General features: G+C 36.3%; 57 protein-coding genes (1 of these 57 running past the window's edge). 18 read left to right on the top strand and 39 right to left on the bottom strand.

Features of this window, described 5'->3' with window-relative positions; genetic code table 11:
- From cas10 to FYJ79_RS04775, 8 genes are all read right to left on the bottom strand, one after another.
- Positions 1 to 1,450 carry the 5' portion of a type III-A CRISPR-associated protein Cas10/Csm1 gene (gene cas10, locus FYJ79_RS04810; RefSeq protein WP_154515003.1) on the bottom strand. It extends 959 nt beyond the left edge of the window, so 1,450 of the gene's 2,409 nt are visible here — the first part of the coding sequence; it begins with the start codon at positions 1,448 to 1,450; its stop codon lies off the left edge, out of view.
- Between the two features lie 3 nt (positions 1,451 to 1,453).
- Positions 1,454 to 2,812, bottom strand: a complete 1,359-nt coding sequence (gene csm6 / locus FYJ79_RS04805) for a type III-A CRISPR-associated CARF protein Csm6 (RefSeq protein WP_195837021.1) — start codon at positions 2,810 to 2,812, stop codon at positions 1,454 to 1,456.
- A gap of 248 nt (positions 2,813 to 3,060) precedes the next feature.
- Complete coding sequence (locus tag FYJ79_RS04800) at positions 3,061 to 4,077, bottom strand: HIRAN domain-containing protein (RefSeq protein WP_154514999.1); 1,017 nt, start codon at positions 4,075 to 4,077, stop codon at positions 3,061 to 3,063.
- Positions 4,078 to 4,309: 232 nt separating this feature from the next.
- Entirely contained in the window at positions 4,310 to 5,332 is a 1,023-nt protein-coding gene (locus FYJ79_RS04795; RefSeq protein WP_229771332.1) for a MupG family TIM beta-alpha barrel fold protein, read from the bottom strand.
- Positions 5,313 to 6,743, bottom strand: a complete 1,431-nt coding sequence (locus tag FYJ79_RS04790) for a PTS transporter subunit EIIC (RefSeq protein WP_154514995.1) — start codon at positions 6,741 to 6,743, stop codon at positions 5,313 to 5,315. The genes FYJ79_RS04795 and FYJ79_RS04790 overlap by 20 nt, the downstream gene beginning before the upstream one ends.
- An 11-nt stretch (positions 6,744 to 6,754) precedes the next feature.
- Positions 6,755 to 7,654 (bottom strand): N-acetylmuramic acid 6-phosphate etherase, encoded by a 900-nt coding sequence (gene murQ, locus FYJ79_RS04785; RefSeq protein ID WP_154514993.1) that lies wholly within the window; start codon positions 7,652 to 7,654, stop codon positions 6,755 to 6,757.
- Positions 7,655 to 7,808: 154 nt separating this feature from the next.
- Positions 7,809 to 8,645 (bottom strand): MurR/RpiR family transcriptional regulator, encoded by an 837-nt coding sequence (locus tag FYJ79_RS04780; RefSeq protein ID WP_154514991.1) that lies wholly within the window; start codon positions 8,643 to 8,645, stop codon positions 7,809 to 7,811.
- Positions 8,646 to 8,804: 159 nt separating this feature from the next.
- Positions 8,805 to 9,209 carry a very short patch repair endonuclease gene (locus FYJ79_RS04775; protein WP_154514989.1) on the bottom strand — a complete coding sequence of 135 codons (405 nt, stop codon included), beginning with the start codon at positions 9,207 to 9,209 and terminating at the stop codon, positions 8,805 to 8,807.
- Positions 9,210 to 9,642: 433 nt separating this feature from the next.
- On the opposite strand from FYJ79_RS04775, the gene FYJ79_RS04770 reads away from it, so the two are divergent.
- Positions 9,643 to 10,035: a hypothetical protein gene (locus FYJ79_RS04770; RefSeq protein WP_195837019.1), complete on the top strand. Its 393-nt coding sequence runs from the start codon at positions 9,643 to 9,645 to the stop codon at positions 10,033 to 10,035.
- 381 nt (positions 10,036 to 10,416) lie between these two features.
- Here FYJ79_RS04770 and FYJ79_RS04765 read toward each other — a convergent pair whose 3' ends face one another.
- From FYJ79_RS04765 to FYJ79_RS04740, 6 genes are read right to left on the bottom strand one after another with little or no spacing between them, the layout of a single operon-like run.
- Positions 10,417 to 11,850: a sialate O-acetylesterase gene (locus FYJ79_RS04765; RefSeq protein WP_154514984.1), complete on the bottom strand. Its 1,434-nt coding sequence runs from the start codon at positions 11,848 to 11,850 to the stop codon at positions 10,417 to 10,419.
- Between the two features lie 5 nt (positions 11,851 to 11,855).
- Entirely contained in the window at positions 11,856 to 12,680 is an 825-nt protein-coding gene (locus tag FYJ79_RS04760; protein ID WP_154514982.1) for a MurR/RpiR family transcriptional regulator, read from the bottom strand.
- Positions 12,681 to 12,729: 49 nt separating this feature from the next.
- Positions 12,730 to 14,217, bottom strand: coding sequence for a DUF4127 family protein (locus tag FYJ79_RS04755; protein WP_154514980.1), 1,488 nt, complete (start codon positions 14,215 to 14,217; stop codon positions 12,730 to 12,732).
- A gap of 1 nt (position 14,218) precedes the next feature.
- The gene (locus FYJ79_RS04750) at positions 14,219 to 14,980 is read right to left on the bottom strand and encodes an HAD-IIB family hydrolase (protein WP_154514978.1); all 762 of its coding nucleotides are present in this window, start codon (positions 14,978 to 14,980) and stop codon (positions 14,219 to 14,221) included.
- Positions 14,970 to 16,262: a PTS sugar transporter subunit IIC gene (locus FYJ79_RS04745; protein WP_154514976.1), complete on the bottom strand. Its 1,293-nt coding sequence runs from the start codon at positions 16,260 to 16,262 to the stop codon at positions 14,970 to 14,972. The genes FYJ79_RS04750 and FYJ79_RS04745 overlap by 11 nt, the downstream gene beginning before the upstream one ends.
- 1 nt (position 16,263) lies before the next feature.
- Positions 16,264 to 16,950: an N-acetylmannosamine-6-phosphate 2-epimerase gene (locus FYJ79_RS04740; RefSeq protein WP_154514974.1), complete on the bottom strand. Its 687-nt coding sequence runs from the start codon at positions 16,948 to 16,950 to the stop codon at positions 16,264 to 16,266.
- A 284-nt stretch (positions 16,951 to 17,234) separates the two neighbouring features.
- Here FYJ79_RS04740 and FYJ79_RS04735 point away from each other — a divergent pair, with 284 nt between their 5' ends.
- Entirely contained in the window at positions 17,235 to 17,885 is a 651-nt protein-coding gene (locus FYJ79_RS04735; protein WP_154514971.1) for a putative periplasmic lipoprotein, read from the top strand.
- Between the two features lie 71 nt (positions 17,886 to 17,956).
- Here FYJ79_RS04735 and FYJ79_RS04730 read toward each other — a convergent pair whose 3' ends face one another.
- The 4 genes from FYJ79_RS04730 to FYJ79_RS04715 are packed head-to-tail and all read right to left on the bottom strand — an operon-like array spanning position 17,957 to position 24,323.
- Entirely contained in the window at positions 17,957 to 19,168 is a 1,212-nt protein-coding gene (locus FYJ79_RS04730) for a Wadjet anti-phage system protein JetD domain-containing protein (RefSeq protein ID WP_154514969.1), read from the bottom strand.
- Positions 19,161 to 22,370: an ATP-binding protein gene (locus FYJ79_RS04725; RefSeq protein ID WP_154514967.1), complete on the bottom strand. Its 3,210-nt coding sequence runs from the start codon at positions 22,368 to 22,370 to the stop codon at positions 19,161 to 19,163. Before FYJ79_RS04725 ends, FYJ79_RS04730 begins: the two co-directional genes overlap by 8 nt.
- Positions 22,339 to 22,980, bottom strand: a complete 642-nt coding sequence (locus FYJ79_RS04720) for a DUF4194 domain-containing protein (protein WP_154514965.1) — start codon at positions 22,978 to 22,980, stop codon at positions 22,339 to 22,341. The genes FYJ79_RS04725 and FYJ79_RS04720 overlap by 32 nt, the downstream gene beginning before the upstream one ends.
- Entirely contained in the window at positions 22,977 to 24,323 is a 1,347-nt protein-coding gene (locus FYJ79_RS04715) for a Wadjet anti-phage system protein JetA family protein (RefSeq protein ID WP_154514963.1), read from the bottom strand. The genes FYJ79_RS04720 and FYJ79_RS04715 overlap by 4 nt, the downstream gene beginning before the upstream one ends.
- A 109-nt stretch (positions 24,324 to 24,432) precedes the next feature.
- Between FYJ79_RS04715 and FYJ79_RS04710 the strand changes: the two genes are divergently transcribed.
- On the top strand, positions 24,433 to 25,299 hold the full coding sequence (locus FYJ79_RS04710) for a LysR family transcriptional regulator (RefSeq protein WP_154514961.1): 867 nt from the start codon (positions 24,433 to 24,435) through the stop codon (positions 25,297 to 25,299).
- Between the two features lie 81 nt (positions 25,300 to 25,380).
- On the top strand, positions 25,381 to 26,328 hold the full coding sequence (locus FYJ79_RS04705) for an NmrA family NAD(P)-binding protein (protein ID WP_154514959.1): 948 nt from the start codon (positions 25,381 to 25,383) through the stop codon (positions 26,326 to 26,328).
- Between the two features lie 90 nt (positions 26,329 to 26,418).
- Here the strand turns inward: FYJ79_RS04705 and FYJ79_RS04700 are convergent, their stop codons facing one another.
- The 5 genes from FYJ79_RS04700 to FYJ79_RS04680 form a co-directional block, all read right to left on the bottom strand.
- A complete protein-coding gene (locus FYJ79_RS04700; protein WP_154514957.1) occupies positions 26,419 to 28,017 on the bottom strand; it encodes a hypothetical protein in 1,599 nt (532 codons plus the stop codon).
- 1 nt (position 28,018) lies between these two features.
- On the bottom strand, positions 28,019 to 28,726 hold the full coding sequence (locus tag FYJ79_RS04695) for an ABC transporter ATP-binding protein (RefSeq protein ID WP_154514955.1): 708 nt from the start codon (positions 28,724 to 28,726) through the stop codon (positions 28,019 to 28,021).
- Positions 28,727 to 28,801: 75 nt separating this feature from the next.
- Positions 28,802 to 29,701, bottom strand: coding sequence for an ABC transporter permease (locus FYJ79_RS04690; RefSeq protein WP_154514953.1), 900 nt, complete (start codon positions 29,699 to 29,701; stop codon positions 28,802 to 28,804).
- Positions 29,673 to 30,593 carry an ABC transporter ATP-binding protein gene (locus tag FYJ79_RS04685; RefSeq protein WP_154514951.1) on the bottom strand — a complete coding sequence of 307 codons (921 nt, stop codon included), beginning with the start codon at positions 30,591 to 30,593 and terminating at the stop codon, positions 29,673 to 29,675. Before FYJ79_RS04685 ends, FYJ79_RS04690 begins: the two co-directional genes overlap by 29 nt.
- A 110-nt stretch (positions 30,594 to 30,703) precedes the next feature.
- Positions 30,704 to 30,871 carry a hypothetical protein gene (locus FYJ79_RS04680; protein ID WP_154514949.1) on the bottom strand — a complete coding sequence of 56 codons (168 nt, stop codon included), beginning with the start codon at positions 30,869 to 30,871 and terminating at the stop codon, positions 30,704 to 30,706.
- Between the two features lie 112 nt (positions 30,872 to 30,983).
- Between FYJ79_RS04680 and FYJ79_RS04675 the strand changes: the two genes are divergently transcribed.
- The 7 genes from FYJ79_RS04675 (at position 30,984) to iscB (ending at position 37,740) form a co-directional block, all read left to right on the top strand.
- The gene (locus FYJ79_RS04675) at positions 30,984 to 31,388 is read left to right on the top strand and encodes a ribonuclease Z (RefSeq protein ID WP_154514947.1); all 405 of its coding nucleotides are present in this window, start codon (positions 30,984 to 30,986) and stop codon (positions 31,386 to 31,388) included.
- Entirely contained in the window at positions 31,385 to 32,419 is a 1,035-nt protein-coding gene (locus FYJ79_RS04670; protein ID WP_326803332.1) for a DNA/RNA non-specific endonuclease, read from the top strand. Before FYJ79_RS04675 ends, FYJ79_RS04670 begins: the two co-directional genes overlap by 4 nt.
- Positions 32,420 to 32,843: 424 nt before the next feature.
- Positions 32,844 to 34,178 carry a dicarboxylate/amino acid:cation symporter gene (locus FYJ79_RS04665; protein ID WP_154514945.1) on the top strand — a complete coding sequence of 445 codons (1,335 nt, stop codon included), beginning with the start codon at positions 32,844 to 32,846 and terminating at the stop codon, positions 34,176 to 34,178.
- Between the two features lie 128 nt (positions 34,179 to 34,306).
- Positions 34,307 to 34,939, top strand: a complete 633-nt coding sequence (locus tag FYJ79_RS04660) for an NAD(P)-dependent oxidoreductase (RefSeq protein ID WP_154514943.1) — start codon at positions 34,307 to 34,309, stop codon at positions 34,937 to 34,939.
- 82 nt (positions 34,940 to 35,021) lie between these two features.
- Positions 35,022 to 35,459 carry an Rrf2 family transcriptional regulator gene (locus tag FYJ79_RS04655; RefSeq protein ID WP_154514941.1) on the top strand — a complete coding sequence of 146 codons (438 nt, stop codon included), beginning with the start codon at positions 35,022 to 35,024 and terminating at the stop codon, positions 35,457 to 35,459.
- A gap of 469 nt (positions 35,460 to 35,928) precedes the next feature.
- Positions 35,929 to 36,231: a hypothetical protein gene (locus FYJ79_RS04650; RefSeq protein WP_154514939.1), complete on the top strand. Its 303-nt coding sequence runs from the start codon at positions 35,929 to 35,931 to the stop codon at positions 36,229 to 36,231.
- Positions 36,232 to 36,501: 270 nt separating this feature from the next.
- Entirely contained in the window at positions 36,502 to 37,740 is a 1,239-nt protein-coding gene (gene iscB, locus FYJ79_RS04645; RefSeq protein WP_154514937.1) for an RNA-guided endonuclease IscB, read from the top strand.
- A gap of 166 nt (positions 37,741 to 37,906) precedes the next feature.
- On the opposite strand, the gene FYJ79_RS04640 is transcribed toward iscB, so the two are convergent.
- Positions 37,907 to 38,485, bottom strand: coding sequence for a VanZ family protein (locus FYJ79_RS04640; RefSeq protein ID WP_154514935.1), 579 nt, complete (start codon positions 38,483 to 38,485; stop codon positions 37,907 to 37,909).
- An 83-nt stretch (positions 38,486 to 38,568) separates the two neighbouring features.
- Positions 38,569 to 39,621: a 16S rRNA (cytosine(1402)-N(4))-methyltransferase RsmH gene (gene rsmH / locus FYJ79_RS04635; RefSeq protein WP_154514933.1), complete on the bottom strand. Its 1,053-nt coding sequence runs from the start codon at positions 39,619 to 39,621 to the stop codon at positions 38,569 to 38,571.
- A gap of 169 nt (positions 39,622 to 39,790) precedes the next feature.
- On the opposite strand from rsmH, the gene FYJ79_RS04630 reads away from it, so the two are divergent.
- From FYJ79_RS04630 to FYJ79_RS04615, 4 genes are all read left to right on the top strand, one after another.
- Complete coding sequence (locus FYJ79_RS04630) at positions 39,791 to 41,212, top strand: alanine/glycine:cation symporter family protein (RefSeq protein WP_154514931.1); 1,422 nt, start codon at positions 39,791 to 39,793, stop codon at positions 41,210 to 41,212.
- Position 41,213: 1 nt separating this feature from the next.
- On the top strand, positions 41,214 to 42,185 hold the full coding sequence (mmuM, locus tag FYJ79_RS04625; protein ID WP_154514929.1) for a homocysteine S-methyltransferase: 972 nt from the start codon (positions 41,214 to 41,216) through the stop codon (positions 42,183 to 42,185).
- 11 nt (positions 42,186 to 42,196) lie between these two features.
- Positions 42,197 to 42,601, top strand: coding sequence for a pyridoxamine 5'-phosphate oxidase family protein (locus FYJ79_RS04620; protein ID WP_154514927.1), 405 nt, complete (start codon positions 42,197 to 42,199; stop codon positions 42,599 to 42,601).
- Positions 42,602 to 42,681: 80 nt separating this feature from the next.
- Positions 42,682 to 43,344, top strand: a complete 663-nt coding sequence (locus tag FYJ79_RS04615) for a cupin domain-containing protein (RefSeq protein ID WP_229771324.1) — start codon at positions 42,682 to 42,684, stop codon at positions 43,342 to 43,344.
- Positions 43,345 to 43,427: 83 nt separating this feature from the next.
- Here the strand turns inward: FYJ79_RS04615 and FYJ79_RS04610 are convergent, their stop codons facing one another.
- Entirely contained in the window at positions 43,428 to 43,985 is a 558-nt protein-coding gene (locus FYJ79_RS04610) for a GNAT family N-acetyltransferase (protein WP_154514925.1), read from the bottom strand.
- 8 nt (positions 43,986 to 43,993) lie between these two features.
- Positions 43,994 to 44,503, bottom strand: coding sequence for a GNAT family N-acetyltransferase (locus FYJ79_RS04605; protein ID WP_154514923.1), 510 nt, complete (start codon positions 44,501 to 44,503; stop codon positions 43,994 to 43,996).
- A gap of 174 nt (positions 44,504 to 44,677) precedes the next feature.
- Between FYJ79_RS04605 and FYJ79_RS04600 the strand changes: the two genes are divergently transcribed.
- Complete coding sequence (locus tag FYJ79_RS04600) at positions 44,678 to 45,013, top strand: hypothetical protein (protein WP_154514921.1); 336 nt, start codon at positions 44,678 to 44,680, stop codon at positions 45,011 to 45,013.
- Between the two features lie 46 nt (positions 45,014 to 45,059).
- Here the strand turns inward: FYJ79_RS04600 and FYJ79_RS04595 are convergent, their stop codons facing one another.
- The 3 genes from FYJ79_RS04595 to FYJ79_RS04585 all read right to left on the bottom strand — a co-directional run bounded on the left by FYJ79_RS04595 (position 45,060) and on the right by FYJ79_RS04585 (position 48,790).
- Positions 45,060 to 45,644: a class I SAM-dependent methyltransferase gene (locus tag FYJ79_RS04595; RefSeq protein WP_154514919.1), complete on the bottom strand. Its 585-nt coding sequence runs from the start codon at positions 45,642 to 45,644 to the stop codon at positions 45,060 to 45,062.
- A gap of 59 nt (positions 45,645 to 45,703) precedes the next feature.
- Positions 45,704 to 47,125 carry a C69 family dipeptidase gene (locus tag FYJ79_RS04590; protein ID WP_154514917.1) on the bottom strand — a complete coding sequence of 474 codons (1,422 nt, stop codon included), beginning with the start codon at positions 47,123 to 47,125 and terminating at the stop codon, positions 45,704 to 45,706.
- Positions 47,126 to 47,188: 63 nt separating this feature from the next.
- A complete protein-coding gene (locus FYJ79_RS04585; RefSeq protein WP_195837018.1) occupies positions 47,189 to 48,790 on the bottom strand; it encodes a sensor domain-containing diguanylate cyclase in 1,602 nt (533 codons plus the stop codon).
- Positions 48,791 to 48,976: 186 nt separating this feature from the next.
- Between FYJ79_RS04585 and FYJ79_RS04580 the strand changes: the two genes are divergently transcribed.
- A complete protein-coding gene (locus FYJ79_RS04580) occupies positions 48,977 to 50,290 on the top strand; it encodes an ATP-binding protein (protein ID WP_154514913.1) in 1,314 nt (437 codons plus the stop codon).
- A 390-nt stretch (positions 50,291 to 50,680) separates the two neighbouring features.
- Here the strand turns inward: FYJ79_RS04580 and FYJ79_RS04575 are convergent, their stop codons facing one another.
- From FYJ79_RS04575 to FYJ79_RS04530, 9 genes are all read right to left on the bottom strand, one after another.
- The gene (locus FYJ79_RS04575) at positions 50,681 to 50,887 is read right to left on the bottom strand and encodes a hypothetical protein (RefSeq protein ID WP_154514911.1); all 207 of its coding nucleotides are present in this window, start codon (positions 50,885 to 50,887) and stop codon (positions 50,681 to 50,683) included.
- 197 nt (positions 50,888 to 51,084) lie between these two features.
- Complete coding sequence (locus tag FYJ79_RS04570; RefSeq protein ID WP_154514909.1) at positions 51,085 to 51,276, bottom strand: hypothetical protein; 192 nt, start codon at positions 51,274 to 51,276, stop codon at positions 51,085 to 51,087.
- A 468-nt stretch (positions 51,277 to 51,744) separates the two neighbouring features.
- On the bottom strand, positions 51,745 to 52,224 hold the full coding sequence (locus tag FYJ79_RS04565; protein ID WP_195837017.1) for a hypothetical protein: 480 nt from the start codon (positions 52,222 to 52,224) through the stop codon (positions 51,745 to 51,747).
- 31 nt (positions 52,225 to 52,255) lie between these two features.
- Positions 52,256 to 52,465 (bottom strand): hypothetical protein, encoded by a 210-nt coding sequence (locus FYJ79_RS04560; RefSeq protein ID WP_154514905.1) that lies wholly within the window; start codon positions 52,463 to 52,465, stop codon positions 52,256 to 52,258.
- A 439-nt stretch (positions 52,466 to 52,904) separates the two neighbouring features.
- Positions 52,905 to 53,222 carry a hypothetical protein gene (locus FYJ79_RS04555; protein WP_154514903.1) on the bottom strand — a complete coding sequence of 106 codons (318 nt, stop codon included), beginning with the start codon at positions 53,220 to 53,222 and terminating at the stop codon, positions 52,905 to 52,907.
- 277 nt (positions 53,223 to 53,499) lie between these two features.
- Positions 53,500 to 53,781, bottom strand: a complete 282-nt coding sequence (locus tag FYJ79_RS04550; protein WP_154514901.1) for a DEAD/DEAH box helicase family protein — start codon at positions 53,779 to 53,781, stop codon at positions 53,500 to 53,502.
- Positions 53,782 to 53,807: 26 nt separating this feature from the next.
- Positions 53,808 to 54,749: an AAA family ATPase gene (locus FYJ79_RS04545; protein WP_154514899.1), complete on the bottom strand. Its 942-nt coding sequence runs from the start codon at positions 54,747 to 54,749 to the stop codon at positions 53,808 to 53,810.
- Between the two features lie 941 nt (positions 54,750 to 55,690).
- Positions 55,691 to 56,434, bottom strand: coding sequence for an endonuclease/exonuclease/phosphatase family protein (locus FYJ79_RS04535; protein ID WP_154514895.1), 744 nt, complete (start codon positions 56,432 to 56,434; stop codon positions 55,691 to 55,693).
- 61 nt (positions 56,435 to 56,495) lie between these two features.
- Positions 56,496 to 56,705: a hypothetical protein gene (locus FYJ79_RS04530; protein ID WP_154514893.1), complete on the bottom strand. Its 210-nt coding sequence runs from the start codon at positions 56,703 to 56,705 to the stop codon at positions 56,496 to 56,498.
- 179 nt (positions 56,706 to 56,884) lie between these two features.
- On the opposite strand from FYJ79_RS04530, the gene FYJ79_RS04525 reads away from it, so the two are divergent.
- Entirely contained in the window at positions 56,885 to 57,370 is a 486-nt protein-coding gene (locus FYJ79_RS04525; protein WP_154514891.1) for a hypothetical protein, read from the top strand.
- The last annotated feature ends 301 nt before the right edge of the window (positions 57,371 to 57,671 follow it).

Here is a 57,671-nt window from a genome sequence, read left to right as displayed (position 1 = left end):
CTACTGACTGAATCTTCACAAAATTCAAGTCAATAAAAATATCATCCTTGTCATGAGGTAGTACTTCATCATCGTAATTATAATAAATACCATAATCATGATGTTTTTCACTCGTAATATATTGAGAAACAGTCTCAATAGACTTACAGATTGTACACATTGTTCCTTGTTCTATTTCATCTCCACACATAACACAAGTATTGTTTCCCTTAGCTTGTTTATAGAAGAATTCTGCTGATGTCATTTTGGCATACTTACGCATCTTGTTACGTCCAAGTACTGATTTAAGTTCTATTGATTTCTCTGACTTAAATGTTTCTAGCTCATCACAATTCATTGGCACTAAGCCATAAACAAATGTGATGTCATTATGAAAAATATCATAAAGGTCATGCTGTAGTCTAAGTGCTGTTTCTTCAACCTTTTTCTGAGTATCTTTTGTATGAGGAAGTAGAATGACTGCTCCACCACCGGTATTAAATAAGATATTGCTTTCAGTTAGTGAGAATTCGTTTAGAAAAGCATATGAAATAGCGTTTGTCACAAGACCAACAAAATATGAACGCCCTCTTAAGGCCTTAGTCAGTTTAGGCTTAGAACTACTTCCTTCTACAATCTTATAAATAAAGCTTTGAATGCCTGATACATCAAGTTCAAGCATATAAAATACTTTACTATTCTCATCCTTTGAGAATGCTGCATCATAGCATTCTTTATATCCTAAACAGCTTGCAATCGCTGAAGTTAGTTTTAAATGATCATACAAGCTAACTGATGAACGTCTTCCTTCATAAGTAGAAGCCGGAATAGTTACAAGATATTCATTCAACAAGTTATACATAGCATGATAAGAATTCATATCTATATTCTTTGTAAAAAGAGGTCTATTCTTTACCTGTGTTGTAAATTCTTCAAACAATTTCGCATATTCGTCAGCGCTGTCTTGAATGTTTTTAAAATGATAATGGGATTCTGGTCTAACAATTTGTTTGTAAGATGAAAGCGGAAAAACAGGGCTCTCATGACTTACTTTTTCACCAAATGTAACTTCACTCATGATGGAAGAAAGTCTTGCAGTAATGAAAGCACCTCGCTTATTCTTTTCTTCATAATCACAACTCTCATCACTTCTATCAATAGCTGATGCGAGATGATCAGCCTTTTTAATAATCATCGAGAGCTTTCCATCAGGATCTTTATGGTGTTCACTTGTCACTCTTTCAAATTCATCAAAGCGATGAAGATATTCTTTGAAAAAACGAGATGTATAACCACTATGTAAATGGGTATGATATTGTCCAATTGGATTTATTGGGGTTGTATCTTTTTCTGCTTCAGTTAAATTTGATTTTGGAAATGTTCTTTGGTAAAACTTTCCAATATCATGAAGAAGTGCAGCATAAGCTATTTCAACTATACTGTACTTCTCTAACGTAAACTTATCCTCCATAGTTTAAATCTCCTTTATTTTATCTTTTATATATTGATTCATCTTCAAGTAAGAATCCCAATTATTCGTAATATCATAATTGAGTGACTTCAAGATTGTCTTCATGCAGTTAATGTAATAACTCAATGGATGCTTAACTGTTTTTTCAATATATTCCTGTGTTATACAGACAATTTCATGACTGGCCTGATTTCTTAATTCCTGCCTGAATTCATCCAAATCATTGAGGGCATTAATGAGCTTTCTATTATCTGTTTCTAGCCTATTTATGATATTAATACACTGCGCTTGTGTTAAATGCGTATCTACATAAATACGATTGCTATAATATGATGAATAAGAATCATCAAGAATACTCAGTATTTTGATTCCAGTTTGATCATTTTGTAGCTTATAACGTGTAAGTTTACCATTGTAATCAGTATATTGTTCTAGATTAATCTTATATATATCTTTAAGAATCATCATTGATGATTGATATAGGAATGGTGTCATACAACGACAAAAATCAAGTAATTCTTTCTTCTGAACCTTAATATTCATCAACAAAGCAAATTCAAATAATTCAATTCGGCCATCCTGTTTATATGGAATAAAATCCCAATTATTATTTTTTTGAATCTTGAGATATTTGTTTTTGTTTAATGCGTATCGTTCTTTCGCAAACTCAGCTAATTCAAGAAGAGATGAATCAAGTCTAGCAGATGCATCCTTTATGAAATTATATGCCGCATTATATTCATAATTATCAATCATAGTTAGCAGTGATTCCTTCTGAATCCTAAACTGCATATTGGGTGTCTTGAGAACCGCTATTCTTTCAGGAGTTGATAACCTATTGTCCTCATTATCTTCCCAATATCCTTCAACATCATAATCTCCTAAATCATCTTTACGTTGTCCTCTTCCTCGATTTGGATCAGATACCTGCAAAGCTGTAATGCAGTATTTAGATAAAGCCGAAATAAATGTAAGAGCCATTTTCATACCTGGCGTTCCTGAAGACACGTTGACATATATCTCCGTATCATTTCCATACTTCTCTATTTGTGCTTTTATGATAGATTCAAATTCATCATAGTACTTGTCAAATAAGTGTGGATCTGTATCTTCTTTGTTGCGAACCTTTTCAATTTCAAATGACTTTCCCTTATATTTCATGAGAAAGTTTAAAGCTATTTCATACCTATTATCTTTTTCATCAAATTCACAGATTTCTTTTGACATGTACATGACAACTTTATCAAAATCATAAAATCGACATATATGCATCATTGAAGCATCATAGATATTCAGATGCGTATCACGTTCAGATATTGACATTGGATCTGTTTTCCCAATGGGTGTAAATAGAACTTTCATATCTAAGCTCCTTTCCATTTGTGTCATATGTTTAACGTATATTTTATTTTACCATAAATATACGTTTTTAAAAGGGCTTACAAAAATTCAAAATTTCTTTTTATAACAAAAATACCCTTCTAGTTTACATGTGTATCATCTATTTACTAAAAGGGTATTTACATCATATTCTATTTTTAAAGTTGATTGTTTATAACTACGTCTACTATGCTAGTTTGTGGTGGTTGCACTGAAAATAATAGATACTATTATCTATACCACACTTTAATCTTACAAATATAATTACCATCGTCATCCATTTCAAGATCATTAACTTCAGCATAAAACGGTTTTGTATCTCCAATAACATCAAACAACTTTTCTGACTGCTTTTTAGATATTTCTCCTAGTTCAAATCCTGTGTCATCATTCACTATGTATGTATCACTATCATAGCTATATTCCAATTCTACTGGAGATCCAATCTCAGCCATCGCAAGATTATCCTGCCTAGAATTTCCCATGAAATCTTTCATCTTTGTTTTGATTAACTTACATGTCATTACATCAAGATTTTTATTCTCTTTTGAATAAAATCCTAATCCAAGATGAACTTCATTTAATTCCTCATTGATATAAGAAATAAATCCACATATTTGATGTTCAATACCATCAGAATAATCCTTCACCATACTTTGAAGAGAATTCCTAGGTATATAACCTATTTTCTGGTCATCATAAAATATAGCAATGGCATTGGGATCATATGGATTATCTGGTTCAAAATCAAATGTTACAAACTTATCTAATTCTAACTTTGTAATATCAAAATTTTGATAGCCAAAGCCTTTTACTTCAACATCATAATAACTATAACGCAAGAATCTATCTTCATCATCTTTAAATGGATATTTCGAATGAGACTGCTTTACTTTAGAATTTATTGATGTTTCACTTTCTAAATTTTCTTCATTATAGTTGTACTCTGATGTAGTGTCCTGAGTTGGCTGCTCATGGATCGTCTGCGCATTCAATAATATCTTACGAAAATGAGAATATGACCATCCAAACCATATAATACCTACACCAAGTAATAGAAATATTATTCCAATTGGCATTATTGCTAAACTTATTAAAACTATTAGAATTCCTAAAATATAGAATAATATCGAAAAAATATGTATTTGTTTAGCAGTGTAATATTTTTGTCCTAACTTTATCTTACCGTCTTTGATTCTATAATCTACACCATCCAATCTCATATCCTTATTTGATTTATTTTTCAATGTAATGTCCTCCTCATTCAATTATTAGATTTATTATATCAAGATGAAACAATCGATTATAGAGATATATTTGTCACACAATTATTACTTTTATAATAAATCAATCTTCTTTAAAAGAGTATATTCATTATATTTCATTCATTCCTTCTATTTTGTATATATGCTTACGCAATTATATCTAAAATGCAAAAAGCACCCTTATATAAGGGTGCATTGGTCAAATTTAAGATTGCTATTGGGAAATAGTAAATTGGAGTTTGTACTTTGAGGCATACTTTAATGTTTCTTGTTCTTTTATTTGACCTATTTTATTAAAACGTGTATCAGCAGGCAGATCCATCTTCGCAATATCAATTTCACCACAGTAACGTAAGAATTGTTCATTGCTTTGATAGATGCCTCCCTTTTCTAAATGGGAACCATGTTGGATGGATTTCGAAGAAATATGAGGCATTCCTCTTGTGCCCTGTACACGATAAAGCATATCACTGTAATCTACACGATCATTGTATGTATGATCTAACAGTGCTTCTGGTACATCTCCACTTAATACGAGAATACCTTGATTGGCTTTTTGTACTTGTTCATTTGAAAGTGGTGTAAGACCACTGTCACCTACAATAATCATATCAACATCAGTATTCTGCAGTTCAACAAAGCCTTCTAATGGTGTTAAGGTGCGATGGTTTTCTATTGTTGGTAATCCTTCACACAATGGTTCTCTTCGATTAAGATCTCCAGGAATAAATGCGCCTATTTTAATACCGAGGGATCTTAGAAAAGTATTGATCTTGTTATAATGTTCTAGTGATAATCCTGTATATCTTTTTGGATAGTAGTTATGAAGAGCGAGAATGGACTTACAAGATACGTATGATGATAATAGCTTGTGCTCTTCTAAAGTATATGTCGAGGCATTGATAACAGGATTGAAATATCTTAGGAGTAATGCAAGTTGTTCTTCATCAAAGAATTCATCCATTCTTAAATACTTTAATCCAGCTTGATGCAGTCTTTCTACATTTTCTTCTGTTAATGTTTCTCTTCCTGCATCAGCAATAAGATTTGTATGATACTTTTTAGCTAATCTCAAAGCTTCACACATTTGATCAAGTGTTAGTGGGATTTCCTTGATTTGAAATGATGTAAACAAGACTTGTGGCTTATATTCATTCAAGAACTCTTCAAACTGATTCAAGTTCTCAAGATGATAGAAGGAATGCCCTAATTCAACACTATTCACCATATACTTCATCAATTCGACTTTCATCTACGCCAAAGAACCAAGTCAGTACAAATCCGCCAATATAAGCTGCAACCATGGCAATAATATATTGAAGCTGTGTTCCTGGCACTACAATTAACGCTCCAAACAATCCTGAAACTCCCTGAGTGACAGCACCTAGATGGAATACAACAGAAAGAATACCACCTAAACCTGCACCTAAACAAGCTGTTACGAATGGACGGCCTAAAGGTAATGTTACAGCATACATTAATGGTTCACCAACACCAAGAATACCAATTGGTAATGAGTCACGTGTAAGCTGTTTTAAACGTTTATTCTTTGTCTTTAAGTATAATGCAAAGCCTGCACCTACCTGGCCTCCACCAGCCATCATTAAGATTGGTAATAAGTAATTAATACCCTGAGTAGGACCATTTGGATCATTAAGCATAACATGAATTGGTGTTAATGCCTGATGTAAACCAACTGATACGATTGGTAAGAAACCAGCAGATAAAACATAACCACCTACTACACCTAAACTTGTATACATGAAGTTCATGATATAATAGATACCGTTTGTGAGTACTTCACCTAATGGCTGAATAATAAGAACTGATAAGAATGCACTAATAATCAATGTCAATAATGGTGTAAAGAATGATTTGAATAAGTTTGGCATATATTTATTAACAGCTCTTTCAATATAAGCCACAATAATACCCATCATTAATGCTGCAAGTAATCCTCCAGTACCTGGATTGAAAGCTTTACCAGTAAATGGAAGGAGTACTGAATGTGTTTTGTCAGCAAGTAATAATGGCATTGAAGGAATGGCAATAGACATTGCACCTATAATACCACCTAAGATAGGTGTTCCTTTGAATTCCTTAGCTGCATTAAAGCCTACATAGATTGGCAGGAATGTGAATAGACCCCAACCCATAGTACGTATTGCCTGATACCACCAATCCCATTGATAGGCATTGTTACTAGCAACATTAATAACATTTGATAATCCATTAATAAGGCCGGCAGCAATAATACCAGGAAGTAATGGCACAAAGATATTCGCAATGTGTTCCAAGAAATGTTGTACTGGACCTGAGTGCTTTGCTTTGTTTTCTTTTTTATTCTCTTTTGCGAGTTCTCTTACGTCGTCTTCATCTTCGCTAACACTACCTAATGGTATACCTGTCAAATTAGAAAATGCACGACCAACTTCATCAACCTTACCTGGACCAAAGACAACTTGAATCCCATTATCTTTTTCTACGATACCAAGAACACCTTCTGATTTACGAATAGCATCAACATCAATCTTACTTGCATCTTTAACTCTTAAACGCAAACGTGTCATACATGTCACATTAGAAATAACATTATCTTTTCCACCAACGAGATTTAAAACATTTTTTGCATAATCTTCATATTTCATAGCAATCCTCCTCACTTGTTTAAAATATCCGAAATCTTTTCATTTTCTTCTAACAATTTATTTGCAGTTTCTAGATTGACATGGCATAATGCCATAACAATCGCAACTTTGACATGTGCATGACTCTCTTTATAGAGTGCTTGTGCTTTTTCATCACTGACACCTGTAATCTCTTGAATCATATGTGTTGATCTTGATTTGAGCTTTTCATTTGTTGGTTGAACATCAACCATATAGTTTTGATAAACTTTACCAAGCTTAATCATTGTTGTTGTGGAAATCATGTTCAATACTAATTTCTGTGCAGTTCCAGCTTTCATGCGTGTTGAGCCACAGATGACTTCAGCTCCGGTGATCACTTCAACTGGTGCATCAGCATATTGAGAAATTCTGGCATTTGAACTGCAAGCTATACTTGCTGTAGAAGCACCAACTTTCTTGGCATATTGTAAAGCTCCAATCACGTAAGGTGTTCTTCCACTAGCAGCAATACCAACAACCAAGTCATTCTTATTTAAATGTATCTCCTCAAGATCCTTTTGTGCTAATGTCAAAGAATCCTCAGCACCTTCTTTTGCCTTAAATATAGCGTCTTTTCCCCCGGCCATAAGACCTTGAAACATTTCAGGTGAAACACCATATGTTGGTGGACATTCACTCGCATCAAGAATACCTAATCTTCCTGATGTGCCAGCTCCAATATAAATAACTCTGCCACCCTCTTTAATAGATGCATAAGCTAAGTTAACGATCTTTTCAATTGCAGGTAATACCTTTTTAATAGCTAATGGTACGGTTGCATCTTCAGCATTAATTTTTTCTAATACTTCTAATGTACTTAACTGATCAATATTCTTTGTGTTCTGGTTTCTCTGCTCTGTATCAAGATACGTTATGTTTTCATCTAGCATTATATTCCTCCTTTACTTATTCACAGAAAGCACTTTCATCGATATATTTATTATATCTCAATGTAATTATATTTCAATATATTTTATTTTATTTTGTAATATTATTTCATATAGAAACATAATAAAAGCCAGGTTTCCCTAGCTTCAAATAATATTATTTGATATTTCCTGCCCACTCCCGTGTTTTTTGAAGTGTTTTCTTGTTCTTTTCTAGATTTCTAGAAAAGAGTGTTAGATAGAGTATGTCAGTGATAAGTAGTGATGAATCCCTACTCGCAATAGCACCAACACGTAGCATATTTTCTTCATAGGGAATAAAGAAGTTATAGTCACTTATACTTCTTAGCGAAGTATTGCCTAATCGCGATATTCCTATTACCTGCGCTCCCAACTCCTTAGCAACACGGGCACTTTCTAAAACTGATTCTGTTTCACCCGAATAACTAATCGCAATAACTGCATCATCTTTCTTAACGCCTGCAAGCGAAGCAATCTGCACATGTGTATCAGGTGTATAAACGGCATGATAGCCTATTCGATTGAGTTTCTGATAGAGGTCAAAACATACATTCCCACTTGCACCTATCCCAAAAAGATAGATATTTTGAGCCTTTTCTATTACATCAACCGTCTCATTGACAACTTGTGGATCAACCATTTCTTCAGTACGCTTGAGATTTCCTAATCGGTGTGAATACACCGCTTTAATTAAATCTATAGGATGTTCATCCTGTTCTAGCTCTTTTGTTAAATCAGGAACCTCATTCTTCTTATGAACAATGAGATCCACCTTTAAGTCTGCAAGACCTTTATAGCCAAGTGTTCTCGCAAAACGGACAATCGTTGGTGCACTTGTATGACATAGTTCTGCCATTTGTTTTGATGAATAGGAAATCATTTCATCACCATGCTTTAAAAAGTATTTTGCAATCCTTTTCTCACTTTCAGTCAATTCATTATAAGATGCATGTATTCTATCATTAACGCTCATGACTCCATCCTCCTACACCTTATTATATTTCAAATATTTTATGTAATGCAATTTCATATTTTATATTTTATACACGTAGACCTCAATTTTTTTGGCCTTTTAAGCAAATAAGTGACTAATTAATGAAATACTACTTATAACACAAAAAAGATATCAACCTTAGTCAATATCTTTGATTTCTTCTATAAGATTGTTCATTGTTGCTTCAAAAGCATCCTTGATTTCACATTCCCAAACAGTTAGAACACGATAATCCATTTGTTCAAGAAGGTGGTAGTTCTTAGCGTCATTAGTCATATTACGCTCAATCTTCTTAACCCAATAGCAATGATGACTTTTAGGCACAGTCGCTAGCTTGCAATGATAGTGATGATGCCAGAAACAGCCATTGACAAAGATACATACATGATATTTATCGATAACAATATCAGGTGTACCGGGTAATCCTCTCACATTCTTGCGATAACGAAAACCATGATGATAGAGATATTTGCGTACTTTAAGTTCTAAAGACGTATCTTTGCCTTTAATAGCTTTCATATTGTTTGAACGCTTCTCATCCATACCATCACCCACCTGTTTCCATTATAACAAATAATGTCTTTGAACTGTAACCAAACAAAAAGCATCCGTTCATAAAACAGATGCTTTCATTTATATCATACTTCTCAGTTTATTGAAAAACTCTTCATAAGTTTCACAAGATACTAATTCAGCAATATGTTGTGCATCAATCATGACATAGGGATGTATTTCAAGCAAAATTAACAAAAAATGCCAAAAAAACAAAGCCAGATGGATATCCTATCATCGAAGAATGGATGCTTCCTAAAGAACCACCAAAAGAATTATTCTAGTGGGATAGAAGACAAGATGTAATTGTTACAGAAATATTAGGGATCTCATTCTATTGCAACGATAGCAATTTTATTCCGATTTTAAATAATCTACAGGGATATGTAGTTAAATTATAGAACGGGTTACAATAGTCGTTGATGTGCTGCATCCATCAGGTATTATAGTATATGGACCTGCTACAGATAATGTCTTTGAAGCAGCTATAAAAACCAGAATACCGATTTATCAATATGATTTTTATACAATGAAGAGAAATAAAGATGGAAAAAAAGTAAGAATCATGAAGGGGTATAATAGCGATTATAATGGCGGTAGCATTCCTTACCTTGTAAATAGAAAAGACTATAATGCTGCCAGTTCAAGCACCGTTGGTAAAGTGGATAGTGTTAGCATTGTTGCGAATGTGCATAGTTTACCAACTACTGGAACAGCTAATTCTGTCACCAGGAATTATAAGGAACACAAGCTTGAACAAGAGCGTTACTATGGAAATGATAGAAAAGCCGATAGATTATTCAAATCACGGAAATAAAAAAATGCAGGTATATTAAATAATCATGGGGTCATAGTAGCCCTTTAAATAATTGTGGGGTCATTTAGATATGAGGCTATAAAATATCGCAGGGGCATGAACATATATTTCATGATCCTTTTAAATTATGCATAATAATGAGGTCCGTCTCTTAGATGAAGGGGAATGAAATTATAGACAATAAAGAATTATGCTAAGAAGATACTAAACAACAATCTAAAACTAATGGGACGGACAAAAACTGTGGAATCATATGTATCAGGTGCATACTGACCCCACAGTTTTTTAAAACGAATTTAAATTTTGTCAGCTAAGACCCCACGATTTCTTAAAGCGCCCATAAAAATACTGTGAGATGAATCATCTCACAGTTAATATATCTTAAATTGTAATCATAAAAGGTGAAATAGGTATACCATTTATACCAACGAAGTACTCAGTAAAGTAATCTTCATCACCATAAGCAATTGATACTAAGTCATCCTGAGTACAAATCAATTGCTTTTTTCTTGCTGTCAGGTCTACTTTTATCGTTCCTTTTAATGTTTTTGCATTGACTTGAAGTGTTGTATCTTTTAATGACTGATCAAAAGTTATAGTAAGTGTATGACCATCATAGTCATAACTTTCTAACTTAGGAAAAACTGACCCGGATTTATGATAATACTCATGTTTAACACTTTCAGCTAGGCGATACCCTGCAACACTTTTATCAACAGGATGAACATTATCTTTCTCACCACATCCCAATAATGGTACTAGGTAAACATGATCTTCATTCTGTGATAACTGCCACTGGATAATCCGAATAGAGCCAAAATGCCATATATTCATGCCATCATATTCTGGTAATTGAAGAATAAAGAATGGCAATTCTCTACCATAAACCTTTCTCCAACAATTAATCATGGCTTCCATTAAATGTTCATAATGCTGAGGTTTAAGGGAATCTTCTTCACCTTGATACCAAAGCACAGCACTTATTGGATAGTTGAAAACACTCTTCAACATATACTCATAGAGACCTGATGGTCTTCTAAAATCAAAATGTCCTTTGGCTGGTGGCCATGGTGTATGTCCAACTTGATCTTTCATCTGCGCAACTGTCATTTCTGGATGTTGTTGTTTAAAGTTGTTGAACATGGAAAGATAGGTGTTGAGTTTTTGATTGTAGTTACATGTGGCTTGATATTGTTCTTCTAATGTTGTATGGACATCTTCATAATAACCATCAATATAGGTCTTTTTAAGTACAGGATCACTTTTTAGCACATCTTCGCTTAGCCAACATGAGGCTGAAGTTCCACCCTTATTGAGATCGATGATACCAATAGGGATATCGCTAGGAAGATGCTGACAGAAATAATAGGCAACTGCTGATAATTCAAGATAGCTTTGATCATCAAGGACCTGCCAGTTCTTTCTTTCCTCTTCTGGATAAAGCTTTCCTTCTTTCTCATAGACATATCGAGGGACATGCAGATAACGCACATTCCCCTTACATTCAAATGCTGAAGGAAGGCCTTCTTTGACTTTAAATTCCATATTGGATTGTCCTCCCGCTAAGAAGACATCACCAACATATAAATCATCAAGAACAACCGTCTCTTCTTCATCCATAACACGAATAGAAAAAGGACCTCCAACTTCATCAAAATACAAATCAACACTCCACTTCTTATTCACCACATTTGTTTCATAAATATCTTCATCAACCTGTATTTTGACATAGTTATTGTTGGAACAACCACTAAAATGTATTGTTTGATTTCTTTGTAAGACCATATGACTAGTAAATGGCCAATTAATATGCATATAGATCACGACTTTTCTAAAGGATAATTGATTTGTTTTAAGGTTTCATTGAGTTTTTCAATCTTACCTTCGCGATTATAATTCAAGTAATGCGTATAAATAATATCAATCATAATAAGAGCTGGTAATTGTGGTGAGATGATATTGGACACATTCATATTAGGAATATAAGCCAAACGTACAATTTCATCAATAAAGGCTTCAAAATAAGCACTTCTCTTCCCCGTCAACAATATCGTCTTAGCGCCCTTTTGATGAGCCGCTTTTAAGCCATTGACAACTTCTTCCGTAATACCTGAAATAGAAATACCAATCACTAAGCTTTGTTTGGTGACTCTTGAGATATTGAGGGCGATGTCATTGGGGCTTGTCTGGGCATCAACATCAAGGCCAATACGTCTAAAACGGGAATAGAATTCTTGTGCAGCTAAAGAAGAAGAACCTACACCATAGATAAAGACTCTTTGGTAGCCATCTAGCCATTTGGCTATTTTAACCATTTGGTGATTATCAATAATGGCATAGGCTTTCTCTAGAATGGTTTCATATTGATGAATCGTAAATTCTGTTAAACAATCTAAACGCTTATTTTCATTAATCTGATTCGTATAGGCAAAGACAAATTCACGATAGCCTTTAAAGCCTAACTTTTTCGCAAAACGGGACAATGAAGCTTCTGATACATAGATTTGTGATGCCACATTCTTAGAAGAATAATCATCTTGTGACATATTATTGATAAAATAATCCGCAATTCTCTTCTCTACTTGTGTCAGTTCATCATAATGTTCTTCTATTGTTGTTGTAATGCTTTTAAGAAATTTACTCATATTTCATCACCTAAATGTATCATAACACAATACATAATATGATGGAAATTTACTTCATCGTCACCTTCATACCAATTTCAAACATTCTCTTCCAAGGCATACTTACTTTGAGTTGTTGGATGGGATAGTGTTGAGATAACTTGAGGCGGTTATAGTGTTCTAGGAGATAGTGACTAATGCGTTCTTCAACAACATCCTGCTGATCCTTGAAATCATAATAACTCAGCCCAAGTTCTTTTAAATCATGCTCAACAACATACTTACGTACATCAGCTTGATAGAAAACATCTTCGATATAACGATAGATGTTATTGTTGAGGGGAATATCTTCTGCTAATTGCATTTGGGAAAGCACAGTACCTAGCGTATTACAATTCGTATTCCATCCAGCATAGGCATAAAGTTTGTCTAAGATATCAAAGTAATCAAGATAAGTAATCAAGTCGATATCTCCACCATTAGAATAAGCACTGTCACATAGACCTACTTTATATCCCTTTTTAATAAAATCATCGATCATCAAGGCAAAAGACATGAGATTACGATAGGACGTATAAGTAATATCTTTTACATCATCAAAAGATTCCTGCATATATTTTCCTGGGCAATTAATAGCCAGAATAGCATCTGCATCTTCAATACTATGTGCCATTTTTGCGCCCGTGACTTGAATATGGGATTTCAAGCTTTCATACATTGGCCGATCTTCATAGCGTGGAATAATGGTTGGGCCAAGAATGGAAGCATAGAGAGGATATATAGATAACTGGCGGTTATAGAATGTATTGTAGGCTCTTGTCAACAATGACATACCAACTTCATCAGCACCAGGATAGACCATGCAACGATACTCAAGATGCTTTTCTTTGACTTGGGCAAGAATCTTTTTTTGATCCATCGCTGTATATCCATAGGGTGAGGAATCATCCTGGGGAATGACAAGAAAATCAATCATATGCTTTTCTAACAGCTCCAGTGTTTTCGCATTCATTTGAACATTGGTATGACGACGACTCTCATAGTCTTTTTCATATTCTTGTGGAATATGAATGCTATGTAGCTCATCCTGTTCTTGCTTTGTAAGAGTATCGCGAACTTCTTTATCTTCTAAATAAGACTTTCTAAAAAGCGCATAACCATAATCTTCATAATAATCAGGTTCTTCCTCAGATGAATTATATTGCGGACAACGCATAATACATTGAAAGGCATAGATTTTTAATTGGGGGTTGTGAATCTTAAGCATTGAAATAACATCAAGCCTATTCTCTAATTCCACAATATCAAGATGATGCAAACGTGAAGGAATTAACCCACCATAAAGAAGCATATCGAGAGAAATTACGGCATTATCAGCTTCCTGGCAATGTTCTAAAAGATACGCCTTGATGCCTTCAAAATCTGCTGCTTTACGTTTATGGGCAAGAATCTTGCTTTCAGGCATCAATAATGTCAACTGTTGGTTGGTATTCGCCAACATTCTTGGGAAGTCAGCATTACAAGGGCGTTCATCCAATGGTAAAAAGAGTGTTTTCATGTTATATCCCAGCTTTCTTCACAATATCTTCTAATGCTTCGGTAATCGTGTTGACTTTCATGCCGTCATCAAAGCCCTCACCAGCATAATAGAATTGCTTGGCATATTGGGCCATGGATGTATCACTTTCCGAATCTCCAATCGCATAAACACATGCCTCAGGATACATCCTTTCTAACGCCTTACCTTTTGAGATGCCTTGTGGCACAACTTCTAATGAAGTCGCTGATGTCATGATGGCATCAACATTTTCATAACGACCAATGATTTCTTTTTGAATTGCTTTTAAATCTTCCATCTGACCAACAATCAAGAATAAGACAACCGGTTGAAAGGGAATAATATCACCATAATCTTGTTGTGTAATAATCGAAGAATCATAGAATTCTTTAGGGAAATCAGGGTCACGATCACTATGCCAGTAACGATTAGAAATTGTATTCATTTCGACACGAACATTGGGATAGTTTTTGAGTAGTTGATTTAAGGCTAATGCTGAATGTTTGTCCAATAATGTCGCTTCAAGATGATCACCTTGGTAGAAGACAGCACCATTTTGTGAGATACGCTCATTGATATTTAAGTCATAAAGATTGTTGATGGCAACAATATCATGATCAAGACGACCTGTACAAATAGCTAGACGATAATTATTGGCTTGTAGTTTTTGTAGAAGTGCTAAAGTCTCAGTTCCACCAATAATATGATTATCACAGTCCAACAAAGTCCCATCTAAATCAAAAACAACAACATTATTCTTCATTTGTTGCCTCTGCTTCTAAAGCCTTATCCATAACTTTCACAAAAGGCATATAAATAATAACTGAGACAACAAGAATAATCACACCTGTCAAAGCAGCACCAACATTAGCTCCTGAAGAGAGGAATAAGCCAATCACTGGTGGTGTTGTCCAAGGCACTAATACATAAGTATAACCCATCAAACCTACAATAGTAGAAATATAGCCAATCAGTAAACCAGCTAAAGTCACAAGAATCATAGGAATAATTAAGATTGGGTTCATGACTACTGGTAAACCAAACATAATAGGTTCAGAGATATTAAAGAGTGCTGGCACAAAGCCTAATTTCGCAATATCTCGATAATCACTACGCTTTGATACAATGAAGATGGCAATGACTAAAGCCAACATATTACCAGCACCACCCATAAACATCGTGCCGTCAGTAAATGGCTTTGTCAGAATATTTGTGGCAGCAGCACCTTTTGAAATTAATGCAGCATTAGCTGTTAAGTTTGCAAGATAGATAGGTTCAAGAATTGGTGTGCCAATAATATAAGCCGAATGAATACCAAATCCCCATAAAAGCATATAGAAGATATAAATAACGATTAATCCTACTGGTGATGTCACAATAGCACTTAATGGCTGCTGTAAGCCTTTAAAGATAATATCATTAAGTGGCATACCAATCGCATTTGTGATTAAACGAATAATACCAAAGATCAACATTGTAAGAATCACAGGAATCATGCTGTTAAAGCTTCTAGCAATACCGCTTGGTACACTATCTGGCATTTTAATCACTAATGCCTTAACATTCATCAGTTTACGAATAATCTCCACTGTCGCAATTGCACAAATAAATGCTGTAAATAAACCAGCTGCACCTAAATAATAAGTCTGAATGAATTCCCCTAATTTCGCTGTAGAAAGGAATTTTGTCACAATCAAGAAATCCACAACAGCACTTGTAGCAGCCATACTGCCATCCATTTTATAGCGTTCAGCTAAGTTCTTCGCAACTAAGAATACAATTAATAATGCCATCACACTCATACCAGCTGATGAAATTGCACTCCCCATTTCCACTACACCGTTAAATGGTTGACCAAACCATTGATCGAAATAGTGACCTTTACCAAGGAATACACAATTCAATAACGTAAATAAAGAACAGCCAATAATAATAGGCATAATTGTCACAAAGGCATCTCTGATTGCACCAAGATATCTATTTTCAGAAAGCTTTTGCGCGAATGGTAACATCTTATTAGCGAGTTTATCCATAAAAGCATCCATACTATTTTCCTCCCTCAATTACTTTTGTAAATCTTCTTGTGATAACTTGTGGACGTGTAATAATTGATCCCACAACAACACTATAAGCCCCTAGTTCGAGCACTCTTTTTGCCTTTTGTGGGGTGTCGATATTCCCTTCGGCTATCACCGGATGAACAACCTGGGCAAGAATATCTCTTATAATCTTAAAGTCATCTGCTTCAATGTGCATGTTCTGACTTTGTGGTGTATAACCTACTAGTGTTGTACCAATAAAATCAAATCCTAACTGATCAGCATGAACAGCTTCTTCAACAGTAGAGCAGTCAGACATAAATAACTGATCAGGATATTTCTTTCTGACTTCCTGAAAGAAATCATCCAGTTCTCTTTCACCAGGCCTTTTCGCTATTGTGGCATCCATAGCGATAATATCTACACCACATGCCACTAACGCATCAACTTCATCCATTGTTGGTGTAATATAAACAGCACTATCGTCATAGTCCTTTTTAATGATACCAATAATAGGAAGATCAACCGTTTTCTTAATTTCCGTAATGTCTTCAACTGTATTTGCCCGAATACCTTTCGCTCCACCCTCCAATGCAGCTTTAGCCATTCTCGACATAATAAATGATGAGTGAAGGGGCTCATCAGGTAATGCCTGGCAAGATACAATCAAATGTCCCTTAATACTTTCGACCATATCATTTCTCCTTTCGTTAGATTCATCATAAACAACCCATTTCTAATTCTCAACAAATCCAAAGCGTTGAGATTGTACTTTCAAAAAACATGCATATACCTATTATTTTCAAACACATCAACGAAAGTAGTTTCACCAAATCACATTAAAAAACCAAGATCATATAACCTTGGTTCTTGCATGTTTGATTGATTGATAAGTATGAATAATGATACCAAACGCGTTATTTTTATTGCTTTGCTTTAGTGTCCTTTTTACAATAAAAAGAGAGAGGAGGCCTTTTTATGAAGAAGTTTCTATGTTTGATTTTATCATTGATATTAGTAGGTTGTAGTCAAACAGGTTCACTTGACACCCAAGAGTTGAAAATAGGAGAACATGGCGCAAGCTACTATGATGGCATATTGCGTTATGGTGTTGTGCTCAAGAATAATAGTGAGAATGCTGTTAGTATGAAGCCTGCGATCAAAGTCTATGCCAAGGATGAAAAAGGCCAAATCATTGCTTCAGCAACACATTATGCAAGCTATGTTTTACCTAATGATCATACCTATTTTGGTGATAGCTTGAAATGTGCGAAGAAACCTGATCATGTTGACTTTGAGGTCAAGACAAAGAAATGGACTGCTTTGAGTGATTTGAAACGAGTGATTAAGCGTGATTCGTTTGATGTGAATGTGAAAAGTCGTGTGAATGATGATGAGGATCATAACTATTATCATGGTACCATTACGAATAAGAGTCGTTATCATGCCAATAATGTAGAGGTTGTATTGATATTTAAGAAGAACAAGAAGGTTGTTTTTGTTTCTAAGGTTGATGTTGGTGCTCTTAAGGCAGATGAGACGAAAGCTTTCACTACAATAATGGATAGTCATTTTGAATATGATGCTCTATCATTTTATGGACAAGTCAAGAATGTAGAAAAGGCTTAGCAAGTGCTAAGTCTTTTCTACATATAAATTATCATAATAAGTGCAAAAACCGAGCAATAAGCTCGGTTTTTTTAGAAATATTGTGGCTGTTCAAAGACATCTTCAGGTAAATCAATAATTTCCTGTTCTAGCTTAATATGCCACTCCAACATCAGTTTGATGACATCCTGGAAATAGGAATCATCATTATTGTTGAGACGTATCATATCGTTCTGGGTAAGTTTTCGCCCATAATCACGATATTTTTCTAAAATAAAACAATTCATGGCCAGTGGCTTGAAGTTAATATTGGTCTTTGTGCGTAAATGGTGAAAGATATTCATCCCCCCAGCATCAAGATCACCAAAATGAAAACAAGCAAGACTTGGCTTAAATGCGATAATCTTTAAAAGCAGGCTACGTCTTAATGTATTATGATAGCCCCCTAAATAGATCATCAGACTGTCATTGAGTTTTAAGTCATAGAATGATGTCAAATTCTCTATGGTGACAAGATGATGGTCTTCAATAGCGATGATTTCTAAAGCTGTCAGATTCTCTGTTGTGATGGAGAATGGTCCATTGATTTTCCCAATATCAATCACCTGGCCATGTAAGGCAATGACAATATGGCCTTTAAGATAGATAAAGCCAGGATTTTTAAGCACATTGAAAGAAGAAAGGACATCTTCTTCTAATTCTTCATGATCATAATGTTGGATAATGCTTTCAACACGAGGAAGATAACCCTCTAATTTCTTTGAATCATGAAAACAAAGAATGGAGAATTTACGTAGTGAGATTTCTTCTTTTTGTCTTGTGAGCTTTTTGAGTATATGAAGGATATCTCGGGCATCTTCTTTGTCTTTTAAATAGGGCGAGGCATGCCCTTCTTTTAAAGACTGCATTGTTTCTAAGAGAAAGGTGTTGATCCAATCTACATCACTCTTCTCTTCTTCACATACTTCAAGAATACCAGCTAATAAGTCATGCTTATTGACTCTCTTGGCAATAATATAGAGCTGTTGAATTTTTTCTAAGTCTAGATTTAAGGCAATTGATATATTGTCTTCTTGTGTATCTTTGTTTATGGCAATATAGCCTTCTTTTTTCAGTTCATCAACAACTTCATTAATAGCACGATAAGTATTATAAAATGAGGAATCATTATAATGCTTATTGATTTCTGTCATTTTCAATAATACCCGTCTATTAGTACTATGAAGAGAAAGAAAGTGCTTAGAATTTTCATACTTAGCTAATATTTTATTCGCAATCTCTTTTTTATAATCTATCTCAACCATGATTAATTCCTCTGACTATAGCCGCATGATCACTTGTCTTAACAACAACCAACGTTGTTTCAATATATGGCATAATTGTTTCAGCACGAGCAGGTGGTACAGCGAGAATAATCTGGATATTCAGCTCACGATAGAATTTCATCATTTCCTGAATACGTGTTTCATCCATATTGTTGAAAGCTTCATCAAACAGAACAACACAACCAGAATCTTCATTCGCCCGTTCTTTAATACGTTGCTGGAAGGAAGAGGCAATAACGACATAGAATGGTGTTTGTGTTTCCCCACCGGACTTTTCATCGCTGACTTTAGAATAGAGTGTGACATCACCATTCTCATGCGTAATCTCTATATCATAGGAAAGATAACGACGATAATCCGTAAAGGTTCTGAGATTCTCTTCCATCTTGTCATCCCCTTGTTCATAATCTGATAGACGATCGAAGAGTTCTCCCATGATCGCTCTGTTTTCATCAGAGAGTGACGTCGTAAAGAGGTCTTCACTATAGAACTGCTGCCCGCTCATAATAATGTCATAATAACGACTATAGCGTGGATTCTTGGATTTTGTGCAGATAAAGCGATAATGATCACCATTGAAATCAATGTCCACTAAGCCCTTATTTAATTGATCAATTTCTCTTCTCGCATTCTTAATATAGCTTTGTAGCTTAGAGATAAAGGATTCCTGGAAGCTTGATTCAGATTTACGTTTGGCTTCACTAACTTCATTTTGTCTTTCAATAACCTCTATATCACGAAGACGCAAGAGTTCTTCCTGATACTGTGGATAACCCTGGATGGATTCTTCATAGCCCGCATCAAAGACTAAATTGAAATCATGCATCTTCTGAATAACTTGTGTCTCTTTGAGATGAATACGGTTTTCTCCCTCTTGAATAATATTGTTGAGGGTATTGAGTGTTTTTTGGTAATTCTTTTTGTTTTTTTCATTATAATATTGAATTTGTTGGTCATAGAGCTGAAAATCTATTTCATGTCTTTGTAGGTCTTTAAGTTGTTGGTCGATGAGAAGTTGTTGAGATTGGGCATTCTTGAGACTTTCTTCATTCTTACCCTTGGATGTATATTTCTCACTAATGGACTGATTGAGAGCTTTTAAGTCATCCTGTACTTTTTCTAATGCATTGAGATAGTCCATATAGGATGGATTATCTTTAATCGCATTGAATTGTTTTTGGAGGTTGGATGTAGATTGTTTCATTGTATGATATTCATCAATGATATCTAGCTGTTTTACGAGAAGGGATGATTTACTTTGAAGCATGAGCTGAAGTCTATTTTCATGTGTCTTCATTGTCTTTGTCTTTTCATCAATGATGGCTTTAAGTTCCTTAAGCTTGCTTTCAATAAGCTGCATCTGGAGCTTGTAGGCTTCAATACCAATATAAGGAATCTCATAGACCTTTGGATTAAGAGCACGCAATGTATAATTTTTATAGACCATACAACTCTTTGTCAATGCTGTCTTATATTGCTTCATTTCCTCCACACTATTGGCCTTTGTGACCTTGCCAAGAATCATCTTGGCATAAAGAAGGGCATAGGTGTTTTTAGAAGTGACAAGTGTAGCGACACTGTTTTCCTCCACCACATCATACTTTTTAAGACGAGCACAGTTGACAATCCCAGTTCCAAAGAGACGGTCTCTTTTATGATGGGCTTCATAAACCTTAGCCGCAAAGTCATAATATTCAGGTTCAATAATCAAATCAAAACGCTGTGTATTCATATAGCCTTCAATCGCTTGACGCCATTCTTCATCCTGAATTTCTAGATATTCACAAACCGGTCTTACTTCAATGGGCTTACCATAATGTTCTAAGAGCTCTTCTTTTAAAATCTTCAACAAGCGTTCCATTTCTGGTCGATAGGAGAAACGATGTTGTTTTAAACGCGTATGGATGTCTTTGAGTTGTTGGTAATCTCGATGTTGATTGTTTAAATCATATTCTAATTTTGTGATTTCTCTTTGAAGTTCGGTCGTACGTTTATTGAATTCCTGAATAATGTCATTGAGCGTAGAGCGCAGATAGGATGTCTCATAGTCCCCACTTTGAACCTTTTCCACAAAAGGCATAAAGAGACGTAGTTTCTTGTAGATAGCGATTTCCTGATGGAAGTCTTTCATGAAGGACTGATATGCTTTCTCTTTTTGGGAGAGGGTTATTTTTGCACGTTCTAGGTCATTCTTGAGTTCTTTCATTTGTTGGTAATCGGCATTACCATCAAGTAAGCTTTGATAGTGATGTTGTTGGTTGGAAAGATCGGTACGTTGTTGTTCTAGAGTGAGGATTTGGTGGTTTAGGGAAGCGATTTCACTTGTATGAAGGGTGATATCTTTTTCGATACGGTTGAGGGTTTCTTGGGTTTGTTTGATTTGATAATAGATGGTGAGGTCTTTTGATGTTTGAATATCTTCTTTGGCTTGTTGAAAAGAAGCATAGCTTTCATCAATATCTGTGAGAGCCTCAATTTTCTCCTGCACTTCTTTAAGCTTATTCTCTAATAAACGATAATTACGGATATTTTCTGATAAAACAGGAATATCAATACTTTCTTCTTTAAGAATGAATTCAAAAATAAATTCATCTACTTTAGAAAGCGGCTTGAAGGCTAAAGCTCTTGGAATCAGATCCGCATATTTTTTATCCACTCCCATGATCTTTCTAAAGAGATCTCTCGCTTCTTCTTCCTTCTCCACAAATGTCGCATTATGGTCTAGCTGTTGAATTGTTTTCTTAAAGTCCGGACGTTCTTTTACATAGTGTTCATTAAAGAAATACTGATCCGCAATAGTCCCCTGGTAGTTAAAGAAGAGCTTACGTAAATAGTCACTTTCACTCAGTGTTAAATGAACCCCAATAACATTGCTTCTTCCTGATTTCTCATCAAAATATTCCAAGGCAATCATGCTGATAACAGCTCCAGTTCTTAAGACTTCCTTGCCTTCCACACCTAATTTAGCACGCATATAGGTTTTAATTGAACGTTTGGCACTATCGTTGGCAGCGGAATTGAATTTCACTTTGCCAGCTGTTAAGACAAACTGAATGGCATCCAGGATTGTCGATTTACCTGTCCCATTCTCCCCTGTCAACATCACATTATCCGTAATCTCAATCGTCTGGTTATGAAACTGATGCCAGTTAATCAGCTTCATTTTCGTGATTTTCTTCATTTCCACTTTCCCCCTTAGCTAAGGCATCAATTTTACGTTCAACTTCTTCAATTTGGGCGATGGATACGGCATAAAGAATGCTTGGATAAAGAATTAAGACACTATCATCATCACCAACATCCCCAATCATATCAACAAGATTATAACGCTTAAATAGTCTTATAATTTGACCCAATTCACTCTTACCAATACGCTTATCAAAGCGATTTGTCGCTAGAATTTCTTCATGTAATTCGCCAATTCTCATACTGATATTGTCATTAAGTGATAATGTATTCATCTTCTTATAATACATCTTACGCAATATCAACAAGATCAATGACTCATTAAGACGTAACTGGAGATGGTTATAACCCTCACGATTCGTAATAGCCACAACTTCATTTTGTTTATTAATTTTCAAATCATAATCCATCAACGAGAAATAAGCCTTAAAAATTGCTTCATAACGCACACAGAAATAATAATCCTCACGATCCGTTTCCTTTGCACGACAAAGAAAATTCATACTTAATAGCTTATTCACCAGCTTGCTTATTCTTGTCTGATCACGCTCTTCTAACTGGCTATAACGTTCATAAAAACTTCTTGCATCTTCGCGATAACTCATATCTTCCTCCTTACGACAAATTCTTTAAAGCGATAGCCATTCTTCTCTACAAGATCATCCCTTAAATCAATAGCATAACTTGCCATATGGCTATAGCCATAGAGGAAGATCAAGGCGAGATAGGCGGCATTTTCACTTGTCTCAAGTGGTAAGCTGCTTGCGAGAAAAGCGTCTTCTTCTTCAAGTCTTTTCAAAACAAACGCATCCACAGTCTTCTTATTAATACGATTGGTGAGATGAAGACGGGCAATCCTTTTCTCAATATCCTTTTCATCCCATTCAATTTCTTTCACTTCTTCAATATCACCCTTGACACTCTTTGTCCGTGGTGTATAGAGGGACTCACTATCAAGATAGGCCAATTGACTCATCTTTGTGATATCCATGTCATCATCAAGATAACGAATAATCTTATTGATCTTTCCTTCAATGTCTTTCTTATTATTTAAGAGGAATTCAATTCGAACACGGGCTGACTGGACAAAGCGTGAATGTTTGAGATTTATTTCATTCATGATATCTTCAATGTGATCAAAAGAGTCTTTGATATAATCAGCTTGATGATGGAGGATATAGTGGGCTTCCTCATAGTCAACACCCTGGCGATCCTGAATCTGATGAATAATGAGTTCGACTAAATTGTCATTGTTCATGATGTTATCGATATTATCAATGATTTCAAGCTGGAATTTGGCAGGATTGTCATAGGTTGTCAGGTTATGATAAGCTCTGTCCACTACCTCAATCTGGAAATCCTTCAACAAAGTATCTAGTAAGCCATTTAAGTTCTCATTCTTCTTTTCATCATAGATTTTCTGGATATATTTCTTGATGCTTGAATTGAGATTCTGGAGTTTCTCCCCTAAGACCATAGTCTGCTTATAGGCATTATCGAAGGCGAGATAGCCATGTTCAAAATCAAAATGCCGAAAACAATTCGCAATCGCATAGATCAAACCAGAATAAGTAATATCATGGAGATGATCCAAGTCAAAGAGAGTCTGAAGAATACGAATCGCATAATCCGTATAAGTCACATAGACTTCATAATTCCCACTATCATCATCAATATTCACCCAGCCAAATTCCTTAAAACGTGCAAGCATGGCCAAAGCCTTTTCCCTTGGCGTTCCTTTAATCTCATCATCAGGAATATTCATATAATGATTCTCAAAATATTCCGTCATTAAATCCACAAACTCTTCCTTCAAACACGCATAACTCATTCTCCCTCGCAAGGCATCATAAGTAATAAACAAGCAATCAGCATTCATTTCTCTTGTCGGTGAAGCAAGAAGGGAAAAGAAGTTTGTCGGTACATATTCAAACAAATGTTTTTCCATATTTTCCTCCATTTTCACAATAATATCATGCCTTATAAGAAGATGAAATAAGAAGTACTTAACGAAAAAAAACTTTTTCGCTATAGTATAAAGAGAAAGGATATCACCTATGCATATTGAAAAACTAAAATATTATATCGACCTTTATGAATGTCGCAACTTTACGCAAGTCGCCAAGAAGAATTATATCTCCCAGGCTTCCCTCTCCCAATTCGTTTCTTCGCTCGAACAGGAATTCCATACACCCCTCTTCGATCATAAGAAAACCCCCATCATTCCAACAACGAAAGGCACGATCTTCTATAACCAAGCTAAGCTCATTCTTAAGCAATATGAAAGACTGCAAGAAGTTATGCAAGCCGACACCCCTGCTCTTTATATTGGTTATACGTCTTATGAGGATTTAAAATTCTTGTTGCATTATATTCCTCTCTTTAAGGAACGTTATCCTGAAATTAAGATTGATCTTGATAAAGTCTTGATTAAAGATATTAATGAGGCGATTCATAGTCATATGTATGATTGTATATTAAGTTTCACTCATAGCTTTGATGAAGCGGGGATGGTCTCTGAAGTATTAGCTAAAGGGCAATATGGAGCTATTGTTGGTAAAGGGCATCCCCTTTATGAGCGTGAATCTGTTACTATTGATGAACTCTATACTTATCGCATGATTATGCTTTCAAGAAATCAGATAGGTGATAGCTATGATGAATTCTTAAGGCGAAGTCGCAATTTAGATGGCTATGAACCGATGATTGTGAGAACTGTGGATGATCTCGATACGGAGATGTTTTATATTATTACTGAAAACTTGTTGGGTTTTGCGCCTTCTGCAGATATTACCATTCCTTTTCATGAAGCTATTCATTATGTGCCTATTATTGATACACATCATACTTATCAAATATGTGCAGGATATTCTAAGGATTCTACAAGTACAACATTATCTAAGTTTATTGAAAGCTTTCATTAGTTTTTCTAATAGGGCATTGGATTATTGAATTGGATATATGTGAAATAATTCATTATAATGAGGCTGAAGGAGGTAAAAGAAATGGCTAAACTTGTTTTAACTGGTGTTGATGGTAATCTTGGCCAAGAAGCTGCTAAAGTCCTCATGACGCTTGAAGACAAAGATCATCTTGCCTTTTGTGGTTATAGTGAAAAAGCGCTTAAGCCTTATCAGGATATGGGCATTACTACACATGTCACTGATTTTAACTACAAAGATGGTCTTGTTGAAGCATTTAAGGGAGCTGATGCATTAGCTCTTATTTCCATGCCTTTTGTCGGGGCAAAGAGACAGGCTGCTCATCGCAATTGTATTGATGCGGCTAAAGAGGCAGGTGTTAAGAAAATCATCTATACATCCCTTGTCAATGCCGATGATGAAAGCATGCCTTCAATAGAAAAGATTGATCATATCTATACTGAAAACTATATTAAGGATGCTGGTCTTGATTATATCTTCATGCGTAATTCCCAATATGCCGAAGCAATGATCACAAACTATTTCACTTATGTGCATCTCAATGCGCCACTTACAAACAATCAGGGCGATGGCTTAATGGCCTATATCTCAAGAAAAGATTGTGCTAAGGCAGTTGCCTATGGTCTTCATCGTGCATTTGAATATGGCAATGTTGTTTTGAATATTAATGGTCCTGAATTAATGACAATCAAACAGTTCATTGAATACGGTAATAAAGCGACAGGTCATCATGTTGTCTATAAATACATCACGGATGAAGAAAACTATGCAGTCTTTGATGCCATGGGTGTTCCACGCACAACGGATGGTAAATTCAAAGATGGCAGTGAAGCGCCTTTCTCTTCTGAAGGCATGGTCACTTTTGGCCAGTCTATTCGTGAAGGAAAGATGGCTCAGTGCACTGATGACTTTAAAAAGCTCACTGGTGATGATCCACTAACGGTATCCTATATGTTTGAACATAGTGATGACTTCCAGATTGGTGATCGTCATTCAAAAGATAAAAAATAATTCCTAAAATACAAATTTCCCAAATAATAATCATAGACGATGTTGTACAGCATCGTCTTTTTGGTATCTAAAAAGGGAGACAGTGTCTCCCTAATGCATATTCATAAATCTCTCACTGGCATGATGATCAATATAGTGCACAATCACATAAGATAATACCAATAAGATGATGGCCATCAGTAATAGATAAACCCCCATACCTAAATAATGCCCAACATAGATATAGAAAAAGCCAATCAAAGCACTTACTGCCCATCCCCCAAATAAACAGATTGTTACTGAAAGTGACTGTTTAATGGGATAGAGTTCATTAGTCCATTGTAGATTCGCTCTCATCATCCCAATCCATGCCGCAAATAAAGCTGTAAAAAGACAATAGAGCTGGGGGAAGATAAGAACAACAAGACTTGATAGAAGTGACAAGCGAAAAGCAAAAATCACACAAAGAGATAAGAAACAAACAGGAAGAGCAGTCAGGATATACTGCATACAGGCTTTTGCTTTGACAAGTAGAGAGGCCTCGATAGGTAATGATTGCACAATCCAGATATTCTTTCCTTCCAGTGATGTTGCTGGAGCAGCCATATCATTCATAGAAGCCAACAAGCATATGCCTGCACAAATCATAACGACTAACCCGCCTTCAACATTTTGACTTAAGGCTTTGACAACATTCATGACTTCTTGACTCTTAATGATGAGTGCTATACCGGCAATCGGCATCACAAAAATATTCAAGCCACAATTCAACATATAGTTCGCACTGCTCGTAAAGCGTCCAAATTCCTTTAAAAGCAAGGCTTTAAAGAGGGAATGTTGGTGGAAGGTGGTCTTGTTTTTGTTTGTCTTTGTGGTTGTTTTTGTCATGGTAGCGATTTTAAGGAAGCTGTGGCTTAAGATATGCCATATAGCATAGACAAGCAATAATGAAACAGCCAGATATCCAATCATACTTCCAAGAAAGCCTTCAGGCATCTTGCCAAAAAGATATATTAAATACGATGCATCTTTAATTGACTGCCCATAGAGGGCAACATTCTTGACAAGAATATTCATCATATCCATAGCTCTAGCATAAAAGACATAATAGATGGCTAGAAAGATGACAGAAATAATGACAGTGACAATATTCTTACGCTTAAGCCTTGTTGAAACCTGCGCCACAACATAGCCCAATAGACAGCTTAAGACAAAAGCGAGAACACTCACTACAAACATCCAGACAAGTCCTCCAAGTATGCGAAGAAAAGTAAATGGTGTAATGAGGAAATAAACAATCAGGGCAGGAATACAGACAATACCACTATACATCAATCCCATCAAATAAACACTGATCAGTCTTGAGGCAATGAGGTCTTGAATAGGTATGGGCATACTCAACAACAAGTCATTATCTTTCGCTAGATAGAGTGTTGAATAAGTCGAAAAAACACTCCCAAACACTCCTAAAAACAATGCCGCAAAACCCATGACAATAAAATAAAACCAGCCATAATCAAGCCTAATCATCACCTGCATACCTAGTGCCATGGAGAAAAACATCCCTCCTATCACCACAATCATGAGAAAGGCAAACAACACAAACATCATTATTTTTGATGATAACGAACGTGCTTTATTACGTTTTGGATCATAGAGATAATTTCGGAAGATCTCAGCCAACTGTTTCTTAACAAGAATCCCTAACATCTTATTCTTCCTCCAGTTCCAGGAAGACATCTTCGAGACTCTCGTCCCCTTTCACTTCTTCCATTGTGCCCTGTTTGATCAGTTCACCATTCTTAATAATCGCAATCTTATCACAGAGCTTTTCAGCGACTTCAAGGACATGGGTTGAGAAGAAGATAGCCCCATTCTTTTCACAGACTTCACGCATCATCCCCTTAAGTAAATGAGATGCTTTAGGATCAAGCCCGACAAAAGGCTCATCCATAATAATGAGCTGGGGATTATGCATCCATGCCGCAATAATAGCGAGTTTCTGCTTCATCCCATGGGAATAGGTACTAATAGGTTGTCCAAGATCTTGAGTGATTTCAAAGAGATCACCATATTTTTGAATATTTTCCTGTCTTAATATACTATCAACACCATAGATATCCGCCACAAAATTCAAATATTTATATCCTGTCATAAATTCATAGAGATCGGGATTATCTGGAATATAAGCAATCACTTTCTTGCAGGCAAGCGGGTCCTCCTGGTTATTCTTCCCGGCAATAAGGATTTCACCTTGATCGAATTGTTGGATGCCGACAACTGAACGTAATGTCGTTGTCTTTCCGGCACCATTATGGCCAATAAAGCCATAGATTTCCCCCGGCTTGATATGTAAACTTAGGTCTTTTACTGCTATCTTGTTGCCATATGTTTTTGTCAAATGTTTGATTTGAAGCATATATGTTCCTCACTTAATCGTCTTTTTCTTATCCTACCATATTTACATATCAAATACGGTTACTTATTAGTCATATTATGATAATTTCTTTGACCGATATTGACTTAAGAAAAGATAAAGAACAAGCAATATTATTGTAGCCATCAGAAGCAACAAGATCATCATCTCTACCGACACAACATGCCCTAATAATTTTGGCTTACAGTCCAAGCTTATGGCAATTTCTTTGATGACAGCTTTGGGTACACCTGCCTCCTGCATTTGGTGGAAAGGCCGGTTTAAGAAATGATTCTTTAATAGGGATGTCGCATAAGTGCTTGGAAAGAAACTCATGACATTTTGAAGATGCGTCCCAAAGTAATGCAATGGCATATAGGCCCCACAGAAGAAGCCATAGCCAGCTGAAACAATCGTCCCAACGGCATTACGCGCACCTTGTGTTCTTAATGGAAAGCAGATAATACCTGAAAGCACTGCCCCAAATACAACCAATAAAACAACATCACCAATCAACCATACAATATCAACAGCCTGTAAATACCAGCCCCTTGTCGCAATATAGAATAAGCCTAAAATAAGCGCCACCATATTGACGATTAAGCTATTTAAAATCGTCGCAAACAAATAACTCAAATAGAGCACACTTTTCTTCACTGGGGCAATATCAAAGTCCTTACGTATACCTAATGCGTAATCCTGCACCATGGTCATATTGACACTGAATGTCACAGTCACACATGTCACTGCCAACAGGGAGGAAATAAGCTGCGAAGCAACAGTGGCATTAATAATGGACGATGACAACGAGAAGTTCTTAGGCATATAAGAGACAAAACTATTATGATAGATACGATCAAGAAAGGTCATATAAAGCACTATGAGAATGACAGGTGTAATCAATGATGAAAGAAACATGCCTTTATCTTTAAAAAAGAGTTTCTGATGTCTATGCATCAGGATCAGTGTTGTCTTCATATCCATTTCCCTTCTTTCCTGTAACATTTAAGAATACGCTATCCATATCACCTTTGATAATTTCATAATCTGTGAAGAGTTGTGGGTAAGTGATAATGAGCTTTGTTGCTTCTTTGACATCTTTAAGAGCTATGGCATAGCCATGATTGATACATCGATAGGACATATGAAGTCTTTGAACATCTTCTTCACTCACTTGATAGAGATAAAGAGTATCAAGCGCATACTGATTCTTAAGTTCATGCGGTGTCCCCTTAGCAACTATATGTCCATGATCAATAATAACAACAAAACTTGCATCATTCGCCTCTTCCATATAATGAGTTGTCAAAAAGACTGTAAGTTCTTCTTCTTGACGTAATTGCTCAATAATAGCCCAGATCATCTTTCTTGTTCCTGGGTCTAATCCTGTTGTTGGTTCATCAAGAATAAGTATTTGGGGGCGATGAATAAGGGCTCGGATCAGATCAACACGTCTTCTCTGTCCTCCCGATAAGTGTTTAAATGGACGCTTGATAAAATCATGCATATCAAACATCTCCACAAGTTGTTGCAAGCGTAATTGGAAATCTTTTCCAGTTATACCATAAAGAGCAGCACGGCATTCAAGATTCTCATAGACTGTAAGCTCTTGATCTAGAACCGTTTCCTGGAAAACAACTCCGATTTTCCTTTTAATAAGCTCACTTTCATCCTGGACATTAACACCATCAATCCACACACTGCCACTTGTCGGCATAAGTTCACTTGTCAGCATTGAAATCGTTGTACTCTTGCCTGCACCATTGACGCCTAAAAAGGCAAAAAGCTGGCCTTTCTTTACCGAGAAACTGATATCATCCACTGCCTGAAGATCACCAAAAGACTTACTTAAATGTTTGACTTCAATCATTCTCTTCGCCACCTTTTTGTTATTATACCAAATGTATTCTTTGAAACAGACGTATCTAAGAAATTCTTCACGAAACATTAACGAAGTGATAACATAAAAAAGAATACTCCCTATTGAAGGGAGTGTTGATTTAAACGAACGAGAAGGTCATCAATTCTTAAAGCGAGGTAATCAAGATAGGCAAGTGAGCCATCTTCATCATGTAGACTAATCAGATGCATGATCTGACTAATGGCATTGAGTTCAAGATAAATATCACGGATGTCATCATTCTTCATATATACCTCCTAGTGGCTGCTAACGAAATATATCGAAGTTCATACATATTATACACAATTTAATATACTTTGTCTTTATAATTATTTAATTTGTTTCAAATAGGAGGTTTATATGAAAATATTATGTGTTATTGATGATGAAGGCGGACTGCTTTTTAATCACCGAAGGGTTTCGAAAGACCGGATTCTTATTGAGAAAGTGCTTGAGATTGTGGGCAATGATAAGCTTTATATCAGTTCTTTCTCAACATCTTTATTTGAGAATAAGGATCATATTGTGGTTGATGATGATTATTTAGAACATGCCCAAGATCATGACTATTGCTTTGTGGAAGACAAGAAACTTCTTGCCTACAAAGATAAAATCAACATGTTTTATCTATTCCACTGGAACAGACATTATCCAAGTGACTTCTCACTTGATTATCTTCCTGAGAATGCTATGCAATTAAAGGATTCTATGGAATTCGTGGGATCTTCCCATGATGATATTTTATTGGAGGTATTTGAAAAGTGAAACTAAAGTTCCAACGTTTTCTCTCCGCCATCCTTCTAGCCACACTATTGCTGACGGGATGTGCAAGTGAAACAACACCAAAAAGCGAGCCAAAAACAAGCGAAGTCGCTCAAGACAAAAAAACAGAAAATAAAAAACAAGAAGAACAAAAAACAACCCAAAATAAAGAAGCATCAACACCCGTTACAACAACGCCGCAAACAAATTTCTCACTCGCAAGCATTCCTGCTTATAGTGGTAAGCCCTATGTCGTTGTCAATGACAACAAGCCTTTCTTCCCCAATAATTTAAACAACAAGCCTTTTGAGAGTTATTCAAATCTCGATTCATTAGGACGTTGTGGGGTAGCCACAGCCTGCATTACCAAAGCATTAATGCCAACGACAAAACGAGGTTCCATTGCCGATGTGAAACCAAGTGGCTGGCAGACAGTACGTTATGAAGTTGTCGGCAAGGGCAGTGCTGGCTATCTCTATAACCGCTGTCATCTTATTGGTTATCAGTTAACCGGAGAAAATGCGAATGTCAAGAATTTAATCACCGGTACCCGTTACTTGAATATTGAAGGCATGTTGCCTTTTGAAAACATGGTAACCGACTATATCAAAGAAACCAATCAACCCGTCTATTACCGTGTTACGCCAGTCTTCGATGGCAACAATCTTGTGGCTTCTGGTGTTCTTATGGAAGCGAAATCCCTGGCTGATAATGGGGCATCGATTCTCTTCAACGTCTTCTGTTATAATGTCCAGCCTGGGGTGACAATCAACTATGCCAATGGTACAAGCAGTGCAACATCATCGGCACAGCCATCTCCCCAACAAAATACACAAAAAGCACAAAGCAAGCCTCAGCCAGCCCAAAGCACACCGGTAAACGCAGCTTATATTGGAAACAAAAACACAAAGAAATTCCATCGCAGTGACTGTCGGATGGTTACACGCATGTCCCCCGCAAACAAAGTCACTTTCGATAATCGTGATAGTGCTATAAGTCAAGGCTACAACCCTTGTAAAATATGCAATCCCTAGAATGAGCAAATCAGCTCATTCTTTTCTTTTATTATTTTACTTAATTTTAATAGCTTCTTTTAGTTATCATTTATTTATCCTATTAATAGATATATTTTACGATATTTATTTTTCTATTTATCATAACGCTATTATTTTAATTAACTCTTTGTTCTAAAATAATATGCTCTTAAATTATGTATAATATACATCATTATTTGCCTATTTTACATCACTTAATATTAAGTGATATTTTGGTATAAATAAGCATAAAAACGAAGGACAAAGAAGTGTAAACGCTTTAATCAAATACCACAAATAAGATTAAAAAAAATATAACTATATCTTTTGACATTACGAGTAGGACATTGTAGAATATCACCATATTCCTACTTATTAAGTGGGTTTATAGGGAAATAAAGTTTAAGAAATGGAGGAAAGTAATATGACTTTTACAGTTTTAGATTTTGTCGCTGCTGCAGTCGCTCTTGTGATGTTTGCAGTGTTATTCTTCCTAGATAAGAAAAAGGATCTAGACTTTGGTCTTCTTGTCTTAATAGGAACAGCTTTTGGTATACTCTTAGGTGTACTCTTTACAACACATTATAATATTGTTGCCATGGTAGGTACGATTTATTCACAGGCTCTTTCAGCCTTCGTCGTTCCTCTTCTTCTCTTTAGTGTAACCGCAAGTATCACTAACTTAAGTGATTCTATTCGTTTGAAGAATATTGGCTTGAAATCAGTTCTCTGGTTATTATTCCAGACTCTATCTGCTTCAGTTCTTACTTTGATTGCTGCTTTAATCTTTAATGTTGGAGCAAACTTCCACTATGTTCCAGAAACAGCTACAAAGGCAAAGGAAGTTCCTTCTATCATTGATACTATTGTTGGATTATTCCCATCAAACTTAGTTGCACAATGGTCTACAAATGCGGTTGTTCCAGTCATTGTCTTTGCGATTATTGTGGCTTTAGCTTATAACAGCTTAGTGAAAGATAATCCTGATGTTGTTTATTTTAAGAAATTTATTGATGCTGGTAATAAGGTAATGTCTGGGGCTATTGGTATTGTCATTGACTTTACACCATATGCCGTTACAGCATTGATTTTCCGTGCTGTTGGAGCTAATAAGATCTCTGACATGCTTCCACTCTTACTGATCTTAGTAATTGCCTATGTTTTATGCGCTATTCAGGTCTTTGGTGTTGAAACATTATTGATTCGATTTGTCGCTAAATTAAATCCAATTAAGTTCTTAAAGAAGGTTGCTCCTGCTGGTGTTGTAGCCTTTACTTCAGAAAGTTCTATTGGTACACTGCCTGTTACTATTCGTCAGTTAAAAGAAAAGATGGGTGTTCATGAAGATATTGCTTCCTTTACAGCATCACTTGGAGCCAACCTTGGTATGCCAGGATGTGCAGGTATGTGGCCAATGCTTCTTGCCGTCTTTGTAGTTCATATGCAGAAACTCAACTATACTGCTGGTGATTATGGCTTATTAATCGTTCTTACATTACTTGTATCAATCGGTACTGTTGGTGTTCCAGGTACAGCTACAATTACCGCTACAGCCCTCTTTACTGCTGCAGGTTTACCTGTTGAAATGATTGTTCTCTTCTCCCCTATTTCCATGATCGTGGATATGGCAAGAACTGCTACAAACGTTATCGGTGCCGCAACAGCAACAGTCTTAGTGGCTGAAAGCGAAAATATGATTGATCATGAAGTCTATAATGCTGACAACGCTGATCCTAAAGAAGAAGTTGTCAACGCATAATCAAAAGCTCCAGTGCTAAGGCATTGGAGTTTTCTTTATTTATTGTTGTAACATATTTGTTGACATCTAGAGAAAAATCAGTATACTGATATTTGTAATAAATATATTTACATCAAGGAGGATATATTATGAAAATAGCAGTAGTCGCCGCTAATGGTAAAGTGGCAAGAAAAGTTATTACAGAAGCAATCAAGAGAGGTCACGACGTAACAGCCTTTGGTCGTCATAAAGAGAACAATACAGATGCATCAAAGTATGTGATCAAAGATATCTTAGATTTAAAGAAAGAAGATCTTGAGGGTTTCGATGTCGTTGTCGATGCCTTTGGAACATGGGCAAGTGAAGCGATGCACTTACATACTGTAACATCCCAGCATTTAGCCGATTTACTTGAACATACAAATACACGATTATTGATTGTTGGTGGCGCAGGTAGTCTTTATACAAATAAAGAACATACTGAAACAGTCGCATCAGGGCCTGATTTCCCTCATGACTGGCTACCTGTAGCCAATGCGATGGCTGATAGTCTTAACGCCCTTCGCAAGCGCAATGATGTGCATTGGACATATTTATCTCCAGCCGCTAACTTTGTCGCTGACGGTGAAGCAACTGGCAAATATGCCTTTGCCGGTGAAGAACTTACTCTCAATAAAAATAACGAATCCACAATTTCTTACGCTGATTATGCCAGCGCTATGTTGGATGTTATTGAAAATGGCCAACATGATAAAGAACGTATTTCTGTCTATGCAGACTAAATCACTGCCCTAAAAGGGCAGTGTTTCGTTTGTACTTCAATGTATGGTGTGATATATTATCATGCAGAAGAAGGTGAGGAATATGCAAGTATCTACAAAATTCACGGTAGCAATTCATATATTAACTTATGTAGCTTATGTCAAAGACAGCAGCAAGAATACAAGCGAAGCGATAGCTGGTAGCGTGGGAACTAACCCTGTTATTATTCGCAACAGTATGTCAGCATTAAAGAAAGCGGGCTTAATAGATGTCAAGAGAGGACCAGGTGGAATTGTTTTAAAACGTCCATTATCAGACATCACATTACTGGATGTTTATCGCGCTGTTGAAACAAAAGCTGATGATACACTCTTTAGATTCCACGAACATCCTAATCCTGACTGTCCTGTAGGAGAACATATTCATGATGGCTTAGATGAAGTACTTCATACGATTCAAAATCATTTTGAAGAAGATCTCGCAAGTCATACACTTGAAGAAATCTATCACAACTCTCATCTTTCCCAAACAGCATCGTAATGACGATGCTGTTTTTCTTCTTTTTATCAATATTTTTTCAATTTACGAAAATATGCATTTGATACTTGTAAGCGTTTACATATAGTGCTATTATAAAGGTGCAAAGAAGGGATAAAGTCCTTCGAGAAAAAGGTACTTGAAATAAAAGTCATCATAATATTTGGCATAACAAAGTTTGAGAAATGTTCATAAAGTGACATGTAAAATACGGTAAAGCCAAGTAAGTGCAAAGCCAATGTATATGAGCAACTCTCCAGTGTGGTGAGGCGGTATACAAGAAGCTTAAAATCCAAGCACAGGGTTGCGTTCTGGCTGGGTATTATTTAGGTGAAAGATGGGTAATACTCCTCAAGAGAAAGTGTCAGGACAAGAAGGAACGAGAATAATGATGTTCCTAAAGGATCGCAAACAGATCAAATGATGATAATAAATAGAGTATCTTTTTTCATATCTAAGTGAGGAAATAATCATGAAAACATGGACTAAAGAAGAACGCTATAGAGTTTTAAAATCGGCTGATGAAATCAAACCATTATACAATCGTATCAAACTCACCCACTACCGCCAACACTTCCATATCCAGCCTATTACCGGTTTATTAAATGATCCTAATGGCTTTGTCTATCATGATGGAAAATGGCATTTGTTTTATCAATGGTGTCCTTGGGGTGCTGTACATGGTCTAAAATATTGGTATCAGACAGAATCTGAAGATCTTGTACACTTTGAAAACAAAGGGGTATGTATTAAGCCGGATACTGAATCTCACTAATACCCACAGGCAAGCCTGTGGGGTTGCATAGCAGCCCTGAGTGAGTAGCCTGAGTGAAGCCTTTCGGCTGAACTACGTTAAGAGAGAATATATAGTTACCTGCGGATGTAGTACCAAGTCTGCAGCTCTAAGGTCTGTGATTAAACAGTTCTGAGGTACAGGAACAGTGTTGCAGGCTCATAAACCTCTCATTAACATTGGCGATGGTACACTTACCGCCCTTCGAGGCGAGTTATTAAATCTGTTACAGATTTCAAGGAGGCACCAGAAATGGTATATGTACTTAATATCAGCGGACAGCCGCTCATGCCGACAGACAATTGCGCCAAGGTGCGCATCCTGTTAAAGAGCGGAAAAGCCAGAGTGGTCAGGAGATGTCCGTTTACAATACAACTGATGTATGACACTACGAGCTATACGCAGGAGATTGCCTTAGGCGTGGACAGCGGAAGCAGGCATATCGGTCTTTCAGCTACCACAAAGGACAAGGTATTATTTGAGTCTGATGTAGAGCAGCGTAATGACATAGTGGATTTGCTTTCTACACGCAGACAGAATCGCAGAGCCAGACGAAGTCGCAAGACCAGATACCGCAAGCAGCGTTTCAGCAATCGCAAGCGCAAGGATGGATGGCTGGCACCTTCCGTCCAGAACAAGGTGGATACCCACCTGACGGCAATCCGCAGGGTGCACGAAATTCTGCCAGTCAGCAGAATCATCGTGGAAGTGGCGTCCTTTGACATTCAGAAGATCAAGAATCCTGACATAAGCGGTACGGAATACCAGCAGGGTGAACATATGGGGTTCTGGAATGTGCCTGAGTATATTCTCTTCCGTGACGGCCATGAATGCCAGTGCTGTCATGGAAGGTCAGGAGCCAAGGTTCTGAACGTTCATCATATCGAAAGCAGAAAGACTGGCGGCAATGCACCCAATAACCTGATTACGCTGTGTGAGACCTGCCATACAGGCTATCACAACGGGACAGTAAAACTGCCAAAGACCATACACAGAGGGATGACCTTCAGGGATGCAGCATTCATGGGCATCATGCGATGGGTACTTTACGATAAACTGAGGGTGATTTATCCAGACGTGCATCTGACCTATGGCTACATTACAAAGAGCATTCGTATAGAGAACGGCCTGCCTAAAGATCACTATATAGACGCACGGTGCATAAGTGGCAATCCCAATGCTAAATCGGATGGCACTATGTACTGCCAGAAAAAGGTAAGATGCCACAACCGCAGGATACATAAGAACGGCATCCTGAAGGGAGGCATCAGGAAGCGTAACCAGGCGCCCTATGAAGTAATGGGCTTCAGGCTTTTTGACAAGGTGAAGTGGAAAGGCCGTGAATGCTTCATCTTCGGCAGGCGTTCCACAGGCAGGATGGACCTGAGGCTTCTGGATGGCACCAAGGTGAACGCATCTGTTGGATGCAAGAATTTGCATCTGCTGGAAATGCGCAAGAACATGCTCATTGAGAAAAGGAGGAACCGCTAAACATTTATGACGGTGATGCTCTCTTTACTACCCGCGTCTTCCCTGAAGCTAAAGAACATCACTTCACCTATATTGGTCAAGCTGATATCAAAATATGGACACTGAAAGATGCAATGAAAAATGATTTTGTAATATAGAAATAGGTGCAGAAAACTGCACCTATTTCTTATGCTTCGCTAATCGAAGCATTATATCTTTTGATTTTATAAGCCTGGTAGGAATGATAGATCGTATAGATAATACAGAAGAGTATTAGGGCAACAATAATGCCCATAGAAGCCCCAAAAGTATCAATAAATACATCTCTCAATGAAGGTCCCCTACCATATGAGAAAGACTGATGAAATTCATCCGTACATGCATATAAGAAACAGCCAAATACACTCAACAACATCCTTACAAGCATAGGAACTCTCTCAAATGTAAAAAGCAATAACATTGCCGTAATCGCAAGAATGAAATAAATAAACATATGAGCTAACTTACGAATACCATATTCAAACTGACTACGATAGGTCACTGTAAGCTTAATTTTAATATGATCATTGCCTGTGACTTTCGCAATCACATCACTAAAGACTTCCACAACTTGATCACTGGCCTGAGTGCTTTGTGTGCCATTCTGGGCTGAGAAACGAAATATGACAGACATCCACCACACCAGTACAATAATTAAGACGATTCTTAAGGCAATCAGCCATTTATGGGAATGATCCGCAAGAACTTTATTTAATGTATAAGCCATAATACATCACCTCTTTGTTTCATGTATCATACGCTTATCGCTTGAAGAATGCAATTTTGTTTCTTTTTTCATACATTCTCTCATTATTCCTTAAAGCTTCTTATTGCCCAACGCAGTTTTGTGGATTTTGCACGGGGATTACGATGACATTCTTCACTTGTCGGACGAATGACATTACGTGCTACATCGCTATAAATGCCCAGATTCTTCATTTCTTTAAAGCTCTTCTTCACAATTCGGTCTTCACCTGAATGGAATGTCAGAATCACAACACGTCCGCCTGGCTTGAGGACTGTCGGCAGTTTCTCCATGAATTCATAAAGCACCTCAAATTCCTGATTGACTTCAATACGGATGGCCTGGAAGACTCTGGCTGCTGTTTTATTAATGAGGTCTTTACGTCCTTTTGTATCACCATCATGTGGTACGGATTTATCAATAATCTTGTAGAGAAGTGATGTTGTATCGATGGTCATCCCACTCTTTTGATAGCTGTCAATTGTTTTGGCGATTTCTGATGCATAGGGTTCATCGCTGTTTTCTGCTAAGATATGAGCGATTTCCCACCTTGAGAGTGTTTGAAGATAGGCGCTAGCTGGCATCCCTCTTGTCGGATCAAGGCGTAAGTCAAGTGGGCCATTACCCTTATAGCTAAAGCCACGTTCAGGATTATCAATCTGCATGCTGGAAACACCTAAGTCCGCAAGCACAAAATCAAATTTCCCATATTCCTTTGCGACCTGATCAATATTTCTAAAATTAGTATGGAGAGCTGTAAAGATATCTTCCCCATAGCCTAGGTTTTTAAGGCGTGCCTTTGTCTTTTCAATTTCAATTGCATCAACATCAAGACCATAGAGATGTCCCTTGCCTTCTAGCTTTTCCAACATATGTCTTGTATGTCCACCATATCCTAGCGTACAATCCAGCCCCTGATCACCAGGCATGATTTCTAAATGTTTTAAACATTCATCAACCATAATGGAAATATGCATACCAGCTGGTGTTGCTCCTTTCTTGATACGATGTTCAATAATATCGCCATATTGTTCAGGATGTAATTCTTTATATTTCTCATCAAAGTGTTTGGGATACTTCCCACTATATCTTTTTCTACGTTTATGTTCTTCTGCCATATTCTTCTCCTATTCGTATCGATTCTACCACAAAGATGCTCATAAATATACTATAGGTACAAACTATTATTAAGGAATGGAAATAGGTATCATAGCGACAAAACAATACCTAGTAATTTCTTTCTCTTTCCCCTATGATAAACCTATCTACTTATAGGGGAGTTATTTTATGATTGTAAAGTTTTTAGTTAATGTGTCGAATTTTATGTGGGGAACATGGATGACAGTATTTTTGCTTGGGACAGGGATATTCTTGTCGATTCGCTTCCGCTTTATGTATAACTTTAGAAAGATTGGTTTTCACTTCAAGAATACATATGGCAAGATGTTTAAGTCGGGTGAAGGGACAGGGTCTGTGTCCGGTTTTACGGCTGCCTGTACAGCAATGGCGAACACGATTGGTGTAGGCAATATTGGTGGTGTAGCGACAGCAATCGTAGCCGGTGGTCCTGGTGCTGTTTTCTGGATGTGGTTCTTTGGCCTTTTTGGCATGTCCACGAAAGCCTGTGAGATTATCTTGGGACAGCGTTATCGTACAAAGTATTCAAAAAGCATGGATGAATATATGTGTGATCGTTCCTTCGTTATGAAGAATGCCTTGGGCTGGAAGAAAGGTGCTATTATTTTAGCCTTTGCCTGCTTCCTTTTAGGTCCTTGGACATGTGCTGTTCAGACAGAATCAGTAACAGGTTCTTTGAAACAAGCTTTTGGTCTTGATCCTCGTCTTGTCGTAACGGTATTGGGGATGACTAGCTTTATGACAATATTTGGTGGCTTGAAAGGTATTTCTTCGATTATGGAGAAGGTGGTGCCTTTTATGGCCATGATTTATATTCTTGGGGGATTGGGTATTCTTCTTATGCATATTACCGCCCTTCCTGAAGCTTTCTTCTTAATCATCAAAAGTGCCTTTACCCCAATGGCTGGTGTTGGCGGTTTTGCCGGTGCGACTGTTCGTGATGCAATGCGTTATGGTGTAGCTAGAGGTCTTTATTCCAACGATGCAGGTACGGGTTATGGCATTATTGCCCATGCTTCAGCCAAAACTGATCATCATGTAAGACAATCATCATGGGGCTGGGGTGAAGTCTTTTTTGATACCATTGTCGTATGTTCAGTCACAGCTTTCTCAATCATTCTCACCAATGCCTATATTGATTTCCCAGGTGTTGACTCTGCTTCCTTAACGACAATGACTTTTAAAGTCTCTTATGGCCAGGTAGGTGCTTGGTTTATCGCTATTTCTATTACTGTCTTTGCCTGGACTACGATTATTGGGATGTATTATAGTTGTGAGAAATCGGTGAATTATGTCTTTGGTGATACTGAGAAAAACAAGATTGCGACAAAGATATATATGATTTATTATCTGATTCCTTGTATCTTCTTCTACAATATTAAAGCACAGAGTCTCTGGGCAATGACTGATATTCTCTCTGCTATCTATATCCTTATTACCTTTATCTTCATTATCACAAAACAAAAAGAAATCATGCGTTTATTCAACGATTTCTGGAATCGTTTTATTCCTGCAAAAGAACGTGGTGAGAATGTTCCAGATGTTGTCTATGGCACGATTGAAGGAGAATAATATGAAACAAACAATTGATCAAATATTAAAAGACAATACAGTCATGGTTGTAGATGGATCCATGTCAAGTGCATTAGAAGCATTAGGTTGTAATCTTTCCAATAAGCTTTGGACAGCAACCGTTCTTATTGAAAATCCAACATTAGTCAAAGAAGTCCATAAATACTATTTTCGTGCAGGAGCTAATTGTGGTATTACCTGTTCCTATCAAGCATCCATTCCTGGTTTAATGGCTGTTGGTTATAGTGAAGAAGAAGCTGAGGATTATATTCGTTTGGCTGTTAAGCTTTTTCTTGAAGCAAGGGATGAATGGTGGGAAGAAGAAGGAAAGAAGGCTGATGCGACATATCCTATCTGTCTCGCTTCCGTTGGTCCCTATGGTGCCTATCTTGCCGATGGTAGTGAGTATAAGGGACATTATCATGTCAGTGATGAAGAGCTTTATCATTTTCATAAGCGACGTATGGAATTGCTTTTGGAAGCAGGGGCAGAAGTACTGCTTTGTGAGACGGATCCTTCTTTGCCTGAAGCGCTTATTGAAGCAAAGATTTGTGAAGAGCTTGATGCCGACTTTATCATCAGTTTCTCTTGCCGTGATGGCTTGCATACATATGAAGGACAATCCATCATCACATGTGCCAAGAGTCTCAAAGACTTCCCCCATCTTAAGATGATTGGTGTTAACTGTACTTATCCTACATATATTGAATCACTCATTACAGCCTTAAAATCAGCCACAGACCTTCCTATCATCGTCTATCCTAATAGTGGTGAAGTCTATGATCCAAAGACAAAGACATGGTCTAAAGGCAAAGAAGATGTGTCTTTTGAAGACCATGCTTACTTATGGTTTAAATGTGGTGCTAAGGCTGTTGGGGGTTGTTGTACGACTGTAGATAAACATATCAGACAAGTCGTTCAGGCAAAAAATCGCTATCTCAAAGACCTTTCCATCAAGAAAATATCTGTCTAGAGGTTAATAAAATGAATGATAAAGAAAAAGTATTAGCGTTTCTCAATGATGCAAAAGTCTGGTATCTTGCGACAGTAGATGATGAAGGCAAACCCCATGTAAGACCTTTTGGCGCACAGGCTATTCTCGATAATCAGCTTTATATTCAGACTGGTCTGAAAAAGAAGGTTGCGAAACAGATGTTGGCACATCCCCAAATAGAAATCTCCGGCATGGCCAAAGGGAAATGGATTCGCTTAGAAGCAACTGTTGTCCATGACAATCGTGTTGAACAGGAAGCCCGTTTTCTTGACGCTGTTCCTTCATTAAAAAAGATGTATGCCGCTGGTGATGGCAATACGGCTATCTTCTATCTCAAGGATGCCAAGGCGACAATCTACAGCTTCACTGAAGCACCAGAAACCTATAACTTCTAAAAAACTCTCACTTTTGTGTTCTTAACAACATTTTCTTTTTCCATAATCTACTACAATTTCATTAGAAAGAAGGTGTTGATATGAAGACAATGCAAGAAAAAGTCGGGATGACATTCTCAATTGCCCATGACAATCCCGCAATTGCTCATTGTACCATTTCTAAAGAAGTACTAAGTGGCAAACATGCCATCAATTACTTTTCTTTAGGTCAAGATACGGATATTAGTGCCGAAATTCATCCTTATCACAAATATATCATTGTGAATGAAGGTGAGCTTGAAGTCTATACAAATACTGGTCAAAGCTGGTTGCTTCATACAATGGATGGCATTATCACACCAAGTGATATAGCCATTGGTATGCGTACAAAAACATCAGCAGTTTATACAGAAATACAAATAAGGAGTGAAGAAATGATGAATAGTATTATTAAAGCAGGAGAAGTTTTCCATTTAGCCGATCTTCTGCCCTATCAAGAAGGTCGTATTGTGAATATGGATATTGTCAATAATGACAGTATGAAATTTGTGGTTATGAGTTTTGATGAAGGAACAGGCTTAAGTGAACATGCCGCACCTGGTGAAGCGATTATCTTTGCGTTAGATGGTGAAGCTGTGATTACTTATGAAGGTGTTGATCATGTGATTAAAGCTGGCGAAAACTTCCATTTTGCCCGTGGTGGCAAACATGCCGTTAAAGCGACAAGCAAATTTAAAATGGGCCTTCTCTTGACATTGGAATAAAAAATAGGGGATAAGATGCTTTAGCACTTATCTCCCTTTTTATTATACAGACAACTCATCGATACATATATGCATTGTCATCCTTATTTTATTTCTTGATAACTTAATAATGCTGGCATAGGAACAGAGTGTTCACCAATAATCTTTTCATACCAGACCATATCATACCAGCGCTGGAATTTATAGCCGCATTGATGAAAACGCGCAATTTCCTTATATCCCATATGTTCATGAAAGTCCATACTGTTGGTATTAAGATAGGGATCATGATCATCTCTTGGGGCTGAGATACAGGCATACATATTGGTAATATGCATTTTAGCACATAGCTCTTCAAGGGCTTCATAGATCTTTCGACCAATGCCCATCTTTTTCGCATGATGATCTACATAGATGGATGTTTCGACCGACCAGTCATAAGCTGCCCGTCCCTTTAAAGCACCGACATAACCATAACCAAGAACAACCCCCTCATGTTCATAAACAATATAAGGATATTGTTCTAAGGTATGTTGGATGCGGGATTGAAATTCTTGAATACTTGGGGTTGTATATTCAAAGGTTATGGCTGTTGAAGTGACATAGTACTCATAGATTTCTACAAGTCTCGCTGCATCTTCTAATCTTACTTCTCTAATCATTTTTACACCTACTTTATTTCTGGCAATTGTTTATTGAATATCTGTATTGTCTGTTTATAGCTTTCCATATCAAAGCCTGGTGTTGACAATATGGCATATTCACCATGTGATAAAAGCAATCTATAATGCGTATTCATGAAGCCATTCTTCTTGTAGAAGACATAGCGTCTCAAGCGTTCATTCATATTATCACATTGAGGATCTAAGGCTTCAATATTGAGATTAATGACCTTCTCATATCTTTCCTTCAACAAGTTCAATATTTCCGAACCATAGCCCCTATTCCTAAGCTTCTTATTTACCGCAAAATAAAGCACAAAGACACTTTTTGAGCCAATAATACTAAAAGTAAAGCCGACAAATATCTGATGATCATAATAAGCCAAGAATTCAACATCCCTTCTCGTACTCAAATTCATCAATTGATCAAAGGGAAACTTCTCTTCAGGAGGAAAACAGCTATGATAAAGCTCAATCACTTCCTGCTGGCTAGCCTTCACTTTTCTACTCTGTAACATCTTATCACTCCTATAATTCTAATAGTATCTTAACTGAACATTCTTTACTCGACAACACCCTATTTATATATAAATCGTTAAATAATCCCATATATGGGATTTAAACGCCCCTTTCTTAAGCAAGACTTCTCATTTTTCTTTACAATAAGAGATGAAGAGAGGTGTAATACAAATATGATTACTAAAGTAGAAAGTGATATTTCACATTTATTTATTCAAAGAGATGACCGTGTTGTCGTCAAGATTCCCTTGCATGACCAGATGGGTTTATCCTATGGTCAGAAGTTTGTCGTTGTACGTTCTTATGGTAATGGGCCTGAAGCATTTATCTATGATGAAGGAGGTTATCTGACTGATGCCCTTTATTCCCATGATGGCCATTATATTACTGATATTTCTAAAGATCGTGTGACTTCGATTGAATTCATTGATAAAAAGAATCATCAGATTACTTATCAAGTAGAGAATGGCAAATTTATTAAAGTCAAAGATGAAATCTTGAGTCTCTAGCCCATAGTTGTAACTATGGGTTTTTAATTGAAAAGAAGTAGCTAAGCTACTTCTTTAAAACAACATTCAACCAAATCTTATTTTCCTTTAATCGATCATCAGTAATCATAACATCAATAATCTTAAAATCACCAATATAATCTTTTAAACTCTCATCAGTGAGATCAGAATAATGACGACCTTCACGATCTTCTTCTAGCTCTCCATACAAGAACGAACAAAATAATATACCATCTTCTTTTAAGGCATTATAAAGCTTTGTGAAAGCGGCAAAAAGTTCCTTCTTACGATAATGAAGAAGCACTGCACAAGCCCATATTCCATCAAACATATCGACAAATTCAATATGGGCAACATCACTCTGATAGGCATCGATATTGATTTGGCGTGCATGTTCTACGAATTCTACATTCGGATCAATCGCAATGACATGATGCCCCTGGCTTTTAAAATAAAGTGCATCACGTCCACTTCCACAGCCAACATCAAGGATGAATTGTTGTCCTTCACCAAGATGTCTTTCAAACATCTCATGTTCTCTGCTCATATCGATATTCTCTGTCGCTTTGATATATTCTTCAGCATGTTCTTTATAGAATGCATTTGTATCAACTATTTGATTCGTATCCATAGATTTTCCCTCATAGTTAAAGGATACTAAAAGATTGGCTTGTTGTAAATATGAAGAATTTAGGCATCAGAACGACTAAAGGCATTCTTCATGCCATTACTTGATGTATAGAGTACTTTGTTGAGGCAGTCATCTGTCTCTTTATGCACCATATTTGTCAAGGCTTCATTCGCTTCTTCAATAACAGCTAAGTCCTTTTTTTCTTCAAATAATGCATCATATTTATTGATTAAGGCATGTGATGAAGCAGCTACCTTATTCTGATAGCGTTCAATATGTATTTCTGTTGTATTGAAGTGAGCATCAGCTAAAGCACCAATTAAACGATTGGCCCAATAGAAATTATTAGTATCAACTAATGCCGTTGTATTAGCGACATAGTCAGGGGATTTTGATGTATTGGCATAGAGAGGCAAGAATGTATTGAAAACATTTGAACCATATGTCATCCATTCAATAGCACTGATGTCTTCAGGTACATAATCACGAATTTGAATGAGACCTAGGAAGTCTGTTCTATTGATACCAATTGGACGATATTTACATTCTTTATGGTCTGATTTGCCATAAGGATCATAGGCAGTGCCCTGGTAATGGTTACTTAAAGCCCATTTAACGTCTTCTACAGTAATCTTTCTTTCAGGCACTAATGACCATGGTAAGTCATCATCTTCTGGTCTTAATTCATGATCCCAGTCATATGTAAGAGGGTTAAAATAACGTAATAAAGCCCATGATCTTGGAGTATTATATGTATGATCACTATCATCATGTGAACCAAAGACAAGACGTGCATTAAAGTGATCACCCATATTAAGATCTAAGTGATGCTTTTCAATGAATGTCTTCATATCCTTTGAACACATATGTTCTTTTTGGGTTGTTAAGGCATCTTCTAAGTCAAATTCACTAATGCCTTGTTGGTTAGGCATAATGACATATTCATCATCAGGTACACGTTTCGCAATCCAGTGATGTCCACCAATAGTTTCAAGCCACCAGATTTCATCCTTGTCACTAAAACCAATACCATTCATTTCATATGTGCCATATTCTTCCAACAAGCTTCCTAAGCGTTCAACGCCTTCTCTTGCACTATGGATATAAGGTAATGTAAGCACAACGATATCTTCTTCACCAATACCCTTTTCAACAAGGGGGTCTGCTCCTAAAACAAGAGCATTCGATGTGATGGTTTCTGTAGCTGTCATACCGACATTGGCTTCATTGACACCACAAGCTGCCCAGATGCCTTCACCCTTTAAGGCATTAGGCATTGCCGTATAGCGCATTGGGTTATCAGGTAGCTTTATTTCTACTCCTGAAATCACTGATTTATAATCTCTTGGCTGATCTTTGCTTAAAACGACCGCAAATTTCTTTGGGGCAAACTTACCAGCTGATGCATCATCATTACGGGCTATCATTGTTGAACCGTCATAAGATGCTTTTTTACCTACTAAAATTGTTGTACAAGCCATAATAATATTCCTCCTGTCGCTATTCTAGCACCAATAGTAATGGTTGTCTTAAAAAAAGCCAATCTATTTTCTAATAAGATTGGCATAATGTTGTTTTTTATCTTCATACATACGATCATCAGCCATATTAAAGAGTGTCCGCAAAGAGAGCGGCTCTTCACCATTAACCGCATATCCAACCGCATAGCTAATCTTCACATCCTGTTCTCTCTGATTATAACGTTGAACAGAGTTCTTCAAGAGATCCAATATATCTTCCATGCGTTGACAATCAGCATTACGAATAACTGCAATAAACTCATCCCCACCAAAGCGTCCAATAAAAGCAGACCCTGGAATATTTTTCGTTAATTCATTCGCAAAATCCGCAATCATCTGATCACCTGCTTCATGTCCTAAAGTATCATTGGTCTTTTTTAAGCCATTTAAGTCAAATACAGCTACACCTGTATCGCTTGATGCTGCCCCTTTTCTTGAAAGGAGTTCGTTGACACGTCCTTTATTATAAAGACCGGTTGGGAGATCGATATTGACTTGATGGACTAAGCTAAAGATCTGGCTGACTCCTCCTGATATGACAAAGATATCAAAGCTTAAGACTGTATAGAAGTATGGGGTTGTTGAAGAGATGTAATAAAAATTAAAGATATCAATTAATATGCTTGTGATAATAAGACTTATTAAAAAGACATTTTGTTTTCGATCAAAATAGCCTCGCTTTTCATTATTTAAGACTAAGAGAATGATTATTGTTGAGAAGAACATGATTGAGACATTGACATTGAGAAGCCAGATATTTTCATGTAAATCACGGATATTCATAAACTGCATAATAATCGCCATAATGATAGAAACCATCATAAAGAGAATAAAGCCATCAAGTAACGCCCTGACCTTCTTTCTCGCAAATTGCGTAATATAGAGCTCAAAGCTTAGTGGCATCAACATCAACATCAGCCATCCCGCAAAGATAAAGACACGTGATACAGCTGGTAAAGTAAGCGCAATAATACCTAAGCTCGATAAACGCCAGATTCCTATATTCAAGCCAAATAAGCCTAAATAACCAAGCCCATGAGTCGGTGTATGTGAACGAAGTCTAAAGATGGCATAGATAAGATAACCTGCGCCAAAAAGAATAGCGAGAAAAGCCAAGACTAATTGTAAGAGATCGCCATGAAGCTGATAACGATACATACTGACAATTTCCCCTAAATAAAAAGTTATTTTTTCTTTAGGCATCGTATCATAAACCGGAGAAATAAGAATTCTGACTTCTTTTCCATGATCCTGATGATTGAATTCATTCAATACCCATACTGGTCCAGCCGTTTTCCCCATTCCATCCTTCAATGAATAATGATATTTCAGTTGATCACCTACATAAATATCCACATCACTACTATCAACATAAAACATCAAGCTATCATGATTATGGGCCTTTTTATAATAGGTAAAATGATATTCATAAGAATAGCCATGCCTCGCTTTATTATTCATGACTTTCTTTTCTTTTAAAGAAAGCTTCGTTAAGCGTTCACTATGTTCTGAATAGTGAGAAACTGTATTCGTATAGCCTATAAGACTTAGAATAATCAAACTCAAGATGATTATGACAAAGAACAACTTTTGAATAATTCTTTCGACTCTTGGTAACTGTTCCATAGATTTCTCCCTTGTCGTCATTATATCACATTCTATGACATCACAAGTAGATTTTACGAGAAAGCGTAAATATATCTTTATTCATTCTTATTTTCCAAATAAACAAGCCAAAATATCCATACTTGTCATATAGACAAATAGGATTTAAGTCAGTAAAATAAGAAAAAAAAGAAAGAAGGCATCACTATGTATAGACTTACATCCAAGCTTATTGTCTATCGTTCAATAGATAAACAAAGCATTCTTTATCAACTTTCCGAGATCTGTCATGAATTCGACCAAGGGCATTATGAAAAAGAAGATTTACGTGGACGTATTCTTGATGAAATCAATCGCTTACTCGAATTATCCACAAAATATGGCTTTGACCACAACCTCTGGCATAATTACTTAGCTTATTTACTAGCCAGTACGGAAGTTCCTTTTTCACTTGTCAGCGAGAAGGTTGGTGCGAATGAAGGTTCGGTGAATCTCTTTGCGAAGAATGATTTACATATTTTTAAAGAACTCTTTGATTATGATTTTTCAAGATTGGAAGAAGCTTTAGATTTGAATTGTTTTACGATTATTGAAAACTATCATGCCTTGACTAAGAAGGAACGTATTTTTAATAAATCTGTCAGTGAGAAAGTCATTGCCCTTTCTTCACAAATTGAAAAGACCACAACTGATGATGAATTATACAATGTCGTAACAACATTCTATAAGGATTATGGTGTGGGTAAGCTTGGCTTAAATAAAGCTTTTCGTGTTCGCATTACAGAAGAGAGTGATTCTGTTCTTGAACCTATCACGGCAACAGGCACAATGGTCCTTGATGACTTAGTTGGTTATGAAATACAGAAAAAGAAGCTTGTCGAAAATACAGAAGCATTTATTGAAGGTCGATTAGCGAATAATGTGCTTCTCTATGGTGATGCTGGTACTGGTAAGTCAACTTCAGTCAAAGCGATTATGAATGAATATTATGATCGTGGTTTACGTATGATTGAAGTTTATAAGCAGGATTTTGTTCATCTTTCGAAAGTCATCAATGAAATAAAAAATAGAAATTATCGTTTTATTATCTTTATGGATGATCTTTCTTTTGATGAAGGTGAATATGAATATAAATATTTGAAGGCAGTTATTGAAGGTGGTCTTGAGACGAAGCCAGACAATGTCCTGATCTATGCCACAAGTAACCGTCGTCACTTAGTTCGTGAAAGCTGGAATGATCGTAATCTTGAAAGCGAAGATGATGATTTACATAGAAATGATACAGTACAAGAAAAGCTTTCATTAGCTGCCCGTTTTGGATGTTCTATTGGCTATTTCAAGCCAAATAAGAAAGAATATGAAAACATCGTCAACACGCTTGCTAAAAAGTATCCAGAAATCACATTAAGTGAAAACGAACTTAAGCAAGAAGCCAATAAATGGGAAATTGCCCATGGTGGTTTCTCTGGCAGAACTGCACAGCAATTCATCAATTATCTTGTCGGTAAAAACAGAAGCTAAATACAGGATGTCACTTGACATCCTTTTACATATATATTGGTATTTCTATTAATTCCTCATATCATCTATCTTTAAAAGATATCTGATAGGAAACTTCTCTCAGTTAACCTCTATATAAGGACGAACCTAGCATTATATCTATTAAGAGCCTTGCCGATAGCCTGATTGGTCATTGGCATGAACTTCCTGATGCACTTCGCTATCTTCTCCATGAAGTGTCTTCCTGTATATCTGTGGTTGAACCTGTACTCCTGCTCAGCCAGAAGCAGAGGAAGGTCTCTCTTGCATACGCTCTTGTAGATGTTCTTGATGTTGTTCTAAAAGTTGCTGGCTATAATATTGAGCCACTTCATCTTGTAGTTTCCATCATGGTAGTCAACTCTCGAGTTCTCAAGATTCACGTAATCCTTCATCCACATGAAGCTTCATGTACCTGGGATGCTTGTTGTCTTCACCAGCGGAAAGAACCATCAGCACCTGCTGCTTGTTTTCAGAGCCTTTTCCGCGCTTACCGCGAGGATTTCTTCCGCCAACCTCAATGATATCAGCCTCATAGAACATTAATTCACGTTTCTTCTCGTTGTTGCTTTCAGACATAAGGATCCTGAACTTTCTCAGGTATCTTCGGGCTGTCTTTACATAGACATAAATGCTGTTGGCTAGATCAGGCGCACTCAGTCCTCTGCTGCTTGTGAAAAAGAGATAGAGAGCAGTAAGGATCTGGAGAGCGTAAGGTTGGAGTTATCAAGGATAGTTCCACCAAGCAGGGTATGCTGCTTGCCGCATTCCTTGCATTAAAGGATGTATCCATTCTTGATGAGATAATACTCATGGCATTCGCAACAGTCATATACGAATTCTTTAGGGAACTTGACTGAAATGAAGAACTCAACCTGCCTGTCCTCATCAGAGAATCTTCTAATGAAATCAACAAGCGAGTCCTTTCTAGGCTTGGCTTTTGCGTGCTGGTGTAATCTGTTCTTCATGGTATAGTGCCTCCTTGACCATCTAAAACTATTGTAGCCTAGATTCAAGAACGAGGTCGTCTAGTGAGACTGTTTAAATCCCATTTTGGGGATTATATTTCGAAACTTAAAAAAAACGCTTACTGAGAGTTGTTCCCTATCAGAATATCTTTTATACTTCCAACATTGTCTTCTCCAACGATTTTAAAATACTTCCTATACCTATCTTATCGTTATGTGCATCTTCTTGTAAATCATCCTGCGGCATCTCTACACAAGAAAGCAATACTAAATTTTCACTTTCCCTTCGGCAGAATATTCAAAATCAGTAATTTTATAAAACTCACTTTCAATGATCACTATACGTTAAACGGTTAAATCATCATACGAGTCAAGTACATCTTTTATTGTAATAAAATTTTTATACTGTAACGTTTCCTTATGACAAATTGAAATACGGTCAGAGTAGACAATCGTTCTCGTAATTATCTAAATTTTATTTTCAACATTTCTTTTCTTCCTTTTTGCTTTATTTTTAGTCTCTATTTTAGCACTCAAATTCATTGCCGGAAGTATCTCAAAACTTTCATTAATTAGATCAACTTTTATTGGATAACTAAAACCCACACCGCAACTCCACATTATTTCCTGTTCCAAATGCTCCTTATTTGATAAATCGTAAAGAAAAATCTGCATTTTTAATAATGTAAAAGTTGAGTTGGTAAAATCACCTTCTTCGTAATATTGGGTAGAATTACAAAAGTCAAATGGTGATCTTAAAGTTACAAGAATAGTTTTTAGATCACTCCCGCATTCAAAATCAGATAATATTTTCTCCCAATAGCAATATCTCGATCGAAGAAATCCACCATTATAATCCATAGAGTGAATTATATATTCAAACAATTCATCTGCATTGCTTTTTGCTAAAATAAAAGATACTTTCTTTAATAATTCATACAATGTCAAAACAAATCACCTCGCCAATTAATTAAAAGTGTCACCATAAAATATCTTTAATTTGTTTTGCGTTTTTGGCACTCTGTTCAGCAACGATTGGCTTTTCACAGATAATACCATACTCACTTGATGTTCTTAATACGAGTTTATCCTGCGCTTCATCTTTATACCCATCCATATAGTCACTCATTGCATCTATAGCACGGCAAAAAACACATTGCTTTTCATTTTCAATATCCATTTCAGGCATTTCTACTTCAAGATATATCGGATTGCAATGTTGATGCGACCAATAGCCTTTTTCTGTTAAAAATCCACCGTAATAGCTGTGTCGGAAAAATCAACATAGAGTCCATTGTTAACTCTTCCAAGAAGCAATTCCACTCATCCATAGTAGTTTCGATAATTCCATATTCACCGGTAGGAATATACCTAACGGGAAGCCCTTCGTGATGAATATAGGGCAATGCTAAAAATTGATATTCAAATCGATCTTTACGAAACTCATCAACCTTGTCCGATTCGTTATCGTCTAATTCATTAGATCACAAATTTGTAATATTAGCTTTTTCATCCAAATGTAAACAAGTAGTAGCTTCTCCGCTATATTCAACCAATTTTTCTTGTTTTTCTGTTGAAAGATTTGGATTTAAACGATACTTGATTTAACCAAAGGAATGGTGTCACCATCAATAATTCTTTTCTATTACACACCGAGTTTTTTCTTTAATAATGTAATTCTTGGCATAAGTAAGAGCTGTTTCATATTTTCGAAAATATCCGCAAGCATAATGATCTTCGCCATCAAACACGACATAGAGCGTTTCACCACACGAATCGTATTCAAATTGTTTCATTACTTTTTCTTCATAGACTATTCGTTCACCAATTTGGAATCTTAAAACAACATCGTCGGTTTTAATTGCCAATTCAGTCAAGGTAAAAAGTCGCCCCTGACGAGTGGTGTTGGGTTTATTCCAAATCAGTGTTACTTGTCGAAAATCCATCAATTTAAATCCTATTTCCTCATATATGTTTCGTGTATAATTTGAATCAATTATCTCAAATATCACACATCCCATTGAAAATTATGACATCCGATAGATATTCGCATGTTTTAAGTTCATTTTTCTCACATCCCTTTTGTTGCTTAAACATTCCAATCCAATAATCCCAACCACTTATAAACACATCAATAAAATCCTTCGTGTTTCCACGTTTTAAATATTTGTTTCTATATTCTTCCTTTAATTCATACGATTGGAAAACAAGTGTAAATGGTATTTAATCACACTCAAGCCAATTCATTATTTGAATATCAGTTGGAATTACAATTATTTTGTTGGGTTCAGATTTATCGAGTGATATTAATTTATCGTAATAATCATATCTCCAATCGATATTTAAAATCAGTTCAGGAGCTGCTTTAATGCTTTCGTCATAATATTTGTTGTTTAGTTCACTTAAATTAGAATATTTGTAAGGCATAACGTGTAGATCAATGATATTTTGATGCGCTTTTGCAAAAGTTGTTTTGCCTACACTTGAATAACCTGCAACTATCATTTTGTCACCTTCCGCTTTATTTCATATTATTTTTCTTCCTCAAGCAAACTTTCAGGCTCCTTTTTTATTCTTCGCCAAGTTTTTAGTTCTTCTGCGGTCAAGTCTTTTTCAATAACAATAGGTAGCCCTTGTTGTTGGACTTTCCACCACAAAGTATCGGTTATACTACACTTTCCACAAGTGCGAGGTCCTAATAATCCGAACGTACCAATTTGTGGCGGGTAGTCCCAACCGGCATCAAAAGCTTCTTGAGCTGTGCAGTAAAGTTTTGTGCCACACACCTCACAATAATGCCAAAATGGTCGTGAATTCATGCTTTCAAGCAAATCTGCCTTGGCTTTTATTTTTTCATTCTCTTTGCGCAATTCTTCAGCATCTTCAAGTATTTCTTTTCGAGCCGGTTCAACAATTTCAGGTTTAGGCTCATCCATCCTTAATTTAATAACATCATCGACAACCTCGTAAATGGAATCAAATCCTTCGATTGGATTTGGAAATTCTATTTGTTCGGCTTCGGTTTTAAGTTGCTGAAAAGAGTGTGCCAATCTTCTTTCCGTAACATATGTTTCCCAAACCGAGTCACTAGGGCACATCACATAAACTTCAATCTTAATATTTTTAAATGTGTTTCTGATAACATCTATGTATCCAATTCTGCGTTTTGCTTTATATAAAGTCTGTTCGACAACTACGTTTTTGCCATTTTGTAAGGTGTCGATAATATCTAGCAATAGATTTTCATTCGCTTTGTATAAACACTTGAATTCTTGTCCAAACGGGATATGCTTACCGAATCCAGCCTCTTTATAGGCGGCTTGTTGATAATCATACACATTCAATATCACGGTATTTCTCTTGTTAGAAAAATGATTCTGAATAAAGGTTGTCTTACCGGATGCTGTAGCACCTATAACAAGAGTTACGGTTATTTTAGCAAGAACATCGTTGTTTATTGGTTGATTGGCCATATAATCCCTCCGTATTTATTCTTGAGAACATTTAATTGAATGTATTGTTTAGCGGTTCAAAATCAATCAGGTAGAAGAATAAACCAAATATTGCAGGACTCAAATCCGCTAATAGTTCCGGACAATAAGCTGTAACGGAATCTTCTGTTTCGAGTGGAGCTACTTCATATAAATCGTAACAAATAACGATTGTTAAGGTAATATCAAAACAATCATACTCAGTCATATAAATTCTTGGTGTATGTAGGTGGTGATGCTAATATAACATGCCGCCAGCACCATCGGATGATTTAAGCCAACCCGTCGCATTTATATAATTAAATAATCTCATTAACATAGGTATGTTTTTGCTATGATCTTCGCATCATTCCGTCGCTACATGGGGGGGAGTAGGTTCTTACCTCAATTTCGTCGTTATATAACCAAATACGGGATTCTATAGCCCTGTTTGGAGCACTATCGTATCCTTGAAAAATCACAGTGTATCGAGGAACACCATTATCAATATCTACCTCAAAATTAATGAAATGGGATTTTAAGTATTGCTTTAATCTTGCTTCGACTTGTAACTTATTCATACATATCACACCTTTGGTCAGTTTCTTATACGTTGTAATTCAAAAAGAGGAATGCTTTTATCATCAATATAATAATCACAACAAATTTTTGAGAATTGCCACCGTATAGTTCTATGTATTCCTGCAAATTATCGTTGATTGCATCGAAACACACCCCTTGTTGCTCACCCCATTTAAAAGCCACCTCAAGGGCTTGTCCGGTACGGCAAGTCTAAATGATTAGCTTGTTTCCTTTGTTTCTCCATCTTTTTAAAAAGTTAATAAGATCTGTGCTGAGTTGACCAACTTTAGGCCATCGGCCAAAACTGAGCGTGCCATCAAAATCGACGGCTATGGTTTTGTGATTTTTCATTTTAATCACATTTAAGCACATTTGATATTGGCAACAATACAACTGTGATCGGGAATTCCTATTATTTCTGTATTATCAAAAACATCATCATACACAGCAGCTTCTACTAATATTTTTTCACCTGTAGCAATATGATCTATTTTCATATAACCACGATAACTGTTACCTTCCATTGGATACAAAATAATGTTTTTATTTTTAAGATCATTTACGACCATTTGATAGTTAAAATATTGTCTTGGTCTATTGCGATATCCGTTAATATCATTACTTATTACTCCGTGATTAAAGTCGCCAGTTAACACAAGACGGGATTTATCTGACAGGTTTTCAATATAACTTAGCACCCTATCCCACTGTTTTTTTCTATCCTTAAAATCTGCATCATTACCTCCTGCAACCAATAGTCGAACTGTGATTAAGTCAATATATTCGTCTCCTTTTTCTACACGTAAGTGCAACATATGAGGTTCTGTCATTTCGCATATTTTCTTAACAACATATTCTTTTTTAATTTCACAAAGAATTCCTCTGCCTTTTTCATCTAAAGATGTAAAACCATTGTATCCTGAATCTGCAAATGTTTTTAGATAATCAGAATTGTCGCAATCCATAAATTCGACGTTGGTATATATATCAGTATCCGCTATAGATAGTTGCTTCTTCGCGATGTTTTGTGAAATTAAATAATCTTCTTTTCTTTTTCCTCGTTCAATTCTTAGATTTAACGATGTCTCCACAATTTTGATTTTCATTTTATTATTCTCCTATATGTATTGGGGTTGCCAAGGGGAAATCGCCCCTTGGCGACTATATTTACCTTGTAAAAACTGCTTCTCTTAACGCAGAATTCTCAGCGTATGTTGCTACCATGATGTAACCATATCTAACGCCTGCACCTATAGTTCCTGCAGCCTGGCGTGCAGAGAGTCCCAGTGTTCCCATAAGCCAAGAGCGAAGGTAGCTATATGTATATGATTCACCACCATTGGCAAATAAAGCATTACCTAATTCAAAATTAAACATAAATTCACCGTCTTTCTCAAAATATTATAGAATTTAATAACCAATGACCGTATTTTTATTATAATTTGCGATTGTTGATTTGTCAATAGAGTTTTTGTGAATTCCACGCTAACACTATTGATTTTTTTGCATTTCGTACTATAAAATATAAGTACAAATTAAAGAAAGGATAGATATTTATGCATACATATAAGTTTACTTTAACTCCTGCCAATCGAAAAACGAGTGTTGACTTCAAATATTTGGAGGATAATTATAGAATATTTACACTTGCAGCTAATAATTGTAATTCCGGAGTAAATTTCAGAAGATCCAAAAAAAAGATTATAATTGAGCAAATTACAGAGAACCAAATTGACTTGATTTTGTCATCTGCTACTGAATTATCATCTCCAACCCGAACCTTGTCCGCATATAGTAGAGAACTTATCCGACTTGATAAAGAGAGTTCCTTATTAGACTCTTTAATATACAATCACACCTTATTCAGAACCGAGTTAATTGAAATAGTAAAAACTCCCCAAAAATCCATTGATACTATAAGTTCTGCTGAGTTATTAAAGGCGATTGTTGATCTTTTGTATTCTTCTACAAAAAGCTACAATACAAAGCAAAAAAATGAAGCAATAACAAAACTCAAAGAAATAATGTTGCCTTTCATATAAAGTGAATTGATTTTAAGGATAAAAATACGAAGCTACTTAACTCTACTATAAAAACTGTTGTTCTAATCGTTTTGTTTATACCTTTTCTTAATTTCCATGGGATATTATTGATTTTGGGGGCATAAACAAATATATATGGTATTTCAATTCTTATTTGAATCAGGATATACGCTGTGTCAAGCGAATTTGAAAATGTCCTGAATATTTTTAATTATGAGCACCATATAAATGAGCTTTGATTGAAGAAGAATATAACTTCCAGCTGTTCTGTCTCCAAGGATGGTTTACTGGCGGTATATAC

Source organism: Sharpea porci (assembly GCF_009695655.1).
Taxonomy (GTDB): Bacteria; Bacillota_I; Bacilli_A; order Erysipelotrichales; family Coprobacillaceae; genus Sharpea; species Sharpea porci.
The sequence above is the reverse complement of the archived record's forward strand: the minus strand, read 5'-3'. Positions and strand labels throughout refer to the sequence as shown.

Coding starts and splice junctions, on each gene's coding strand:
- csm6 (WP_195837021.1), bottom strand. CDS start 2,812: ATGAAAGTTCTATTTACACCCATTGGGAAAACAGATCCAATGTCAATA.
- FYJ79_RS04795 (WP_229771332.1), bottom strand. CDS start 5,332: ATGAAGTATATGGTGAATAGTGTTGAATTAGGGCATTCCTTCTATCAT.
- FYJ79_RS04790 (WP_154514995.1), bottom strand. CDS start 6,743: ATGAAATATGAAGATTATGCAAAAAATGTTTTAAATCTCGTTGGTGGA.
- murQ (WP_154514993.1), bottom strand. CDS start 7,654: ATGCTAGATGAAAACATAACGTATCTTGATACAGAGCAGAGAAACCAG.
- FYJ79_RS04780 (WP_154514991.1), bottom strand. CDS start 8,645: ATGAGCGTTAATGATAGAATACATGCATCTTATAATGAATTGACTGAA.
- FYJ79_RS04775 (WP_154514989.1), bottom strand. CDS start 9,209: ATGGATGAGAAGCGTTCAAACAATATGAAAGCTATTAAAGGCAAAGAT.
- FYJ79_RS04765 (WP_154514984.1), bottom strand. CDS start 11,850: ATGCATATTAATTGGCCATTTACTAGTCATATGGTCTTACAAAGAAAT.
- FYJ79_RS04760 (WP_154514982.1), bottom strand. CDS start 12,680: ATGAGTAAATTTCTTAAAAGCATTACAACAACAATAGAAGAACATTAT.
- FYJ79_RS04755 (WP_154514980.1), bottom strand. CDS start 14,217: ATGAAAACACTCTTTTTACCATTGGATGAACGCCCTTGTAATGCTGAC.
- FYJ79_RS04750 (WP_154514978.1), bottom strand. CDS start 14,980: ATGAAGAATAATGTTGTTGTTTTTGATTTAGATGGGACTTTGTTGGAC.
- FYJ79_RS04745 (WP_154514976.1), bottom strand. CDS start 16,262: ATGGATGCTTTTATGGATAAACTCGCTAATAAGATGTTACCATTCGCG.
- FYJ79_RS04740 (WP_154514974.1), bottom strand. CDS start 16,950: ATGGTCGAAAGTATTAAGGGACATTTGATTGTATCTTGCCAGGCATTA.
- FYJ79_RS04735 (WP_154514971.1), top strand. CDS start 17,235: ATGAAGAAGTTTCTATGTTTGATTTTATCATTGATATTAGTAGGTTGT.
- FYJ79_RS04730 (WP_154514969.1), bottom strand. CDS start 19,168: ATGGTTGAGATAGATTATAAAAAAGAGATTGCGAATAAAATATTAGCT.
- FYJ79_RS04725 (WP_154514967.1), bottom strand. CDS start 22,370: ATGAAGAAAATCACGAAAATGAAGCTGATTAACTGGCATCAGTTTCAT.
- FYJ79_RS04720 (WP_154514965.1), bottom strand. CDS start 22,980: ATGAGTTATCGCGAAGATGCAAGAAGTTTTTATGAACGTTATAGCCAG.
- FYJ79_RS04715 (WP_154514963.1), bottom strand. CDS start 24,323: ATGGAAAAACATTTGTTTGAATATGTACCGACAAACTTCTTTTCCCTT.
- FYJ79_RS04710 (WP_154514961.1), top strand. CDS start 24,433: ATGCATATTGAAAAACTAAAATATTATATCGACCTTTATGAATGTCGC.
- FYJ79_RS04705 (WP_154514959.1), top strand. CDS start 25,381: ATGGCTAAACTTGTTTTAACTGGTGTTGATGGTAATCTTGGCCAAGAA.
- FYJ79_RS04700 (WP_154514957.1), bottom strand. CDS start 28,017: ATGTTAGGGATTCTTGTTAAGAAACAGTTGGCTGAGATCTTCCGAAAT.
- FYJ79_RS04695 (WP_154514955.1), bottom strand. CDS start 28,726: ATGCTTCAAATCAAACATTTGACAAAAACATATGGCAACAAGATAGCA.
- FYJ79_RS04690 (WP_154514953.1), bottom strand. CDS start 29,701: ATGAAGACAACACTGATCCTGATGCATAGACATCAGAAACTCTTTTTT.
- FYJ79_RS04685 (WP_154514951.1), bottom strand. CDS start 30,593: ATGATTGAAGTCAAACATTTAAGTAAGTCTTTTGGTGATCTTCAGGCA.
- FYJ79_RS04680 (WP_154514949.1), bottom strand. CDS start 30,871: ATGAAGAATGATGACATCCGTGATATTTATCTTGAACTCAATGCCATT.
- FYJ79_RS04675 (WP_154514947.1), top strand. CDS start 30,984: ATGAAAATATTATGTGTTATTGATGATGAAGGCGGACTGCTTTTTAAT.
- FYJ79_RS04665 (WP_154514945.1), top strand. CDS start 32,844: ATGACTTTTACAGTTTTAGATTTTGTCGCTGCTGCAGTCGCTCTTGTG.
- FYJ79_RS04660 (WP_154514943.1), top strand. CDS start 34,307: ATGAAAATAGCAGTAGTCGCCGCTAATGGTAAAGTGGCAAGAAAAGTT.
- FYJ79_RS04655 (WP_154514941.1), top strand. CDS start 35,022: ATGCAAGTATCTACAAAATTCACGGTAGCAATTCATATATTAACTTAT.
- FYJ79_RS04650 (WP_154514939.1), top strand. CDS start 35,929: ATGAAAACATGGACTAAAGAAGAACGCTATAGAGTTTTAAAATCGGCT.
- iscB (WP_154514937.1), top strand. CDS start 36,502: ATGGTATATGTACTTAATATCAGCGGACAGCCGCTCATGCCGACAGAC.
- FYJ79_RS04640 (WP_154514935.1), bottom strand. CDS start 38,485: ATGGCTTATACATTAAATAAAGTTCTTGCGGATCATTCCCATAAATGG.
- rsmH (WP_154514933.1), bottom strand. CDS start 39,621: ATGGCAGAAGAACATAAACGTAGAAAAAGATATAGTGGGAAGTATCCC.
- FYJ79_RS04630 (WP_154514931.1), top strand. CDS start 39,791: ATGATTGTAAAGTTTTTAGTTAATGTGTCGAATTTTATGTGGGGAACA.
- mmuM (WP_154514929.1), top strand. CDS start 41,214: ATGAAACAAACAATTGATCAAATATTAAAAGACAATACAGTCATGGTT.
- FYJ79_RS04620 (WP_154514927.1), top strand. CDS start 42,197: ATGAATGATAAAGAAAAAGTATTAGCGTTTCTCAATGATGCAAAAGTC.
- FYJ79_RS04615 (WP_229771324.1), top strand. CDS start 42,682: ATGAAGACAATGCAAGAAAAAGTCGGGATGACATTCTCAATTGCCCAT.
- FYJ79_RS04610 (WP_154514925.1), bottom strand. CDS start 43,985: ATGATTAGAGAAGTAAGATTAGAAGATGCAGCGAGACTTGTAGAAATC.
- FYJ79_RS04605 (WP_154514923.1), bottom strand. CDS start 44,503: ATGTTACAGAGTAGAAAAGTGAAGGCTAGCCAGCAGGAAGTGATTGAG.
- FYJ79_RS04600 (WP_154514921.1), top strand. CDS start 44,678: ATGATTACTAAAGTAGAAAGTGATATTTCACATTTATTTATTCAAAGA.
- FYJ79_RS04595 (WP_154514919.1), bottom strand. CDS start 45,644: ATGGATACGAATCAAATAGTTGATACAAATGCATTCTATAAAGAACAT.
- FYJ79_RS04590 (WP_154514917.1), bottom strand. CDS start 47,125: ATGGCTTGTACAACAATTTTAGTAGGTAAAAAAGCATCTTATGACGGT.
- FYJ79_RS04585 (WP_195837018.1), bottom strand. CDS start 48,790: ATGGAACAGTTACCAAGAGTCGAAAGAATTATTCAAAAGTTGTTCTTT.
- FYJ79_RS04580 (WP_154514913.1), top strand. CDS start 48,977: ATGTATAGACTTACATCCAAGCTTATTGTCTATCGTTCAATAGATAAA.
- FYJ79_RS04575 (WP_154514911.1), bottom strand. CDS start 50,887: ATGTCTGAAAGCAACAACGAGAAGAAACGTGAATTAATGTTCTATGAG.
- FYJ79_RS04570 (WP_154514909.1), bottom strand. CDS start 51,276: ATGAAGAACAGATTACACCAGCACGCAAAAGCCAAGCCTAGAAAGGAC.
- FYJ79_RS04560 (WP_154514905.1), bottom strand. CDS start 52,465: ATGCCTGAAATGGATATTGAAAATGAAAAGCAATGTGTTTTTTGCCGT.
- FYJ79_RS04555 (WP_154514903.1), bottom strand. CDS start 53,222: ATGGATTTTCGACAAGTAACACTGATTTGGAATAAACCCAACACCACT.
- FYJ79_RS04550 (WP_154514901.1), bottom strand. CDS start 53,781: ATGATAGTTGCAGGTTATTCAAGTGTAGGCAAAACAACTTTTGCAAAA.
- FYJ79_RS04545 (WP_154514899.1), bottom strand. CDS start 54,749: ATGGCCAATCAACCAATAAACAACGATGTTCTTGCTAAAATAACCGTA.
- FYJ79_RS04535 (WP_154514895.1), bottom strand. CDS start 56,434: ATGAAAATCAAAATTGTGGAGACATCGTTAAATCTAAGAATTGAACGA.
- FYJ79_RS04530 (WP_154514893.1), bottom strand. CDS start 56,705: ATGTTTAATTTTGAATTAGGTAATGCTTTATTTGCCAATGGTGGTGAA.
- FYJ79_RS04525 (WP_154514891.1), top strand. CDS start 56,885: ATGCATACATATAAGTTTACTTTAACTCCTGCCAATCGAAAAACGAGT.